We start from the raw sequence: 54846 nt of genomic DNA, 5'->3' as shown, positions 1-54846 counted from the left end.
CGTAGGGGCCGTCCACCGTGCAGTCCGTGATCTGGAACTCAAGGGCCCGGCCGATGGGGACAAGGTTGCCGTTCATCGCCAGCGGACGGAAACGGCCCCGGCCCCTTTTAGTCGGCGACATCTTCCCGAGTATTCGGAACGTCGATGCGGGGTTCCGCCTCTCCGGGATGCCGTACTGCTCGGTCAGGGTTTTCTCTCCGGGAACCATCTGGTGCTCGTACGTGGGCGGTGCGGCTGCGGCTGCGGCGGCCGAGGCCGACAGGGCGAGAGACGATGTCGTGCTCGCACCGAACGACACCCCGAACAGCTTCTGCCATTTCGTAACGCTGTCGGATGCTTCAGCGTCGAGGGCTTCGCGAGCGAGCCGAGCCCAGCGCTTCAGCTGGCTCTTGAGATTGTCGAACCCTGTCTGTGTGAGACGATCCGCGAGGTTCTGGCCGATCCGGTCGTCCACCCACGGTGGGGCGGAGTGCATGTCGAGGTAGTCGCGGAGGTCTTCGAGCAGGGCAGTGAAGGTTGTCGCGATGTTGCCGTAGTCATTGATTCCGGCGTAGCTCTTCACCCGCTCGGCCAGCAGCGCACCGAGCACAACGGAGGGGCAGTCAATGGAACTGCGGTCGCGAAGCCACTTTGTAAGGCGGATGACGCGAACGAGATGACCGTTGGTCGTGCTGTTCTGGTCCTTGAGCCAGCGGGTGAACTCCGTCGGGTCCTGGAGCAGGAACTCGTTCTTCGTGCGATGAGTGATGTAGGTCCTGCCGTCGGCGCGCTCCACGAACGGTACGACGTCGATGTGGAAACTGTTCGCGAACTGAATCGTCACGCATCGCTTACCGAGAACAGTCTTGTCGGCATAGCGCGGCACCGCATCGAGCGCCTTCTTGAGCTCCACGGTGTACTTCTTCGGTTGCCAGTCCACCTGCTCGACCATCGGCAGAAGGACGTCAGCGTCAAAGTCGTTGCCGGAGAGCGGCTTGATGATGGTGCCGTGAGCGAACGAGCCCTGTGGGATGAGGCTTCCGTCGAGCTTGTCCTCGAGCAGCGCACTTTCCTCCAGCGCCGTGTCCAGAGAGGACGTCCGGGCGTGGAGGAGGTCGAGACGAGTCTGGTTGAGGTTGACGTGGTCGCGGAGGAAGAGATTGAACTCCTTGATGCGCGCGGTCATTCGCCGACCTCCATAGCCATCTCGTATGTGTTGTTTCTGAGCTGATAGATGACGATGTTCGGCTGCGCACCGCGCATATGATGCCGTCCCATCGTGATGGCTGCCGGCGCGGGTACGGCTGCGACCAGATGCAGGACGCGCACGCTTGGAAGCTCACTCTCGATGCGCGCGAGCGCATCCCTCCATGCGAGCGCGAACGATTCCATGGCCGCGCGACTGCCCAGAAGGTCCGGACGCGGCGATTCGTCCTTCGGCGCAATGGTGACCCTGGGGAGCTCCCTCAGGCGGCCGGGAAGACGTTCTTCTTTCACCGGTCCGCTCAGCTCGACGAGAACTGTGGCCTCATTCGCGTCGCCGGTGCGCAGGACGGTGTCGAATACGGGGACGTCACCGTCGTCATCACTCCACGCCCAGGCGGTCACCGCATCGGTGCGCTTCCGAGCGAAGAGTCGAGTCTCCGTCTTGTCGTCGAGCTTGGAGCCCAGGTAAACGAGCGACGGGATGGGAGCGAGAGCGAAGACGCTAAGCGACTCGACGTCGCCAGCGGTTACCGCCTCCGCGATGCGAGCCGCGAACCGGTCAATCTCCGTCCGGTGGGCGTTCCACGCCCATCCGTCATCGTCGTTCCCAGGGAGATGAACGGAGAAGACCCCATTGCGCGTGTCTTCCCCCATACCCGTGTAGCCCTCTGCACGTAGCGCCTCCGCAACCTGCGGAAGGGATACTGGTGCTCTTGTCCCGCGGACGTCAGCGCTCACCGTCACAACGGAAGTCGGCCGAAGCGTCGCGAAGTCGGTGACCTCCCGCACCCGGTTCTCGTGCAGCAGCTTCTTGGCGCTTAAGAATTCGACCGTGTACTGGTCGCGGTAGGCCTTGTCGTCGATCCTCTTGTGGCACGAATAGCAGAGGAGCATCAGGTTCTTTTCGAACGCGCGCTCGTCGGCGGCGAGCGCAGAATCGCCTCGAGGCGATTCCTTGCCCGATCCTGCTCCGACGATGTGTGCGATCTGCCCGTTGGGGATCGCATGCCAAGTCCAATCGGCGCCGTCCAAGAGGTAGGTCGCACAGAGGACGCACCGTCCTGCGGCTTTGGCCCAGAGCCGCAGGCGTGTGCTCTCCGGTACAGCCGTCCGATGCACCGCGGTGTCGCGATCCCGGCCCTCGCTCGGCCCCTTCGTCGTCTGTTTCGTCATACTGCGCCGCTTCCTCGCGAATCGAAGCAGCCGGATGTGTCGCCTATTGAGGGCAGAACGATTGCACTGTCATCCCAGCTGCGCAATAGACGGCTCCCCTGCATCCCGGATCTCGAGATGGTGCTACTTCGGGGAGCTAACAGTACAAGCGGGTACCGACACTCGCTAGCACCAAAAGGTTGGTTTCTCGCCGCCTGACGTTCGCGGCAGCGGTCGAGACTGGGGTCTCTGAGCGCAGGGCTACGTAGATTCAGAACAGCAGAGGATTCCCGTAGTCGTTGAGGAGCATGCTTCCCTGCTGCAGCATCCCATCCGGATAGATTGAACGCGGCCACTGGGTCGCCTTGCCTGACGATGCGTCTGCGCCAAACATGGCTTCCAACGTTGCGAGGGACGAGGCTCCCGGCGGGAGCAGTGTCTGGCTCAGCCACGTGACGAACTGAGCCAAGGGCGCTCCGGGGAGATCTGCCGTTGCTCCGTGATAGCTGTTGAACGACGACATTGGCTCCCAATTGGCCGCGGTACCAGGAACGCTCGCCGGGGCCAATGACACGCGTCGTGCGCTGAAGAACGCGCGATCGGCGACGAGTAGAGCGTCTAGTTCCTCCCGCGGCGACCGGACCAGCGGGTCCTTAGAACTGTAGGCGGTCCTCTCATGGAAGTCCTGAATCGCAGCGCGGAAGTCTGTCGCGTTCCGGGCAAGCTCGCTACTGTGCGCGAGAAGCCCGAATGGGAACGGACCGCACAGGGCCTCGCGGACTGACCCCGGAGACGCCCCGGCAACCTCGAGCAGCCGACGTTTTTGCAGCAAGGCCTCGCCTAGGTGCCGAGGCCGTAGCGTGAGTTTCACAGAGAAGGCAGCCGCTACGCCGCTTGCGAGGACTGACGGGTCGTCCATCAAGTGCCTCGGGTAGTCGGGCTTCAGGACGAGGAGGTCAACCTCGTTTGAGTCACCGCCCGGCCCAACGATGTACTTCCGGGAAACGACGGGCCAGGACGGTCCCCAATCGCTTAGCAACCGAATCCAGGTCGCCTCACCTTCATGGCCCGACCGCTGAGGGTCGTGCTCGCGCGCGTGCTGACGAGCTTCCTCATAGTCGGCTTGCACCTGATCCGCGACGCGACGGATCAAACCCTGGAACCTGTTCTCGGACACCTGCGCGAACCCCGTTCTCTTCTTCTCCGGTGTAGCTGACTGAGCTCGGGCCGACCATATCCGAGCCAGCGAGTAGAAGCGACGCTTTTCGTGAGCAGCCCGCGCGACAGTTTCGTGAGCGGGCGCGCACATAGAGAGACCTCGGGCGACCGATTCAGTGAACAGTCATAGTTGTTGTCGTCCGCCAGCTGACTTGTCCGACTGCCAGACAACGTGTCTGGAGTACGGATGTGGGCACGTTGTTCGGCAGCACGGAGCAGCCACGTCGACGAACGTCCAGCTCAGCGCTGGTGCGTCAAGAGGCGTCCGTACGGGGTGCGTGAACTGAGATGGTTCGCGGACCACCTATGTGAGACAGGGTTCGCACCGGAGTGGGTCCGTAGGGGTCCGAAGCTCCCGCAGGCGAGCCGTGACCCACTGGTGGACCGGCATTCGCACACGTCCTCGGGGTCTGGTGTGCGTATCCGCTCGCTGGTGCTGCGCGTCCATGATCGGTAGACAAGGAGCTACGGCCAACGAAGGAGTCGTCGATGCTGGTCCAGATCTGCGGGCTTCCCGGTGCAGGGAAATCGACGCTGTCTGCCGCGATCGCTGAGTTGACGCCCTCGCTGACCCTCCGCGTCGACGCGATCGAAGGCGCCATGTGGAAGTACGGTATCCCACGCGAGCAGTCCGGGATCGCCGCGTACTCGATCATGCATGCCATCGCAGTACCCAACCTGCGGCGAGGACAGACGGTCATCGCGGACGCGGTGAGCGGCGTAGCGGCCGCTCGGGCTGGATGGATGTCGACAGCAGATGCCGCCGGTATACCGCTTCGCGTGATCGAGGTCGTGTGCGCGGACGCCGACGAACACCGCCGCCGCGTGGAACAGCGTGCGAACGACCTGCCAGGGTTCACGTTGCCGACGTGGGACGAGGTACAGCGCACCGCCGACGAGTACGAGCCCCGCACGGACGAGCGGCTCGTCATCGACAGCACCCGTGCGCTCGAAGAAACGGTCCGCCAGGCACTCGACTACCTCGAACTCCGCGCCCGGTAGCCGATCAGCTGTCGGACACGGATCTCAGGTCGATTCCGCTCCGGCGCTGGTTCTGCGGACTCCTGCGCGGCGCACAACGAAAGAGCCGATCGTTGCAGGGACCGCGAGGAGCACGGAACTCAAGGAAGCGCCGGAAGCGATCACGAGGGACCGCTCGGCGCGCTCAGGGTCCTCCCCGGGGAGGTTGCCGATGACGGCGAGCAAGTAGATCGGCAGCGCAAGCGCGAGGAGCCAGAAGAATCTGGCGACGAGCGCCAGCACGAGTGCCAGGTTGGGCATGCGCGTGTTCGGTTCTCCGGGTTGTCGTCGCACAGTTCATCAAACCAGTCGGCAATGCAGGCTACGGCTCGCATCTCGACAGCCAATCCGTTCAACATGCGGCGAGTGCTTAGCGGTGGGTCAGGGGTGCGGGGCTGGTGGGGGTCTGGGGGTGCTGCTGGGGCACGGACAGGCTTCGAGAGTGATGGTGGCCGGCAGGCCCGAAAGGAGGGGAGACCCGAGCGGGAGTCGGCTCGGAGAAAGGGGTGTGGGACAGGTCGTGGGCCGCGGCGGGAAAGGGGGACCCCGCCGTGACCCACGCCGGGGTTTAGAAGGACGAGAGCATGTCCTTCATCTGGGTGATCTGCTCGGTCTGGCCCGACACGATCGACTTCGCCATTCTCACGGCGTCGATGTTCGCGCCCTTGGTGACTTCGGTCTTGGCCATGTCGACGGCGCCCTCGTGGTGCTGGACCAGCTGCTCGAGGTAGAGCTGTCCCGCGTTCTTCGCGGACGACTTGTCGAGGTCGCTCATGTCGGAGTCGGACATCATGCCGGACATGGAATGCCCCATCCCGAGGTGCCCCGACTCGGTCGGCTCACCCCAGCTCTTCAGCCAGCTGGTGAGCTGCTTGATTTCCGGGGACTGCTCGGCCTTGATCTGCTTCGCGAGGTCGGTGACGCCGGTGTCGACGCCCGAGCCCTTCGCGAGGAGCATGTCGCTCATCTCGACGGCTTGCTTATGGTGCGGCAGCATCATCTGCGCGAACATCACGTCCTGGTCGCTGTGCGCCGACGCCGACGCCGACGCCGTCGACGTCGACGACGAGGACGAGGACGAGTCGGCGTCGGAGCTGCTGCTGCCGGCGGAGCAGCTGGCGAGGGTGAGGCCGAGGGTCAGCGCGGCAGCGATAGCGAGCGTGCGCGTGGTGGTGGTGTGCATGATGATCTTTCCGTTCCCGTGGATGCGTCAGGTGTTCCGGGTAGGCGGACGCCTCCCGGATCTGGGCATGCGAGAGCCGCCCTTCGGGGGTGGGTTCCCGCAAGGGGCGGATCAGATGCGGATGATCTGCAACGCCGTCAGAGACGGTGGTTTCGGCGCCGCGATGCGGCGCGGCACCCGGTCAGCGAGCGCGAGCAGCCGCGCGATCAGGTAGAGGATGCCGCCGGTCCGTGCGCGCAGCAGCACCCACATGAACAGGGCGACCGTCAGCGCACACGCCATCCCCATCAGGGAGCACATCAGCGCGCACAAAGCGCTGTCACAGCCAGTATCGGTGAGGACGGTCATCACCGCAGTCACGGGAGCCGCGTGCTCGTCGTCGCCAGCGGCCGCGACGTGGCTGTGCTCGGCGGTGCCCGCGGGAGCAGCCATCGGGTGCTCGTGGCCAGCGGTGTGCCCGGCCGTCGAGTGCATCAGGACCGTGAACCCGACCAGGAGCAGCAACGCCAACGTCGCCGTGGGCTGCAACAGCAGCCGACGACGCGGAGAGGCGGTGGTGGCGAGCATCAATCTTTCAAGCAAACGGGTCGAATGAGCGCTTCCATGGTGCGGTACCCCAGACGGCGACGGCAACCCGGTGTCCGAATCTCACCGAACCCGCCGCGACCGGGCGGATCGGGAACACAGAAAAGAGTTCTGCGTTACAGCGCATGGTACCCCCCAGGGGTATCGGTGAACTGTTGGCGTCAGCCGCGTCAGATCGGAGCAGCATGGACACGCACGAGCACCACCAGATGAGCGCACACGAGCACGCCGACCACGGAACGACGACGTGGTCGATGGCAGCGCAAGCGACGCTGCACTGCCTCACCGGGTGCGCGATCGGTGAAGTCTTCGGCATGGTCATCGGCACCGCTGCTGGCTTCCACAACGCCGGCACCATCGTCCTGTCGATCGTCCTCGCGTTCATCTTCGGCTACGCACTCACCATGCGCGGCGTCATCAAGTCCGGCCTGACACTCGCAGCGGCGTTCAAGGTCGCTCTCGCAGCAGACACGGTCTCGATCGCGGTCATGGAGATCATCGACAACACGGTCGTGATCGCGATCCCGGGAGCAATGGACGCGCAGCTCAACCAGTGGCTGTTCTGGGGGTCCCTCGCACTCTCCCTCGCCGTCGCGTTCGTGGTCACCACCCCCGTGAACCGGTGGATGATCAGCCGCGGCCTCGGCCACGCCGTCGTCCACGGCCACCACTGATTGGGTCTCGATAGCCGATCGGTCAGCGAGACCGCTGCTCGGCATCGGCTGACGGCCAGACGGCCGCCGTTTCATCAGCCGATCGCTACGCAGTGTCCTTTCGGGGCAGGATCAGGAGTACTGCCGGGAGGGCGGCGGCGCAGATGATTGCCACACCGGTGATGTCGGAGCTCAAGCTCTGACCGGTCAAGATGTCGATCGGCTCGCCGATACAACCGATGGCAACGATGAGCCCGAGGGGGATGAGCGCTGGAAGCCCCCTCGCGCCGCGCCATGCTCGGACGCTGCCCGTCATCAGCAAAGCAGCGCCGGCGATACACGCAACGATGAAGTACACGACCCCGCGAGACGCAGCGAGGCTGTGGAGGTGGCCGACGTTTCCTCGATGGAGGGCCCAATCCGTGGCGAGCACGATTGCCAGCGCGACGAGCGAGAAGCCGTACGCGGCGGCGAGCACCGCTGCGATCCGTACCGCCGGAGTCAAGCGAAGCGGTGCATTGCCATGCCCGGTACTCATGGGCTGAAGGTAACAGCGGTCTGACGGCCTGACGGTCGTCTGAGTCAACGAGAAGCATCCGCTCGCGGCGCTCCGAACGCCGGATCGAGATGCTGCGTCGCGCAGGGGGCGCTGCCCGGGGGGCGTGCTGGCCCGACTCCCGCCTGGTCGGCTCGCGAAGGTGTGAGCACCGTCGCACCGCAGGGCGCTCGGGGACCCGACGTCCGCGGACCGGTCCGCCCTGCCGGATGATGGGTCCGTGAACCGCACCGACCGCCTCTACGGCATCGTGGAGGAGCTCCGGGCCGCCGCACCCCGGCCGCGGAGCGCACGCCGTCTCGCGGAGCGGTTCGAGGTGTCCGTGCGGACCGTCGAGCGGGACCTGGCGGCGCTGCAGCAGTCGGGTCTGCCGATCTGGGCCGAGCCCGGCCGCACCGGCGGGTACGTCATCGACGCATCGGCAACGCTCGGCCCCGCCGGCTTCACGCCGGACGAGGCCCTCGCGGTGCTGATCGGCCTCGGCGCCCTCGGCAACAGCCCGTTCCGGCAGGCCGCCCGGACCGCGGCACGCAAGGTGCTCGCGGTCATGCCGGACCGCGACGCGGCTCGCGCTGGTGCCGCTGCGTCCCGGGTGCACTTCCTGGAGGCTGACGAGGACCCCGTCACGCCGGTCGCCTTCGCGGAGGCGCTGGGTGCGGACCGGGTGGTGCGCCTGCGGTACCGGGCTGCGGACGGCGCGGTCTCGATCCGGGACGTCGAACCGCTGGGATCGATCGAGAAGGACGGGCAGTGGTACCTGGTCGCGTGGTGCCGACTGCGTGACGGCGTCCGTGCGTTCCGCGCCGACCGGATGGTGGCGATCGAGGTCACCGACGAACGACCACCGAGGCGCGTGCTCCGGACCGAGGACCTGGGCATCGAGTACGGGCGACTGCGCCCGGTCGTCGACTGACCGCGTCCGCGCTCTCACGACGGGATCCCGCGGACACGGACGGGATCCCGCGAACACCGACAGGACGGTGTCGCGACCCCCGGTGAGGCTGGGCGCCGACCACGTCAGCACCAGCACCACCGGAGGACCCCTTGTCGTTCGCATCCATCCGCATCGTCACCGACGACCTCGACCGCCTCGTCGCCTTCTACGAGCGGGTCACCGGCCAGCGCGCCGAACGCCCCGCGCCCGTCTTCGCGCAGTTCACCGGACCCGGCGCGACCCTCGCGATCGCCGGTACCGCCACCGTCGCGATGCTCGGCGGGGCCCTGGCGCCCGCCACGAACCGGTCGGTGTTCATCGAGTTCGCGGTCGCCGACGTCGACGGCGCCTTCGCGGAGCTCCGGCTCGGACCGGAGGACGTCGTCCTCGAGCCGACCACGATGCCCTGGGGCAACCGCTCCGCGCTGGTCCGTGACCCCGACGGCAACGTCGTCAACCTGTTCAGCAGGCCGGCGCCCGACCGCGCCCGGTGACCACGAGGTCGGGCCGCGCCCCTCCCGGCGGACCGGCTACAGCGCCGGTCCGAGCAGTGCCCGTGCGGCTGCCGCTGCCGCCCGGGCCCACGGTCGGGACGGGTCGGCCTGCGCACTGGCCATGGCGCCGTCGTAGAGCAGGCAGAGCTGGAGCGCGGTGCCGTCGACGTCCGCGGAGCCGGCTTCTGCCAGGAGGCCGCTGAACAGTCCGCGCACCCAGTCGCGGTGCTCGAGCGTCACCTCGTGCGTGGGGTGTCCGGCGCCGTACTCGGCCTCGACGTTGATGAACGGGCACCCGCGGTAACCGGGCTCGTCGAACCACTCGCCGAGCAGCGCGAACACGGCGACGATCCGCTCCTGCGGTGTCGCCCCGCGCTGCGGGAGCTCGGTCGCGACGTGGTCCTGCCAGGCGGTGCTCCGGCCGCGCAGGTAGCCGAGCACGAGGTCGTCCTTCGTGCGGAAGTGCGTGTAGAGGCTCGCCTTCGAGATGTCCGCTGCTGCCGCGACCTGGTCGACTCCGACGGCGTGGATGCCCTGCTCGTAGAACAGCCGGTCGGCGGTCGCGACGGCGCGTTCGTACGCGGGACGGCGGCGTGTCTTGGTGGGCTCGGCCATGGTTTGACTTTACTGCACCGATCTGTACAGTTACCAGCACCACAAACCAAACAGATCTGTTCAGTTAGGACTGTCCCATGAGCACCACCGCCCTCATCACCGGTTCCACCAGCGGCATCGGCCGCGCGACCGCCGAGCTCGTCGCCTCGCGCGGCGTGCACGTCGTCGTGTCCGGCCGCAGCGCCGAGCGCGGCGAGGAGGTCGTCCGCGGCATCCGCGCGGCCGGCGGTACCGCAGACTTCGTGCGCGCCGAGCTCGGCGACGCGGAGAGCGCCAGGGCCCTCGCCGCTGCGGCGCTGCGCATCGGTGACGGTCGGGTCGACGTGCTCGTGAACAGCGCGGGCATCTTCCCGTTCGGCCCGACCGCCGACACCACGCCCGAGGGGTTCGACGAGGTCTACGACCTCAACGTCAAGGCGCCGTACTTCCTCGTCGCAGCGCTCGCGCCGGGCATGGCGGAGCGTGGCACGGGTGCGATCGTCAACGTGACCACGATGGTCGCCGAGTTCGGCGCCGCCGGCATGGGCCTGTACGGCTCGACCAAGGCGGCGCTGGTCCTGTTGACGAAGTCGTGGGCGGCCGAGTTCGGTCCCTCCGGCGTCCGCGTGAACGCGGTCAGCCCCGGACCGACCCGTACCGAGGGCACCGCGGCCATGGGTGAGGCACTCGACCAGTTGGCCGCGGCCGGTCCGGCGGGTCGCCCGGGCTCCGCGCAGGAGGTCGCCGAGGCGATCGCGTTCCTCGCGGCCGACGCGGCGTCCTTCGTGCACGGCGCGGTCCTGCCCGTCGACGGCGGCCGCATCGCCGTCTGACCCACCTGTCCACGGACGCGCGACGGCCCCGCTGCGTCCGGGAGGGACGTGGCGGGGCCGCGGGAGGAACCTCCCGTCCGTCAGGTGGGCACCTGACGGACGGGAGGGACCGGGTCAGGAACGGGCGCGTCGACGACGCAGCGTGCGTGCGCCGATCAGGCCGGCACCGGCGACGAGCAGACCGAGTGCCCATGCGATCGGCGAGGTCTCGTCGGCGCCGGTGTAGGCGAGCCGGCCGTGGCCCTTCGGCGCCGACGCGGTGCCGTGCTGCACCGCAGCGGGGGTCGTGGTGCCGCCCGGGACGGCCGCGACCGGCGTCGGCGTCACCTGCACGTCGAACGCGGTGCTGAAGTCGGACGCGCTGACCGTCAGGCGGTGCACCGAGGCGTGCGGGAAGGTGACCCCGACGAAGCCCGAGTCACCGAGCAGGGAGTCCTGTTCCACGACGTCGGACGCGACGTTCGAGCGGACGTCGATGGTGGTCACGCCGAGGTCGTCCTCCTCGTCCTCGACCGCGTTGCCGAACTCGTCGACCAGGGTGCCGGACAGCAGCAGCGTGCCGCCCTGCGGGACGGTCGGGGTGCCGCCGGGGACCTCGTCGATGAACTCCGACCCGGCGAAGGGCGTCTGCTCCCAGTCGGTGTGCTCGGTGACGACCGACCCGTCGGCCTTGATGATCCAGGACCGGAGCGAGCCGGACTTCTTCGTCTCCTCGTCGTCGAACCAGCCGACCGGGAAGCCGGCCTTCGCGTAGTCGATGAAGTCGGCGCGGTCGACCGCGGTCGCCTCGAGCCCGACCGGTGCGGCGGCCTGCACGTCGAGCTCGACGGTCTGCGTCACGGTCTCGGTCCCGCTCGTCGCGGTGACGGCGAAGTCCCAGTACGAGGCATCGACGGTCGTCCCGCTGAGCACGCCGGTCGCCGGGTCGAACGAAATCCCCTCGGGCAGCTGGTCGGCCGGGGTCCAGCCGTCCGCGTCCTCGCCGTCCTCGGTGTTGTAGTAGTCGAGGGCCAGCACGGGCTTCGGCGAGCCGGTCGCGCGGAAGGTGTACGAGAACGCCTCGCCCGCGGTCGCGGTGAGGGCCAGGTCGCCCTCGGTCGTGGTGCCGTCGGTGACCGGCTCGCCGTCCTCGTCGACGAAGACCGGGGCCTGCGTGATCGGGTCGGTCTGGGCCGACTCGGACTCGACGGCGATCCCGCCCTGCGTGTTCGTGACGGTGACCATGACGACCTTGCCGGCGTCGGTGGGCTTCACCACGTAGCTCTGGCCCTGGCTGACGGACGTGCCGTCGACGGTCCACGAGTAGCTGAGGTTCGTCGGGGCGGTGAAGCCCGAGGGCTCGGCCGTGAGCTTCGACCCGACCGCGGCGACGCCGTCGATCGTCACGGTGCCGGCGGCCGCGGGGCGGTCGGCGGTCGTCGAGGAGCCGGTCGGCTCGTCGCCCTCGGACGGGGTCGGCGCGTCGGTGGCGGGGGTCTCGGTGGCGGGGGCGTCGGTCGTCGGAGCAGCCGTCGACGGTGCATCGGTGGCGGGGGCGTCCGAGGTCGGGGTCCCCGTCACGGGTGCCTCCGTGCCCGGCGCGTCGGTGCTCGGGGCGACCGTCGACGTGGTCCCGCCGTCCGCGACGGCGGTGCTCGTCGTCGGCTCGACGGCGGAGGCCGACGTCGCGGTCATGATGCCGAGGCCGGTCGTGAGGCCGACGAGGGCGATGGTCGTGCCGACGGCGCAGGCGCGTCGGGCGGTGGAGGTGCTACGGCGCACGGGTTCCCCCAGGGGTCAGGTGACAGAACGGGAATCTGTCGGTTCGCGCAGAGTAGGAGGATCCTGGGCGCGCGGCTGGTCCCCCGCCCGAGGGGCAGACGGGAAAGTCCCGGTCAGCACCGGTCGTTCCACCGTGGGCTGAACGGGGGCTCAGGCAAGATCCTCCGCGCGGATGACCCGGGTGGCCGGGTGGCGACGCGCGAACCGGCGCACCCGCACACCTCGGGACGACCTACCCTGTACGGATGCTCTCCCGCCGTGACGCCGCGATCCGGCTCGACATCCCCCTCGAGATGGCCGCTCGCCACGGCATCCCGTCGCACATCGGCGAGGCCGAGCTCGAGCGCATCGAGCAGGACCCGCCCGCCTGGCTGGTGCAGTCCCGGGGCAACCGCACGGGGACGAAGAAGGTCTGGACGCACCTGGAGTGCGCCGTCTGCGGGTTCTCCGAGCAGGAGCGGCCGAAGAAGTGGTGGCCGGACTGGACGCTGCTCGTGTGCGACGACCACGACCAGGTGCCGCCGCCCGCGGCCGGGACGACACGACACCTCGTGTACGGCGTCGGCAGTCGGTTCACCGCCCTGGTCGACGAGCCGTCCTGATCGTGACGAGTCGGGCTGATCGTGACGAGTCGGGCTGATCGCGACGACTCCTCGGTCAGTCGTCGAGCGTGACGGCGTCCCACGCGAACGTCGTCACCCGACCCGTCTCCCAGTCCCGCCGGAGGACGCCGTACGCCACCGACGCCAGCGGTGCTCCGCCCTCGACCGGCCACGACTCCCGGTAGTGCGCCTCCTGCACCCACCCGGCGCGCAGGAACACGCGTCGCATCGCGGTGTTGTCCTCGCGCGTCTGCCCCTCGAAGCGCGTCACGTCGGGCATGGTGCGGAACACGTGGTCGGTCACCGCTCGGAGCGCCGGCACCCCGAGTCCCTGCCCACGGAACGCCGGGGCGAGCCGCAGGTCGAGCAGCGGTGCCGGGTCCTGCAGGTCCTCGAGCACGACCAGCCCGACGCGTCCGAGGCGCTCGTCGTCGAGCCACCACGAGTCGTGCTCGTCGTCGCGGAACGCACCGCGGTCGATCGCGCGCTCCAGGTCGACGCGGGTGGGCTGCGGACGGACGTGGAAGGGGAAGCGGGCCGACGTGTGGAAGGTGACCAGGGCCTCCCGGTCGGCGCCCTGCGGGTCGGTCCTGGTCAGCGTGATCGTCACGCCCCCACGGTACGACCCGGGGATCACCGTCCGGGTGGGGTCGCGAGCAGGAGCTGTGCGTCCAGCACCGGGTCCGCGACCGCGGTGCGCGCCAGCGCGTCCGCCGCCGTGCGCACGGCGGACCGCTCCTCGGGGGTCATCCGGCGCAGCGCCGCCCGGAACTCGACGGCCCGACGCGCCAGCACGTGCTCGACGAGCGCGAGGGCGTCGTCACCGGCGGTGACCAGGACCTCGCGACCGGAGGTCCTCCGGGTCACCCACCCGTCGCGGACCAGACGGTCCACCATCCGGGTGATGCCGGACGGGAGCAGCCCGAGCTCGACGGCCAGGTCCCCGGCCCGCAGCGGCCCACGGGTGGCCAGGAGGACGAGGATCCGGTACTGCTGCAGCGTCACCTGCTCGAGCGCGGGAGCGAGGGAGCGGAGCACGATGCCGAGCCCGACGACCGACGCGTCCACGACGGACGACTCCGTTCGTGACTGCTGCTCATCGTCGTCGCCCACCGGGCCAGCCTACGGCGACGTGGCCCGGTCGACGCTGCGGTGGTCGGGCCGGAACCCGTGGTCGGTCCCCCACAGCACCGCGTCGACCCTGGTCCGGGCGCCGATCTTGCTGTAGAGCGTGCGGATGTGGGTCTTCACCGTGTTCGGGCTGAGGTGCGTCAGGTCGGCGATCTCGTCGTTGCGCTTCCCCTGGGTGATCAGGGCGAGGATCTCGGACTGCCGGTCCGAGATCCCGAGCTCGCGGCCGGGCCAGTCGACACCCGGCCCGCTCGCCACCCGACGTCGCGGCTCGTCCAGCACCCGCTCGCCCGCCGCGACGCGGAGGAGCCCGTCGGCGAGCTGCTCGGCGGTCGAGCTCTTCGCGAAGTAGCCCGTCGCGCCACGGGACACGGCGGCGTCGATGAGGTCCTGGTCCATCTTCCACGTGAAGACGGCGACGGCCCGGATGCGGGGGTTCGCGGCCAGCCGGGTCACGTCCTCGTCGTCGGGCTGCGGCTGGGCGAACGTGTCGTAGAGCGCCACGTCGACGTCCACGGTCACCCGGTGGCGGGCGTCGAGCTGCACGACCTCGAGCCGGTCCGAGAACGGGGCGAGCAGGTCGGCGAGGCCGCGCAGGACGAGCTCGTAGTCGTTGACGAGTGCGACGCGGATGCGCTCGGACATCTGGATCCTCTCAGGACCACCCCTGGGGGTGAGACGGGCGCGATCGTGCCCTGGTTCGTTCGGGATCACCACGCTACGGACGGCGCTGTACCCCATCCGCAGCCGGGCCTGGGAACCGCGACGGTTGCCCAGGAGCAAGTTTTCCTGGTCGGCGGTGTCCCGCTGACCCTCGATCCCCCGGAAGGACCCCCATGTCGGATGCACTCGCTCCGTGGAACGCGACGCTGACGCTCGCGGAGCACACGCTCATCGTCTACGCACTCTCGGTCGCGGGACTCGCGCTCTTCGCGTTCTTCGTGAAGTCGTGGGTCTCGGTCAGCGAGGTCACCGGCCGGTACCGCAGCGGCGTGTACGCGGGGTTGTGCATCACCGGCATCGCGTTCCTGTCGTACGTCCTGCTCGTGCTCGAGTTCGCCATCGGCTACGACCGCAAGGGTGCGTCCTGGGTGCCGAACGCGAACGCGATCCTGTCCTGGGCGCCGCGCTACTTCGACTGGACCGTCACCGTGCCGCTGCTGGTGATCGAGCTCATCGCCGTCGCCACCCTCGCCGGTGCCGCGGCCCGTCGACTGCGTGCGGTGGGCATCGCTGCCGCGTTCCTGATGATCAGCACCGGCTTCGTCGGCGGCGTCGTCATCGACTCCGGCACGAACACGGGCGCGCTCTGGACCTGGGGCGTCATCTCCGGCGTCTTCATGGTGATCCTGTACGTCCTCGTCGTCTACGTCGTCGTCAAGGGCGGCCGTGACCTCACGGGGACCGAAGCCGCCGGGACGCTCCGCAACGCCGGGATCCTGCTCATCGTCACGTGGATGGCGTACCCGGTCGTCTTCGGCCTGCAGGGCTGGGGGCACGGGGGCGCGGTCATCACGTGGATGCAGATCGTCCTGTCGGCAGCCGACATCGTCGCGAAGGTCGGCTTCGGCTCGATGATCCACAAGATCGCCAAGCTCCGCTCCGCCGAGGACGTCCGCACCGGCGTCGACACCCTCCCCGAGGCGCTCTGGATCTCGTCCGAGAAGCTCTCCGACGGCACGCTCCCGAACACCGCCACGGCGCACCACTCGCAGCACGCCACCGCCCCCGGTGCGCAGCGTGCTCGTCGCTGACCCGACGGTCGCGACCAGCCAGGGGGTCGGTGCGCACGGCGTTCCGGCCCCCGGCCTCGTCCGTCCGGCCCTGCCCGGCACCGTCGACGTCGCGATCGTCGGGGCCGGCTGTTCCGGCCTGGCCACCGCGATCCGGCTCGCCGAGGCCGAGGCCGAGGCCGAGGCCGCGGCCGAGACCGGTGCCGGTGCCGGTGTCGGTGCCGGTGTCGGTGCTGGTGCCGAGGCCGGCGCCGCGGGCGCACCGACCGTCCTCGTGCTCGAGGGGCGCTCGACGTCCGACCCGCGCTCGTGGTGCTCGTGGGACGACGGCAGCGATCCCCTGCCGGAGGCACGGTCGGCGAGCTGGGACCGGTGGGAGGTCCGCACGGACCACGGGACGAGCACCGGGACCGACCCCGCACACCCCTACGTGCTCGTCCGGGCCGCCGATCGTCGGGAGGCCGCCGAGCGACGGATCGCCGCGGGTGGCCACGACACCGCCGGGACCGTCCGCGTCGTCGGCGGTGCCCCCGTCTCGACGGTCGTGCGCACCGACGACGGGTGCGTCGTGACCTCCCGGCTCGGGACGGTGCGCGCACGGCAGGTGCTCGACGCCCGTGGCCCCCGGTGCCCGGACCACGTCGGAGCAGGCCGCGTGCTCCTGCACCAGCGGTTCGTCGGACACTGGGTGACCGCCGACCGACCCGTGTTCGACACGTCGACCGTGACGCTCATGGACTTCACCGGGCAGGACGCCGTCGGACCCGTCCGGTTCGTCTACGTCCTGCCGGTCTCCCCCACCGAGGCGCTCGTCGAGAGCACGGTCTTCACCCCGGACGCCGCCCACCCGTTCGACCACGAGGGCCACGTCGCCGCCTACGTCGGGCGACGGTGGGGGCTCGGTCCGGACGAGTGGCGCGTGGTCGACGAGGAACGCGGGTGCATCCCGATGACCGACGCACCGGCACGGCCCGACGCCCGGTGGTCGGCAGCGACCGCCGTCGTGGGGACGACCCGACCGAGCAGCGGCTACGGCTTCGCCCGGAGCAACCGGCACAGCGCCGTCGTCGCGCAGCACCTCGCCGCCGGGACCGCGGTGCCGCCGTTCGTCGACGGGTGGCGGACGCGCTTCCTCGACGCGGTGTTCCTGCGGTTCCTGCGGGACCGGCCGGAGCAGGCAGCGGAGGCGTTCCGGCGGCTCTTCGCGCTGCCCGGTCCCCTCGTCGTCCGGTTCCTGTCGGAGCGGTCGGGCCCGATCGACGAGCTGCGTATCGTCCTGGCGCTGCAGAAGCGCCCGTTCCTGGCGGCACTGGCGCGGACCGTCCGTGACGCGGCCGTCCGCAGCCGGACGGACCGGGACACGGTCGCCCGGACCCGGACGGACCGGGACGCGCTCGCCCGGACCCGGACGGACCGGGACACGGCCGTCCGGTCCGGGGGCCGATCGTGACCGCGGTGCCGGCGGGCGTCCTGCCCGACCACGGGCTCGCAGCGCCGCCCGCCCTCCGCACCTGGGTCGCCGACCGCGTGCTCGCGCCGGTGACCGCGGTGCTCGCGCTCGTCGCACTCGCCTGCGCCGTCACGACGCTCAGCGGCGCTGCCGTCCCCGTGGCGGTGCAGCTCGTGCCCTTCGCGGTGAGCGTGCTGGTCTTCGGGCTCCCCCACGGCGCCCTCGACCACCTGGTCCCCGCGCGCCTGCGTCCGGGGACGAGCACCGCGCGGTCGGTCGTCACGGTCGTGGCGCTCTACCTCGTCGTCGGCGCGGCGACGGTCGCGCTCTGGACCACCGCACCGCTGCTCGGCTTCGCGGTGTTCGTCGGGATCACCTGGTTCCACTGGGGGCAGGGCGACCTGTTCGTCGACCGGCTGCTCGGCGACGGAGTGCCGGGTGCGCTCGGGTCCACCCTGACCGTGGCGGTGCGCGGAGCCCTGCCGATGACCGTGCCGTTCGTCGCGCAGCCGGGTGCCGCCGCGCACGTGGTCGTCGAGTCGGCGGCGGTGGTCGACGGCGGGCTCGACGGCGCCGTGCTCGTGGTGCCCGGCGCGGTCCGGCTCGCCGGCGCCGTCCTGGTCGCCGCGCTCGTCGTGCTGCACGTCGTGGTCGTCGCCCGTGCCGGCGGACCGCGCTGGCGGCAGGTCTCCGAGGACCTCGTACTCGTCGCGTTCTTCGCCGTCGTACCGCCGGTGCTCGCGGTCGGCCTCTACTTCACGCTGTGGCACGCGGTCCGGCACATCCTGCGCCTCGAGCTGACCGAGCCGACGAGCGCGGGACAGCTGCACCGCGGGCGGCTGCTCGCGCCGTTCCTCCGCTTCGCCCGCCAGGCGTGGCCGATCACCGCGATCGCGGTGGCGATGCTCGTGGCACTCGCCGTCGTGGTCCGCCGAGCCGACCTCGGCGTCTACCTGGTCCTCATCGCGGCGCTCACCACCCCGCACACCGTCGTCGTCACGTGGATGGACCACGTGCAGCGCACCTGGGCCCGACGCACACCGGACCACGTGACGCACCCCCGTGCCGAGCGCTCGACCGCTCCCGCGGCACCAGCACCCCGAACGAAGGACACCCCGTGACCACCACACCCGCTCCCCGCCCGTCCGGCCTGCGCACGGGCGCGGTGTTCGCCGGTCGCATCCTCGTCATCGCGGCGGCCGTCGGTCTGGTCGGGTGGATCGCCTTCACCCTGTCGAACGTCGTGGTGCCCCTGCTCATCGGGCTGGTCGTCGCCGCGCTGCTCGTGCCCTTCAGTGCCCTGCTGCAGCGTCACGGTGTCCCGGGGTGGCTCGCGATCGTCCTCGCGCTGCTGTCGCTCGTCGTCGGGATCGCCCTGCTCGTCTTCCTGGTCGTCTGGCGCGTCAGCGAGCAGCTCCCGAGCCTCGAGGACCGCACGGTGGCGCTCATCGGCACCGTGCAGGACCTGCTGCGGCACCCGCCGTTCGGCCTGCCGTCGGTCGACCTCGACACGCTCTCGACGGACGCCAGGACCTTCGTCGAGCAGCACGCCGCCGAACTGCAGCAGGGCGTCGTCGTCGCGGGCGCCACCCTCGTGCACCTCGGCGAAGGGCTCTTCATCGTGACCTTCGTGACGATCTTCGCGCTCACCGGCGGGCGGCGGATGTGGGAGTGGGTCGTCTCGCTCTTCCCCCGAGCCGCGCAGCACCGGATCGGCGTCGCCGGCGAGGCGGGGTGGACGACCCTGACGCACTTCATCCGCGTGCAGGTCGTCATCGCGGCGACGGACGCGATCGGCATCGCACTCGGCGCGTTCCTGCTCGGGGTGCCGCTCGCCGGGCCGATCGGTGTCGTGGTGTTCGTCGGGGCGTTCATCCCGGTCGTCGGGGCCTTCGCCGCCGGGGCCGTCGCGGTGCTCCTGGCACTGCTGTTCAAGGGCTGGGTGGTCGCCCTGGTCATGCTCGGGGTCGTCGTGCTCGTGCAGCAGCTCGAGGGCCAGGTGCTGCACCCGTTCCTGACCGGGTCCGTCGTCGCCGTGCACCCGCTCGCGGTGCTGCTGGCGGTGATCGCCGGCACGACGATCGGCGGGATCGCCGGCGGGTTCTTCGCCGTACCGCTCGCCGCGACCGCGAACTCGATGATCCGGGCGGCCCGGCAGGACGACCCCGACGTCGAGATCGCCCTGCCGATCCCGCAGAGCGCCGAGCCCGCCGCCTGACGCGGCCGCAGGGTCAGCGCCGGCGGACCACCGCGGCCCGGACGGTCAGCGCCCGCTGACCACCGCGTCCCGTCGCATCCGGACGAGGCTCGCCCCCGTCGCGCCCGCCATCGCGACGAGGATCACCACGAGGGACACCCACGTCGGGATCTCCGGCGCCCACGAGAACCCCTCGCCCCCGTTGAGGAACGGCAGCTCGTTCTCGTGCAGGGCGTGCAGCACGAGCTTCACGCCGATGAACGCCAGGATGAGCGCGATCCCGTACTTCAGGTAGACCAGGCGCTCGAGCAGCCCGCCGAGCAGGAAGTACAGCTGCCGCAGACCCATCAGGGCGAACACGTTCGCGGTGAAGACGATGAACGCGCTCTCGGTGATGCCGAAGATCGCGGGGATCGAGTCGAGCGCGAACAGCAGGTCCGTCGTGCCGATCGCGATGAGCACGATGAGCAGCGGTGTGAAGTGCTTCGCCCCGTCCTGGGAGACGCGGAACTTCATGCCGTCGAACTCGTCCGTGATGCGCACCCGACGGCGCAGCAGGCGGACGAGGGCGCTGTCCTGCTGCTCCTCGTCGTCGTCCTCACGGAGCTGCTGGATCGCGGTCCAGATGAGCCACGCGCCGAACAGGTAGAAGATCCAGGTGAAGTCCTCGATGAGCTGCGCGCCGACCAGGATGAACACCCCGCGCAGGACCAGGGCGATGATGATGCCGAGCATCAGCACCTCCTGCTGGATCGCCTTCGGCACGCTGAACCGCGCCATGATGATGACGAAGACGAACAGGTTGTCGATGCTCAGGCTGTACTCGGTCAGCCAGCCGGCGACGAACTGCCCCGCGGCGTCCCCGCCGGCGAAGACGAGCATGAGCACCGCGAAGACGAGCGCGAGCCCCACGTAGACACCGACCCACGTGCCCGATTCGCGCAGGCTCGGGACGTGCGGTCGGCGGGCGACGATGAGCAGGTCGACGAGCAGGATCGCGACGAGCGCGATGATGGAGCCGACCTCGAAGACGACGGGGAGCTGGGGCATCGTTCCAGTCTGGGGCATGCGGACGGGAGGCGCGCGGCGGGCCCGCGCCGTGCCTCCCGTCCGCCGCGTCCCGGTTCAGTCCCCGCGGACGCCGATCGCGTCGGCCGCCTGCTCGTACAGGCTGGTCGCCAGGGAGTTCAGCACCTCGTGGAGCTCGCCGCCGTGCGCGCCGTCGACGGCGCGCAGCATCGCGCCGTAGCGCGTGCGGTAGTCCTCGACGACGGCGTCGCCAGCCGGGAGCAGGCGCAGCAGGGACCCCCGTCGGTCCGCGGGGTTGGGTGCGCGCTCGATCAGTCCGGCGGCCGTCATGCGGTCGATCATGTTCGTCACCGCACCCGAGGTCAGCCCGAGGTAGCCGGCGACCTCGGTGGGGGTCGAGTACCCGGTGTCGCTGACGAGCACGAGCGCACGCAGGGCGTTCTCGTGGATGCCGGCTCGCGCGCTGAGCTGGCCGACCAGGCTCGTGTTCGCGCGGACGACCGCGGCGAACGCCGCCATCAGGTCGGCGTCGTCGGTGGAGGGGGCCACGGGACCTGCTTCCGTCGAAGTGGGGACACGGGGCGTCCCCCGCTCTGGGGTAAGTATACGAGTGGTCAAATTGGTGAACAACTGACTATCTTGATCATTGAAGCAAGTGAGCCCGAACCGCTTGCTCCGACTGCCCGCACCACCACCGAACGATGAGGTACACCGTGTCCACCAAGCTCCGCACCTCCGCGATGAAGCGGATCCGTTTCGCCCCCGTGGCACTCCTCGCCGGCATCTTCGCCGCCGTCCTGCTGTCGCTCTCGCTCACCGGCACCCTCTCCGGGTTCGCCGCGAGCATCACCAACTCGAGCAACACCGCCGCGACCGGCACGCTGGTCATGCAGGAGCAGAACGCCGGCGCGACCGTCACCTGCCTCAGCACCGACGGTGGTTCGGTCTCCACGAACGCGGCGACCTGCTCCACCATCAACAAGTTCGGTGGCAGCACGACGATGACGCCCGGCAACACCGTCAACACCGCGATCTCGATCAAGAACACCGGTACCGCGAACGCCGCGACCTTCACGCTGACCCCGGGTGCGACCTGCACGCAGTCGGCCAACGGCACGCAGAACGGCACCGCGACCGACCTGTGCGCGAAGATGAACCTCGTCATCACCTCGGGCTCGACCACCGTCTTCAGCGGCACCCTCGCCAGCTTCAAGGGTGCGCCGGCCTCGTCCTTCACGATGCCCCAGGCCCCCGCCGCCGGCGCCACCGTGCCGTTCAACTTCGCGGTCACCCTCGACCCGTCGGCCGGCAACACGTACCAGGGCCTCGCAGCGTCCGTCCCGATGACCTGGACCTTCACCGCCTGACCCGCAGGGAGCGAGCCGGCGTGACGCCCTGATCCCGTCCCGCCGGCACAGCACCCCCCGCTCCCGGACCGAACTCCACAGACCGACGCCCCTCGACCGGCCTCCCCCCCTTCCGGCCGGGTGACGTCACCCCCGGCGCAGTCCGACCGTCATCCCCCCGTCCGGTCGGACGCGTCCACCCCGGCGGCGCTCGGACGTCCCCCCACGCCCGAGCGCCGCCCCCTTCCCCACGCACTCCCCGCACCCGCACCACCCGCCGTCCCTCCGGGGCGGCCGACCCCACCGGAGCAGCAGATGAGCCAGACCGCAGCGATCCCGCTCAGCGGCACGCTCGACCGTCCGGTCCTGCGTGGTCGTGCCGTCAGCCGCTCCGAGACCGTCCTCGCCTGGACGGTCGCCGCGGTCGCCGCCGTGCTGCTGACGGCCGCGGTGCTGTTCCTGTCCGCCGGTGGTCGCTGGTTCGTCGTCGAGACGCCCTCGATGGGCGTGGCCGCCCCGGTCGGCACCCTCGTGCTCGACATGCCGGTCGACGTGGACACGCTCGCGGTCGGCGACGTCGTCTCGTTCGCGACCGATGCGAACCCCGGCGTCGTCTACACGCACCGCATCATCGGCATCGACGCGCAGGGCCTGCACACCCGCGGGGACATCAACGGTGCCACCGACCCGTGGACGCTCACACAGCACGACGTCATCGGCGCACCGGTGCTCCTCGTGCCCCACCTCGGCTGGCTGTTCCGCGCCGCACCGATCCTGCTCGTCGGCACCCTGCTGATCTGGACGCTCACCAGCGCCTTCACCGACCGCGTGACCCGCACCTGCCTGCGCATCGCCGGTGGTGCCCTCACGACCTCGTACGCAGCCTTCGTCCTCAAGCCGTTCGTGAACGTGACCACGATCACGAACACCTCGAGCCCCGAGGGTGTCGAGGCGACCATCGTCTCCTCCGGGATGTTCCCCGTCCGCGTCGAGGCCCACGGCGGCACCACCGTGCACCTGGTCGACGGCCAGGTCGGACGCGTCGTCATCCACGAGCTCACGGCGAACGGGCACTACCAGCTGACCTCGAACATCCACCTCGACCCGGTCGGCTGGGCTGCGCTCGTCCTGGTGTGCCTCGTGCCGCTCGTGCTCTGCCTGGCCGTCGGCCGTGTCGAACCGGTGCGTGCCTCGTGAGGGCCCTTCGCCTCCGCGACGGCCGGGTCGTCGCCGCACTGCTCGTCGTCGCCCTCGCCGTGGTCGTGCTGCTCAACCAGTTCGCTCCGACGCGGTCCGCGTACAGCGCGACCGTCGCGAACAGCGGCAACACCGCGGCGACCGCGCCGTACTTCACCTGCGGTGCCGCAGCGCTGGCCGACGCCTCCGGCGCGCTGTTCGCCTACGACCTCGACGAGGCTGCCGGCGCGAAGACCGCGGCGGACTCGTCGGGCAAGGGCAACGCCGGCACCTACCAGGGGTCGATGACCACGACCGCGAACCCGGCAGCGTGCTCCCGCGACGGTGGTCCGGCGTACACGCTGAACGGGTCGACGAGCTTCGTGTCGACGCCGCGGGCCTACGCGAACCCGACGACCTTCAGCGAGGAGGTCTGGTTCCGCACCACGGTGGCCGGTGGACTGCTCATCGGCTTCGGCAGCAACCAGGTCGCCACCTCGGGGCAGCACGACCGGCAGATCTACGTCAACACCTCGGGGCAGCTCGTCTTCGGCTCGTACAACGGCACCACGCAGGTGATCACGTCCCCGAAGGCCGTCACCGACGGTGCGTGGCACCACGTCGTGTCGACGATGTCGCCGACGAACGGGATGCGCCTGTACCTGGACGGCACCCTCGTCGCGTCGAACACCGCGTTCAAGGCCCCGGAGAACTACACCGGGTACTTCCGCATCGGGTACGACACCATCAGCGGGTGGCCGGGGGCGCCGTCCAGGGAGTACTTCACCGGGTCGATGCGGTACGCCGCGGTCTACTCGACGGAGCTGTCCGCGACGCAGGTCGCGAACCACAACGCCGCCGGTCGCTGACCCACCGACACGGCGGACGGGAGGCGCGTGGCGGGGTCGCCGCGCGCCTCCCGTCCGTCCGTGTGCGGGTGGGGGAAACCCCCACCCGATCGTGCGGTCACCACCGTCGAGCGGTGCTCGCGTCCGCCCCTACTGTGAAGCCGTGCAGAAAGCGATCGCCCTCTGGAGCTCCGCCGTGGACCTCCTCCTCGACGCGTTCCTCGGCCTCGTCTGGACCGTCCTCCTCGTCACGTTCCTCGCCACCTCGATCGGCAGCATCCCCGCCGCCGGGGTCGGGGTGCTCCTGCTGGTGGCCACGACCCTGACGGCCCGGTGGGCCGCCGAGCTCGAGCGCCGCCGCGCCGCGGCCCTCCGCGACGTCGAGATCCCACGGCCGATCCGCCGGACGACCCGCACGACCGGGCTCTGGCGTCCCGTGGTGCAGGCGTTCGTCGACCTCGCCGACCCGGTGACCTGGCGGGCGCTGGCGCACCACCTGGTGTCCACCGTCCTCGGGTGGGGGTTCCTCTCGCTCGTGACGCTCGCTCCGTTCATCGTGACGACGGCTCGATCCGGTCCCCTGCCGGGACTGCTCCCCGGTGGCACGGCCGGTGGTGTCACGGCGAGCGTGGTGCTCCTCGTGGTGACCGTGCTCTACGTGTGGGGCGCCGGCAGTCTCGACCGGGCGCTCGCACCGCTGCTCCTCGGCTCCAGCCGGACCGCGGCGCTGCAGGACCGCATCCACGCCCTCGCCGACGCCCGGCAGGGTGCGGTCGACGCCGCGACCACCGAACGACTCCGCATCGAGCGCGACCTGCACGACGGCGTCCAGCCCCGGCTCGTGGCGCTCGCGATGACCCTCGGCATGGCCCGGTCGCGCTTCGACAGCGACCCCGCGGCCACCCGGGAGCTCCTCGACCAGGCGCACCGCGACGCGAAGGACTCGATCACCGAGCTCCGACAGCTCGCCCGCGGCATCCACCCGGCGATCCTCACCGACCGGGGGCTCGACGCCGCGCTGTCCGCCGTGGCCGCACGCAACGCCGTCCCGACGACCGTCGACGTGGTGCTCACCGGTCGACCGCGGCCCGAGGTCGAGGCGGTCCTCTACTTCGCCGTCGCCGAGGCGTTGACGAACGTCGCGAAGCACTCCGGTGCCACGCGGTGCTCCGTCACCGTCGACCAGGTGCCCGGCGGTGTCCGGACCGTCGTGTGGGACGACGGGGTCGGTGGCGCCGGCACCGACGGTCACCCCGGCGGCGGACTGAGCGGGATGCGCGACCGCGTCCGCGCCGCCGGCGGCACCCTGCTGACCGAGAGCCCCGTCGGCGGCCCGACCCGAGTGACCGTGGAGCTCCCGTGCGCATCGTGATCGCCGAGGACGCCGTCCTCCTGCGGGCCGGACTCGTCCGCCTGCTGACCGACGCCGGGCACGAGGTGACGGCGGCCGTCGACACCGCTCCCGCCCTCCTCGACGCCGTCGCCGCCGACCGCCCCGACCTGGCGATCGTCGACGTGCGGATGCCCCCGACCTCCACCGACGAGGGGGTGCGCGCCGCGGTCCTCATCCGCGCGCAGCACCCCGGGGTCGCGGTGCTCGTGCTCTCCCAGTACGTCGAGGAGCGCTACGCGGCCGACCTCATCACGAGCGACACCGCAGGACTCGGGTACCTGCTCAAGGACCGCGTGGTCGAGGTGGACGAGTTCCTCGGCGACGTCGCGCGGGTCGGTTCGGGTGGCACCGTGTTCGACCCCGAGGTGGTCGCGCAGATCCTCGCTCGCTCGCGCCGCACGGACGGCATCGACACCCTGTCCCCGCGGGAGCTCCAGGTCCTGCAGCTCATGGCCGAGGGTCGGTCGAACAGCGCGGTCGCCGCTGCGATGCACATCACCGAGAGCTCGGTCGAGAAGCACGTCTCCGCCGTGTTCACGAAGCTCGGCGTCCCGGCCGAGGGCACCGGCAACCGCCGCGTGCTCGCCGTGCTCCGCTACCTGTCCGAGGCCGCCGGCCGGGGACGCTGACCGCGCACCCGCCCCGCCCGCCCGCCCACCCCGCACCAGCACCCGAAGGAACGAGATCCCCGTGACGACCACCGCCCCGCCCACCAGCTCCACGCCCCCGCCGGCTCCCCGACGTCCCCGCACCCTGCGGACCGTCCTGCTCGTTGTCGGCTCCGTGCTGCTCGTCGCACTGCTCGCCGTCGTCGTGGTGCAGTCCGTCGCCGCCAGCGACCGGCAGGACCACTCACGGACGAGTGCCGTCGACGAGTCCTTCGACCGCATCCGGATCGAGACCGGAGCCACCGACGTCCGCGTCGAGCGGGTCGACGTGGACCGCACGGAGGTCGTCTTCGTCGCCGGTGACACCCGACTCCGTGAACGGCACGCGGTCCGCGACGGGGTGCTCGACCTCACGGTGTCCGGTCCGGCGTGGAGCATCGTCGACCTCTCCGTCGGGGTCCGACAGGGCGCCCACCTGACCGTGCGGGTGCCTGAGGACGCCGCGGACGTCCCGGTCGAGGTCGACGCCACCGCCGGCGACGTGCTGCTCGCCGGCAGCTGGGGTGACGTCGCACTGACGAGCACCGCCGGTGACGTCACGCTCGACGGGCGGGCGGACGCCCTCGCCGTCGAGGCGACCTCGGGCGACGTGCAGCTCACCCTCGCTGCGGCGCCGCGGAGCATCACGGTCGAGACGACGTCGGGCGACCAGGTGGTCAGCCTGCCGGACGGCGACTACCGGATCACCGCCGAGGCCACCGTCGGCGACGTCGACAACGAGCTCGGTACCGATCCCGGTGCCGCGCAGCAGTACCGGTTCACGGCGGTGGCGGGCGACGTCGAGATCCAGCGCGGGACCGACCGCTGACCGGTCGGCGGACGGACGGGAGGAGCGTGGCGGGGTCGCCACGTTCCTCCCGTCCGTCGCCACCGTCGTTCGCCGATCGGACAGCGTGTCCCTCGGACACTCGGGTCGTTCCGGGGTCTCCGGCGTAGCCATGACCCTCACCGTCCGACCACGGGAGGAACCCACATGACCAAGGACGCGAACGCCGCCACGCAGGAGAAGCTCGGCGGGATCCTCGAGGCCCGCGACTGGGGTCGCATGCACGAGGCCTGGCACGAGGACGTCGTCGACCACGACCCCGCACCCGGGCAGGCGCCCGGACTCGCCGGCATCGTCGACTTCTGGACGGAGTTCACGACGGCGTTCCCCGACGTCACGCTCGAGGCCGACCCGCTGATCGTCACCGACGACTTCACCACCGCGGTGTTCACGATCCACGGCACGCACACGGGTCCGTTCCAGGGGCACGAGCCGACCGGACGCTCGTTCACCGTCCGTGGCATCCAGGTGTCGAAGTTCGTCGACGGCAGGATCGCGGAGCGCTGGGGCTCGACGGACCAGCAGGGCATCGAGGAGCAGCTGCAGCTCGGCTCGTCCGACGTGCAGTTCGTCAGCAAGGGCTGACCGGGCCGCTCTGCCGGACGCCCCGGGTACGCTCGGGGCGTCCGGTACCAGCCGGGTCCGCCCTCGTCGAAAGGCACCCGTGCGTCTCCGAGCCCTCCTCGCCACCGTCGTCGTCGCAGCGCTCGCGCCCGTCCTGTTCGTCGCCGGACCGGCATCGGCCCACGACGTGCTGGTCGCGTCCGACCCGGTGGCCGACGCGACGGTCGCGGGTGACCTGGACCGCATCACCCTGACCCTCTCCGAACCGCCGCTCAGCGGCCTGCAGACCGGCATCGTGATCAGCGTCACCGACGCCCAGGACGCCGAGCACACGTCCGGCGAGGTCACGGTCGAGGGCAACACCATCGGCAAGGACCTCGACATCTCCGAAGCGGGGTCGTACTCGGTGCGGTGGCGGAGCGTCTCCGTCGACGGGCACCCGATCTCCGGCGAGTACCGGTTCGCGTCGAGCGGCCCGGCAGCGCTCGACTCCTCGACGACCTCGGGCATCGCGGAGACGCCGACCCCGACCGCTGCTGCGTCCTCCGCAGCGCCGACCGCGACGGCGACGGCGGACGCCGCGTCCGGCACCTCCGACGAGGTGTCGGCCACTCAGGCGGCCGTCGCCCCGGTCGACCACCGACACCACACGATCCTGCTGCTGATCGTCGCGCTGGTCGTCGTCGTGTTCGCCGGCGTCGTCGGCGTCCGCGCCCTGCTGGCCCGTCGGAACGGTGTCCCCGCCGCGGGACCGGACGTCGAGGACGGCACCGCCGGGCACGACTCCGGCGAGCACGGCGCGGTCAGGCACGGCACGGTCGGACACGGCACGGACGAGGACGGCACACGGCGGTGACCGGGCCGGCGCAGGTCCCGTCGGCCGACGCTGCCCGCGCGGCGCTCGCCGCCGTCGCCGGTCCCGACGCCGCCCCGTTCGTGCCCGCGATGCCGAGCACGCCGGACCCCCGGGCGGCGGCCGTGCTCATGCTCTTCGGTGTGCTCGACCGCACCCCGAGCACACGCCCCGCCGTCGCCGACGCCGACGCCGTGCACCGTGACCTCGACGTCCTGCTGCTCGCCCGCGCCTCGACCCTCCGCTCGCACCCGGGCGAGATCGCGTTCCCCGGCGGGCGCATCGACCCGGACGACGTCGACGCGCCCGCTGCGGCCCTGCGGGAGGCCCGCGAGGAGACCGGGCTCGACCCGTCCGGTGTCGAGGTCCTCGGCGCACTGCCCGCCGTACCGCTCGCGCACTCGAACCACCTGGTGCGGCCCGTGCTCGGGTGGTGGCGCGAACCGACGCCCGTGCGGGTCGTCGACGAGCGGGAGTCCGCCGCCGTCTTCCGGACGCCCGTGGCCGACCTGCTCGACCCGGCGAACCGCGGGGTGACCGTCCTCCGCCGCGGCGGCCGGGAGTGGCGGGGGCCGGCCTTCACGGTACGGTCGGACCACGGCGTGCACACGCTCTGGGGGTTCACGGCGATGCTGCTCGACGCGCTCTTCGACCGGCTCGGCTGGACGGAGCCGTGGGACGCGGCGCACGAGCTCCCGCTCCCTGCGCACCGAAGGACCTGACCCCTGCTCTCCACCCTGCTCGTCGAGGTGCCCTGGCTCGCCTTCGGCGTCCTCGTCGCGGTCGTCGTCGTCGCCCCCGTCCTCGGGGTCCTGCTGGCGCGGGCGCCGCGGACCACCACGGTGCTCGCGGTCCTGGCGCTGGTCGCCGTGCTCGGGCTCACCCTGTACCCGGAGGGCACGCCCTCGGCAGCGGTCGCCTGCTCGGCCGGTCTCCCGTACCTGGCGCCGACCGCCGTCGAGTCGATCGCGAACGTGCTGCTCTTCGTCCCGGTCGTGTTCCTGGCCGGGCTGCGCACCGGCCGGCCACTGCTGACGGCGGCTGCCGGCATCGGCCTGTCCGCCGGCATCGAGGCGGTGCAGGCGTTCGTGCTCGGCATCGGCCGGGCCTGCGACACGAGCGACCTGGTCACGAACGGCATCGGCGCGGTGATCGGCGGCCTGCTCGCGGCAGCGGCGCTCGGGCTCGTGCGACGCCGGGCCACGCCACGTCGCTGACCGGACGTCGTAGGGTCTGGGCATGACCGTCGTCGCCCTGGTGCTCGCCGCCCTCGCCGCGCTCCTGCACGTCTGGATCTTCGTGCTCGAGTCCGTCCTCTGGACCACCCCGCGTGCGCGGAACACCTTCGGCACCTCCGAGCAGGAGGCCGCCGCCACACGCTCGCTCGCGTTCAACCAGGGCTTCTACAACCTGTTCCTCGCCGTGCTCGTCCTGGTCGGCATCGTCGTCGTCGCGGCGGGCGGCACCGCCGTCGGCCTGACGCTCGTCGTCGCCGGCACCGGGAGCATGCTGGCCGCCGCGCTGGTGCTGTTCACGAGCGACGCGACGAAGCGCCGTGCCGCCACCACGCAGGGCGCGCTGCCGCTCCTCGCGCTGCTCCTGCTCGGGATCGCCGCGCTGGTCTGAGCGAGCGGTCGCGGCGCTGGTCTAGAGCAGCTCGGCGAGCAGGGCCTCGACCCGGCGGCGGACCTCGTCGCGCACCGGGCGCACCTGGTCGATCGGCAGGCCGGCCGGGTCGGTGAGCGCCCAGTCCTCGTATCGCTTGCCCGGGAAGACCGGGCACGCGTCCCCACAGCCCATCGTCACGACGACGTCCGCCTGGCGCACCGCGTCGGTGGTCAGGACGGCGGGCTGCTCCCCCGCGATGTCGATGCCCTCCTCGGCCATCGCCTGCACCGCGACGGCGTTGATGCGGTCGGCGGGCTCCGACCCGGCGGAGAAGACGTCGACGCGGTCGCCGCCGAGGTGCCGGAGCCACCCGGCTGCCATCTGCGAGCGGCCGGCGTTGTGGACGCAGACGAACAGGACGGCGGGCTTCTGGTCGGGCACGGTGACTCCGGGGGTCGTCGGGACGGGGTGGGGTCATCCTGCCGCACCGAGGTGGACGAACGGGCCCGGCGGCGGACGGGAGGCCCGTGGCGGGCCGGCACCGTGCCTCCCGACCGCCCCGTGGCGCGTCCAGATCGTGACCCACCCGAGCGGGTGCGGTAGCGTCCGCGGGGTGATCGTGTGGATCAACGGCACCCACGGGGCCGGCAAGACGACGACGGCCCGCCTGCTGCAGCCGATGCTGCCCGACGCCCACGTGCTCGACCCGGAGAAGGTCGGCGAGGTCCTGATGGACGTCCGACCGGCGCTGCCCGACCACGGGGACTTCCAGCACTGGGCCCCGTGGCGCCCCCTCGTCGTCGAGAGTGCGCGACGAGTGCTCGACCAGGTCGGCGGCACCCTCGTCATGCCGCAGACCGTGCTGGTCGAGGCCTACTGGCGGGAGATCGCCGACGGGCTCGCGCAGCACGGGATCCCGGTGCGGCACGTCGTCCTGCACGCCGACCAGGACACCCTGCGCCGGCGGATCGAGGACGACGCCGTCGTCGGCTACTCGACCTTCCGGATGAGCCGCCTCGCCCCGTACGCCGAGGCGGCGGACGGCTGGCTGCACGAGGCCGCCGAGGTCGTGTCGACCGTCGGACGCACGCCCGAGCAGGTCGCCCGGGGCATCGCGGACGGTCAGCCCGCGGCGGTCCCGACGAGCCCGACCGCCGCGGGCTGACAGCGGGGACACCACCAGACGCGTCGGGGCGCGGAGCCGACCACCTCGACGTCGTCGCGGGCGCGCACCCGCGTGCCGCAGCGCAGGCACGGTCGCCCGGCCCGCCCGACGACCCAGTGGCGCTCCCCGCGACGGAGCACCCCCGTCGTCACCTGGTACGCGTCGGGTGTCGTCGCCGAGTGGCGGAGCATCCGCTGCGCGGTGTCGAGCAGGGTCCCGACGTCGACCGTGCCGATCGGTCGGTCCGGGTGCAGCCCACGGACGAAGCCGAGCTCGTTCGCCCAGAGGTTGCCGAGCCCGGCCACGCGCCGCTGGTCGAGCAGGACCGTGCGCACGGGCAGCTCCGGGTCGGCCGTGCAGCGTCGGACGGCCTCGTCGCGGTCGAAGTCGTCGTGGAGCAGGTCCGGGCCGATGTGCCCGACCGCCAGGTGCTCGTCGCGGGTGGGGAGCAGCTCGACCACGGGCAGCGCGATCCCCCACACCGTCCGTCCGTCGTCGAGGGCCATGCGCACCCGGGCGTCCTGCGCGGCGCGGACCGGCAGCCGCTTCCCCGCACCCGTCGTGGTCCACGAACCGGTCATCCGCATGTGGGTGTGGAGAGTCGTGCCGTCGTCGAACCGGGTCAGCAGGTGCTTGCCGTGCGTGGCGTGGGCGACGATGCGCCGGCCGCCGAGCGGGGTGCCGGCGTCGGCGCCGCCGCGGAGCTCGCCGCGGGTGACCAGGGCCCCGTCGACGGCACGGAGTCGAGCTGCCAGGCGGTGGACGGAGTCACCCTCGGGCATGTCCTCACGCTAGGCGGGGCCACCGACAGCGTCGGCGTTCCTCAGGCCGCGGCGGCGTGCTCCCGCAGTGCCGGGCAGTGCTCGGGCGTCGGGTGCTCGGTGATCGCGATGACCTCGTCGAGCCGGTCGCGGGCGGCCTCGAGCTCCGCGAGCTGTGCGGTGATCCGGTCGCGCTCGGCGACCAGCAGCGCGAAGGACTCCGGCGTCGCCACCCCCGCGTCGACGCACGGCAGCAGTTGCACGATGGTCCGGCTCGGGAGTCCGGCGGCGAAGAGCTGCTGCACGAGCTGCACCCGTTCGACGGACGCCGCCGCGTAGGACCGCTGGCCACCCGCGGTCCGCTCCGCGCTGAGCAACCCCTGCTCCTCGTAGTACCGCAGCGAGCGCACGCTCGCACCCGTCGCCGCAGCGAGGTCACCGATCCGCACGTCGTCTCCGATCCACACTTGCACCTGACACCGATGTGAGGTCCTACCGTAGCCGAGCCGCAGCGGGAAGGGCCCGCCCGGCAGGAGGACACCATGGACATCGCCGGATCCGTCGCACTCGTCACCGGGTCGAACCGGGGCATCGGCCGCCGCTTCGTCACCCAGCTGCTCGAGCGCGGCGCGTCGAAGGTCTACGCGACCGCTCGCCGCCCCGAGCTCGTCGACATCGACGGCGTCGAGGTGCTGCCGCTCGACATCACCGACGAGACGTCGGTCGCCGCTGCGGCTGCCGCCGCGCAGGACGTCACGCTGCTCGTCAACAACGCCGGGATCGCCGGGACCGGCTCGCTCCTGCGCGACGACCTCGCCGACGCGCACCGGCTGCTCGACACCCACCTCTGGGGCACCCTGTCGATGCTGCGGGCCTTCGCACCCGTCATCGAACGCAACGGTGGTGGCGCGGTGGTCAACGTGCTCTCCGCGCTCTCCTGGTTCGCGTACCCGGGGTCGGGTGCCTACGGGGTGGCGAAGGCCGCGGAGTGGAACATGACGAACGCGGTCCGGCTCGAGCTGCGCGACGCCGGGATCACGGTCCAGGGGCTGCACCTCGGTGCGGCCGACACAGACATGATGGCCGGGTACGACGGCCACATGACCGACCCGGCCGACGTCGCACGCGCGTCGCTCGACGGGGTCGAGCAGGGGCTCGCGGAGGTCGTCGTCGACGAGTGGAGCGCGATGGTCAAGGCGTCGCTCCAGCAGACGCCGGACGTGCTCGCGGCGCAGCTGGGCTGACGGCAGGACGGACGGGAGGCGCGGTGCCAGCCGCCACCGCGCCTCCCGTCCGTCACCCGGTCGCGTCAGGACCCGGGCCGCTCCTCCGGTCGGCCAGCGGACGTCTCCGCGGGTGCCGGGTCGAGGGTCGCGTCGACACCGGGGTCCGCCGAGACCGTGTCCGTGTGGGCGACCGGGGTGTCCGAGGTCGCCGTGCCGCCCCCGTTCGGCTCCGACTCCACCCGGCCGCGCAGTCGGCGGCGCAGCGCGCGGAGCGGGCCACCCCCGGCGGTCCGTTGCGCGGGGGCCTCGACCTCGAGGCCGTAGTAGGCGCCGACGTGCTCGAGCAGCACCTCGCGCTCGGCCCGGTCGTAGGCACGGCGCTCCCGTCGGAAGGCGATCACCATCGACCAGCAGGTCAGCAGCAGCACCACGCTGAAGGGCAGCGCCGTCGTGATCGCCGCGGTCTTCAGCGCGTCGAGCCCGCCGGTCAGGAGCAGGGCGATGGCGAGCAGGGCGGTCACGAGTGCGAAGAACACCCGGAGCCAGTTCTTCGGCTCGAGGTCACCGCCCGAGGCGATCATCGCCATCACGAGGGACCCTGAGTCGGACGAGGTGACGAAGAAGATGCCGATGAGGATGATCGCGCCGAAGGTCAGCACGACACCGGCGGGCAGGTCCTGGAGCAGACCGAACAGTGCCCCCTCGACGTCGACGGTGCCGTCGGCTCCGACCAGACCGCCCCGGCCCGAGACCTCGCGGTTGATCGCCGCACCACCCAGCACCGAGAACCACAGGAAGGTCAGCAGGGTGGGGACGAGCAGCACGCCGAAGACGAACTCGCGCACCGTACGGCCCTTCGACACCCGGGCGATGAAGATCCCGACGAACGGGGCCCACGACATCCACCAGCCCCAGTAGAACGTGGTCCAGGCGCCCTGCCACTGTTCGCCGGCGGCACCCTGCTGGGCGGTGACGTTGAAGGACAGGCCGACGACGTTCTGCAGGTACGCGCCGATCGACTGCACGAAGTCGCGGAGCAGGTACTGGGTCGGTCCGACGATCAGGACGAACACGAGCAGCGCGGCGGCGAGCAGCAGGTTGACGTTCGACAGGATCTTCATGCCCTTCGCCACACCCGTGACGAGCGACACGATGGTCAGCGCGGTGATCACGGCGATGATCGCGATCTGGCTGACGGTGCTGCTCTCCGCGATGCCCGCGCTCTCGAGGCCGGCGCCGATCTGCAGCACACCGAGGCCGAGCGACGTCGCGACGCCGAACAGCGTGCCGATGAGCGCCACGACGTCGATGACGTTCCCCCAGCCGCCGCGGACGCGGTTGCCGAGCAGGGGTTCGAGGGCCCACCGGATCGACACCGGTCGGCCGCGGCGGTGGATCGCGTACGCCAGGGCCATGCCGAGGACGACGTAGATCGCCCAGGCGTGCAGGCCCCAGTGCAGGAAGGTCTGGGTCATGGCCTCCTGGGCCAGGTGCTGCTCCGACCCGGAGACACCGGGACGCGGATCGGCGAAGTGGCTGAGCGGTTCGGAGACGCCGTAGAAGACGAGGCCGATGCCCATGCCGGCGGCGAAGAGCAGCGAGAACCACGACCGCGTGCTGAACTCCGGCTCGTCCTGGTCCTTGCCGAGCTTGATGTCGCCGTACCGGCTGAAGCCGACGAAGAGCGCGAACGCGACGAAGAACGCCGCCGCCAGCACGTAGTACCAGCTGAAGTTCCGCACGATGCCGGCCTGCAGGGTGGTGAAGACGGCCTCCGCCGATGCCGGAGCGACCAGCGTCCAGGCCACGAACGCGAGCACGATGACGGCGGCGGGCCAGAAGACCCAGCGGGAGAGCCCCGGCGTGGTCCGGACGGGCTCTCCGGGGCGGAGCTGGTCGGCGGCGGGTGCGGGTGGTCTCGTCGTGGCCATCCGTCCATGGTGCCCGACGACCTGTGGGACCGTTCAGCCAGGCGTACCCGGACCGCGGTCGGCGTGGTGCGGGCGCATCGTCGCGACGAGTCCGCGCCGCGGCTGGGACGCCTGCTGCTCGAGCCGATCGGCCAGCCTGTCGGCGGCACGCTCGACGAGCGGCTGCCCGGCGCCGTAGTGGCCGACGGTCGCGAAGAGGCCCGCCACGAGGTCCTCCGGTGCCGGCCAGTGCTGCAGGACCCGCGGCGCTCCGTCCGGTCCGAGCAGTGCCGTGACGGCCGCCCGGTCCCGCCAGAGCGGCACCAGGACGGGCGTCGCCATGTCCAGGGCGCTGACCGCGGTGTACGGGTCGTTCGATCCGGAAGCGAGCCCGCGGACGGCGATCTCGACCAGCTGCTGCAGGGCGAACTCGACGTCCTGCACGGGCGTCCTGGCGGTGCCGAGGACCACCGCGGCGCGCAGCGCCCGAGCGGTGGCGGTGTCGACCGTCGGCCTGCTGCCCCCGTCCGCGCGGACGCGGACGACGACGTCGCCCTGGATCACGTACCGGCCCGGGGTCGCGACGACGTCGACCAGACGGTCGTTGCGGCCCGCCCAGGCCGTCAGGGCCCGCCACTCCACCGACTGCACGGAGCCGTCGGCCGCAGCCCGGACCGCGGACCACCCGTCCTCGGGCACGACGACGGGGGCGATCGTCCGTCGATCGTCGTCGCCGTCCCGGTAGGCCTCGTCGACCGCTGCACGCAGGTCGGTCTGCACCTGCCGCTGCAGCGACGTGATCTGCGTGCTCGACGCTATGTGGTGGATGAAGAAGACGAGCACGCCCACGTCGAGCACGGCGAGCAGGACCGCGACGTGGATCGCGACGACGGGGACGAACGGGTCGCCGTCGTCGACGCCGGTGTGCACCGTCCGCAGCACGACCATCGCGTAGAGGAACGTCGACGTGAACGCCGCGAGCACGAGCTGGTTCGCCCGGTCGGCCGTGAAGTTCCGCACGAGCCGCGGGCCGTACGTCGAGGACGTGGTGGCGAGGACCGAGATCGTGATCGAGAACGACGTCCCGGCGACCGTGAGCATCGCCGTGCCGATCGTCGTCAGGATCGACCGACCGCCCCCGGCGCTCAGCGCGTCGAGGAACGGCACCGCGGGGACCCGCCCGTCGAGGACCTCGCGGTCGAGGGTGACGAGCAGCTGCGCGGCGACGATCGCCACCACACCGAGCACGGCCGGCAGGAACCAGAAGGACTCCCGGATGCGGACGAGGAGAGCGTGCATGGACTGGCCCGTTCGTCCCGGTGGTCAGGAGTCTCGCGACGACTCGGTGACGGGTCCCCCGATCCGTCGGAGGTGGACGCGCCGCACGAGCCGGATGACCAGCTCGTGGTCCCCGATCTCCAGCGTGAGCGACCGGGGGGCGTCCGCCACGCGGTCAGCCCCGGAGGAAGTCGGCGATCGCCGTGTCGCCGCCGTTGAAGCGGATGGTCCGACCGGCCGTCGACGGGTCCTCGAGCACGTCCGCGACCACGTGGGCCACGTCACCGCGCGGGACCTGCGACGCCGAGCCGTCCCAGTCGACCGAGCCGGTCGGCTCGTCGTCGGTCAGGGTGCTCGGCGCGACGACCGTCCACTGCAGCCCGGAGTCCCGGAGCACGGCGTCCGCGATCATCTTGGACTGCGCGTACGCGAAGAAGTCCTGGTCCTGGGGGATCCCGTGGTCGAGCTTCGATCCGGACCACGAGACCATCACGTAGCGGTCGACCCCGGCCTGCGCGGCGCCCTGCACGGACAGGACGGCGGCGTCGCGGTCGATCGCCCAGGTGCGGTCCGCGGAACCGCCGCCGGCACCGGCCGACCAGACGACGGCGTCGTGCCCGCGGACCAGGTCGGCGAAGTCGGTGAGCGACTGCTCCTGCACGTCGGCGACCCGGGGCTCGCCGCCGTGGGCGCGCACCTCGTCCTGCTGGTCGGGGTCGCGGATCACGGAGGTCACGCGGTGTCCGCGCTCGGTGAGGATCCGGGTGGCGAGGAGTGCGACCTTGCCGTGGCCGCCGAACAGGATGACGTTGCTCATGGCCCGGACGGTACGCGGTGCGGCTCGGAAGCGGCGGGAGCGGGTCCGTCCCCCAGCGCCCGGCGAGTACCGTCCGGTGCGACACGACGGGAGAACCGATGAGCAAGCACGACGAGCAGCACACCCTGGTCCGCACCCTGGCACTCGGGTTCCTCAGCGGTGGACGGAGCAGCACCCCGCTGGCCGTCCTCGCGCTGAACCACGACAACAAGGCCGTCAAGGGCGACTGGCAGCAGTGGAAGGCCTTCAGCTCGCCGCTCGGCCGTGGCCTGCTCGTCGCGTCCGCCATCGGCGAGCTCGTCGGCGACAAGTCCCCGAAGGCCCCCGCCCGCATCTCGCCGCTCGGCCTGGTCGGCCGCATCGGTGCCGGTGCGTTCGCGGGTGCGGCGCTCGGGACGACCGGTCGGCGCGACCTCCGACTCGAGGGCGCGATCCTCGGTGGCGTCGGCGCGATCGTCGGCAGCTTCGCCGGGTGGGCCGCCCGCAAGCTCCTCAGCAGCTCCGGCCTGCCCGACCCGGTCGGCGCGCTCGCCGAGGACGCGGCGGTCATCGCCGGCTCCGTCAAGGTGGTCAGCGGGTCCTGACCGGATCGACACCGGACGGGAGGCGCGTGGCGGACCCGCCACGCGCCTCCCGTCCGTCCGGCGTCCGGTCCGTCGCCGTCCCGTCCGCCGGGGAGCACCGGCAGGGCCTGCCGCACACGGGGACGCGCGCCTAGCGTGGCCCGCATGGACATCGTCGTCATCGGAGCCACCGGCCACATCGGCACCTTCCTGGTCCCCCGCCTCGTGCGCGCCGGGCACCACGTCAGGGTCGTGACGCGCGGCACCAGCAGCCCGTACGCGGAGGCTCCCGAGTGGGAGCAGGTCGAGCGGATCACCGCCGACCGCGAGCAGGAGGACCGGGACGGCACGTTCGGCGACCGGATCGCCGCTCTCGGCGCCGACTCCGTGGTCGACCTCGTCTGCTTCACGCTCGGGTCGGCCGAGCAGCTCGTCCGGGCGCTCCGCGGCAGCCGGACCCACCTGGTCCACTGCGGGTCGATCTGGCGCGCCGGCGTCTCGCACTTCCTGCCGATCACCGAGGAGACCGCCACGCCGCCCTTCGGCGAGTACGGCACGCAGAAGGACGCCATCGCCCGGATGCTCCTGCAGGAGACCGCCGACGGCGGGGTCGTCACGACGTCGATCCACCCCGGGCACATCAGCGGTCCGGGCTGGATGCCGATCGGTCCGCTCGGCAACCTCGACCCCACGGTGGTCGAACGGCTCGCCGCGGGCGAGGTCGTCGAGGTCCCGGGCCTCGGCGCGGAGTCGATGGCCCACGTGCACGCCGACGACGTCGCGCAGCTGTTCCAGCTCGCGGTCGAGCAGCGGGACGCCGCCGCCGGGCAGGACTTCTTCGCGACCGCCCCGACGGCGCTCACGGTGCGCGGGTACGCCCACCTGGTCGCGTCGTGGGCCGGCCGGGAGGCACGGCTCGAGTCCGTCGACTGGGACCGGTTCCGGCGGACCACGGCTCCGGAGCACGCCGACGCGAGCTGGGAGCACCTGTCCCGCAGCCAGGTGTTCAGCACCGAGAAGCCGCAGCGGGTCCTCGGGTACGCACCGGCGTACACGGCGTCGGCGACGGTGCGCGATGCGCTGCGGTGGCAGGCGGAGCACGGCGACCTCGACGTGCCGGAGTCGTTCCGCCCCTGATCCGGCGGCGCGCCGACGTCAGCCCGGGCGCTCGGCCCTCAGTCCGCCTCGGTGAGCGGCACGGACAGGATCCGGTCGTCGCCGTCGCGTGGGTCGCCGCGGCCGTCGGTGTTGTTCGTCACGAACCAGAGGGTGTCGCCGGGGCCGGGCAGCACCGTGCGGATGCGCCCGTGCTCGCCCGGGAAGTACACCGTCGAGCTCGACGGGTCGGAGACCGGGACGGCGCGGACGGACTCCCCCTTGAGGTTCGCGACGAACACGGTGTCGCCGATCACGGTCAGCCCGCTCGGCGAGGCCTCGTCCGTCGACCACTGCTGCACCGGGTCGACGAACCCGCGGTCCTCGCCGCCGGTGCCCTCGACCTCGGGCCACCCGTGGTTCGCCCCCGGCTCGATGACGTTGAGCTCGTCCCAGCGGTTCTCCCCGAACTCCGCGGCGAACATCGTGCCGTCCTCGGCCCAACCCATGCCCTGCACGTTCCGGTGCCCGAGCGACCACACCGGCGAACCGTCGAACGGGTTGTCGTCGGGTACCTGGCCGTCCGGGGTCAGCCGCAGGATCTTGCCCGCCAGGGAGCCGCGGTCCTGCGCCTCGGACCGCTGCCCCGCGTCGCCGACGCTCGCGTAGAGCATGTCGTCGGGGCCGAACGCGATGCGCCCGCCGTCGTGGAAGGTGTTCGCGGGCAGCCCGTCGATGACCCTCGTCGCCGCACCGAGCCGGTACGAGCCGGTGTCCCCGGTCAGGTCGTACCGCTGGATCCGGTTGCCGTCGTCGGCGGTCGAGTAGACGAACAGGTCTCCGTCGTGCAGGGCGAGGCCGAGGAGTCCGCCCTCGCCGCCGTGCCGGACCCCGTCGACGGTCCCGACCTCTCGCGTCGACCCGTCCGCGCGGAGTTCGAGCACGCGCGCCGAGTCCCGCTCGCTGACGAACGCGTCGCCGTCGTCGCCGACGGGGACCACCGACCACGGCGCCTCGAGGCCCGAGACGACGTCCGTGGTCCGGCCGTCCGGCGCCAGCTGGCCGGCAGCGAGGTCGGCGGGCGGGCTCGCGGTGCTGCCCTGCCCGGCGGGGTCGCCCGGACCGGTCGGCGCGCGGTCGTCCGAACAGGAGGTCAGGCCGAGGGCTGCCACGGCGGCCAACCCGAGGGCGGACCAGGTGCGGCGGCTGCGGCGTGTGCGGGTGGTGTCCACGGTGATCCTCCCGGGTCGTGCCCCGAGTCCACACGGCCCCGTCGGGAAACGGCTGGGGGTTCCCGGCGGAACCCCTCACCGCTGCGCGCCGCGGCCTACCGTCGGCGCCACACCCACGGAAGGACCACCGCATGACCACCATCGCCATCGTCGGCGCCGGCAAGGGCCTCGGGCTCGCCGTCGCGGACCGCTTCGGCCGCGAGGGCTTCGACGTCGCCCTGATCTCCCGCAACCAGGACCGGCTCGACGCGCTCGCCGCCGAGCTCCGGTCGTCGGGGTACCGCGCGCAGGGCTTCGCCGCGAACGTCCGCGACGGGGACTCGCTCCGCGCCGCGCTCGAGGCCGCCACCGAACAGCTCGGCCCGATCGAGGTGCTGCAGTACAGCCCGCTGCCCGCGAAGGAGTACATGCGCCCGGTGCTCGAGACCACCGCCGAGGACCTGGTCGGCCCGGTCGAGTTCTCGGTCTACGGCTCGGTGAACGCCGTGCGCCAGGTGCTCCCGGGCATGCGGGCGATCGGGACGGGCACGATCCTCTTCGTCAACGGCGGCAGCGCGGTCCGACCCGGCGCCCGGGTGACGGGCACGTCGGTCGCGTTCGCGGGCGAGAGCGCCTACGCGCAGCTCCTCCACGACGCGGTGGCCGACGAGCACGTGCACGTCGGTCAGCTGATCATCCCGTTCGGCATCGACGACGGACAGGACGACCACTCGTCGGCTGCGGTCGCCGAGCGGCTCTGGAGCATCCACACCGAGCGCGGGGACTTCCGCACCTACGCCGAGCCGCTGCCGGAGTGAGCGACGACGGACGGGCGCGGCCCGCTGAGCGGTGACGCGCCAGCGTCACGCGGGCCGCGCCGACCGAGCCTGCGAGGGAGGCCCGTGGCGGGATCGCCACGGGCCTCCCGTCCGTCGCACGGTGCGTCGCTGCGCCCGAGCCGGCAGCGTCAGCGCGCGGTGCGCTCGATCGCGTCGGCCATCGCCGCGGCGACCGAACGGTTCGCCTCGGCCGTCGGGTGGATGCCGTCCGGCGTCGTCCCCGCCACGTAGGCTCCGTCGGCCGCCCGGAGCGAGCGGAACGGGTCGACGAACGCCCACCCGTGGACGTCGGCATCCGCGTGCAGCGCATCGGTCAGGACGATCTGACCCGAGCGACGGTCGGCACCCCACCGGCTCCACGTCCAGTCGGAGGGCGGACCGGCGACGACGAGGACCCGCGCCGCACCGACCTTGCGGACGATCGCGTCCACACCGGCGATCGTCCGGTCGAGCGGGACGGCCTGGTTGACGTCGTTCGTGCCGACCTCGACCACGAGCACGCGCGCCTGCGGGACCGGACCGATCTCCGCGAGGACCTGGTCGGCACGGTACCCGCTGTGCGCGTAGCCACCGACGGCGCGCAGCCGGTCGTCGGACTCCAGCTGGTGCAGCCACGAGTCGGGTCGGGCGGTGATCGAGTCGCCGGCGTACGCGAACGGCACGGCGTCCGGCAGCGCCGGGGTGCTGAGCGCTCCGGAGACCACCTGGTCCGGCGTGCTCGGACGAGCGAGGTCCGTGGTGCCGCGTTCGACGCGGGTGTCGGCTGCTGCGGCGACGGGGCGGTCCTCGGCGCTCGCCGTGTGGGGGGCGGCGACGACGAAGACGCCGGCCCCGACGAGGCAGGCTGCGGAGACGATGCTCGCGACGACGGCGAGACGGGTGGTGCGGGTCACGGGTACAGGTATCCTCCGGATCGCCCGCCGGGACCAGGCCCCAGACCTGGGGAACGCGCAGCGTCGCTGAGGGTCCTCGCGGCCGTTCTCAGGTTCGGGCTCACGGGGCACGGCGCACCACCGGGCGGGAGCTGCGTCCGGCGGTCGCCCAGGTGCCCGCCGTCACGACGAGCGGGAGGCCGAGGGCGAGCAGCGCCAGCACCGGCCAGTCCGCCACGAACGGCAGGTGCGTGGTCCCCGTCGGGCCGCCGTCGAACCGCAGGGTGAGCGCCCGGATCGGCAGCAACCCGAGCAGCGTGCCGACGACCGCGCCGACCGTGGTGAGGATCGCCGCCTGCCACGCCGACACGCGGCGCCGCAGGACCGGTCCCGCCCCGATCGCGTCGAGCACCTCGTCGTCCCGGCGTCCGTCGGAGCGGGCGAGCCCGACCGCGACGGCGGTGGCACCGATCGTGACGGCGGCGGCCAGTGCGAGGACGAGGGCCTGCACGGCGGCCTGGTCGTCGACCGGACCGCGCTCGTAGGCGAAGCCCGGACCACCCCACCGTTCCCGGTCAGCGCCGCCACCGCTCTGCCACGCGGACGACAGCGCGTCGTACTGCGACGGGGTCAGGTCCTGCGGCAGGTGCATCGCGAGCAGGCCGTCGACCAGCGGGACCCCGTGGGCCGCTGCCGTGCCCCGGGTCATGAAGACCCCGATCCTGATCCGTGGCTTCTGCACGTCGACGACGGCCGGGATCGTCGTCGAGGCATCGGGGCGGGTGTCCTCGAGCTGCGCGGTGTCGTCGATCGTCCGGTCCCGGAAGGTGTCGATGCGGACTGCCCCGTCGCGGACGTACTCGGGCCAGAGCGACACGGCCTCGCCGTCCTCGAGCGCCCGTCGGACCTCGGCGGACGGACGGTGCCCGGTGAGCAGGGCGTAGTCGTCGACCGTCCCCGCCGCGATGTGCGGCTCGCCGCTCCCGACGCTCTGCAGGAACTCGGCGCAACCGGTCGTGTCGTACGCCTGGCAGTCCCGCTGCACGAAGTCGTGCGGCGTGGTGATCGTGGTCGGATCCTTCCCCGGATCCTCGCGGTTCACGGCGAGCACGTGCAGCCGGACGCCGTCCAACGCTCCGGAGAGCACGCGCGCTGCCCGGTCGGTGACGGCGGCGTCGTACCCGTCGCTGTACCCGTCGCGGTCGGTCAGTGAGACGTTCGCGGTCGCGACCCCGACGGCGGTCGTGTACTCGTACCCCCGGACGAAGCGGGCGTGCTCCGAGGCGCTCCACGTGATCACGACCGAGGCGACGAACACGACGCTCATCACGCTCGCCAGCACCGGGACCGTGCGGACCGGGTTGCGTCGAGCGTCCCGCGCGGCGATCCGGGCGGACAGACCGAGGCGTGCCGAGAGCCGTGCGACGCCGGCCAGGACCCACGGCGACGCGAGGGCCACACCGAGCTGCACCAGGCACGGCCCGAGCGCGACCCCGACGCCGGCGAGCACGGCCCACCGGTCCTGCTGCACGGGTCGGTCGTTGAGCAGGAGCACGCCGACGCCGCACGCCAGTGTCATGGCCGTCCCGCTGACGACCAGGACGGGGACCCAGATCCGCCGCCGACGCTCCGCCCGGGGACGGGGTGCAGCGGGGCGCAGGGACCCGCGGAGGGCCGCGAGGACGTCGATCCTGGTCGCCGCACGCGCCGCGACCAGGGCCGCCACGAGCCCGGCGACGACCGCGACCGCCGCGATCGTGACGAGGGCGAGTGCCGGCACGTGCAGCCCCGGCCAGGTCCCGACGTTGCCGTCGTCGAGCAGGTGGAACGCCAGCACACCGATCCCGGTGCCCAGGGCCGTCCCGAGCACGGCGCCGACGAGACCGAGCACCAGCCCGGAGCCGGCGACGACCGTCCGCACGAAGCCGCGCTCACCGCCGAGGCTCGTGACGATCGCGTACGTGCGGGTGTCCGCCCGGGTGCCGACCAGGAACGCGGCACCGGCGAGCAGTGCGACCTCGAAGGCGGCGAACACCCCGACCAGCGCCAGGGCACCGAGGTACGCGTCCACGGTCGTCCCGGTCGGGACGCCCTCGAGCCGGTCCGCCGGCGGGTCGAGCACGACCGGACGGGACTCGACGACGATCCCGTGCGCGTTGAGCGCGCGGATCTCCGACCAGGTCGGAGCGACCTCGGGCAGGTACACGGTCGTGTCCGACCTACCCCGCTGCGCGGAGGTCGGGAGCTCGGCCGGCAGGGACCCCGGCGGCAGGAACACCCCCTGGGCACCCGGGCCGGAGGCGGCGTCGCGCATGGTGCCCGTGACGGTGAACCGCTCGCGGACCGGATCGGTCACCGTCAGGGTGTCGCCGACGGACAGGTGGAGGCGCTCGAGGGTCGCGGGGGTCACCATCGCCTGGTCGGGGGAGGTCGGTGCACGGCCGGACAGCACGTGCCAGTGTCCGTCGAGGGCGGGCGACCACGTCGCTCCCTCGTCCGCGGAGACGGCGACGGGGACCCCCGGGCCGGCGACGACGACCTGCGTGGTCCGGACCGGGATCGCCTCGGCTCCTGCCGGCACGTGGTCGAGCAGGTCGGTCCAGGGGGAGTCCTCGTCCGCCCTCGTCACCGGGCTGTCCGGCGCGGAGTCGGTCAGCTGCCACTGCAGGGGGTCCTGCCGCATCCCGGGCAGGTCCGGGCCGGACAGGCGCATCTGGGCGGCTGCGTGGCCGAGGTCGTACCGGAGTTGCTCCTGCACGGTGGGCAGTGTGGACTGGATGACCACGGCCGCCGCCGCGAACCCCGCGGTGGGGATGCCGATGAGCGACACGATCAGCACCGCGCGGCCGATCTTCGCGAAGGCCAGGCGGCGACCGAGTCGGAGCGCCGGCCAGAGCCTCACGAGGCTGCTCGGCCGACGAGCGACTCGACGCCGGCGTAGACCGTCTCGTCGACGACCCGACCGTCGCGCAGGAAGACGACCCGGTCCGCCCAGGCGGCGTGCCGTGCGTCGTGCGTCACGAGCAGGGCACCCGCTCCGTTGTCGACGTGCCGGCGGAGCATCCGCAGCACCACCTCGCCGGTCTGCGAGTCGAGCGCACCGGTCGGCTCGTCCGCCAGCACCAGTCGCCGGTCACCGACGACGCCACGGGCGATGGCGACGCGTTGCTGCTGCCCGCCGGACAGGTCGTCGGGGAAGGCGTCGGCGCGGTCACCGAGCTCGACGTTCTCGAGCGCGAGTTCGGCCGCGCGGCGGGCCTTGCTCGCCTTCCACCCGTCGAGCTCGAGCGGGAGGGCGACGTTCTCGACCGCCGTGAGGGACGGGATGAGGTTGAAGTCCTGGAACACGAACCCCACGAGGCGTCGACGCAGCGCCGCGAGCTCCCGCGCCGGGCGGTCGGAGACCCACTCGCCGCCGATGCGCACCTCGCCGCTGGTGGGCGGCAGCAGCGTTCCGGCACACGCGAGGAGGGTCGACTTGCCGGACCCGGAGGTCCCCATCACGGCGACCATCTCTCCTCGTCGGATCGTCAGGTCGACACCTGCCAGTGCGGTTACGGATCGCTCACCGGAGCCGTACTGGACGCTGACGGCATCGAGGGCGAGGAGCGCCTCGGAGTCGGCGGCGCTCATCGGACGCCCTCGTGTGCCGTGTCGGCGAGGGAATCGACCGGTGCCTTCGGTACATGTGCCGCCGGCGGCATGTACCGCGCGACGGAGCTCTCCACGTGGTCGAGCCACCGGACCTCGGCCTCGGCCTGGAAGACCATCGACTCGAGGACGAGGGACCACGCCAGGTCCTCCGACGGGTCGGCGGAGCGCTTCAGCCGCGTCAGGTCCTGCAGTGCATGCATCGCTGAGGCGCGCTGCACCTGCACCAGTCGAGGGACGTCGATGCCGGGGACCGTGACGGCGAGCGCGAACTTGATCGCGAGCTCGTCGCGACCGCGCTTCGCGGGCACCGGCTCGCTGAACCAGCGTGCGACCTCCTCGCGGCCCGCGTCGGTCGCCGTGTAGACGACGTGTCCGTCGTCGTCGGCGTCGCCGCGGGCCACGAGTCCGTCCCGTTCGAGACGGTCGAGCGTCGTGTAGACCTGGCCGATGTTGAGCGGCCAGCTCCCCCCGGTGCGGTGCTCGAACTCCCCCCGGAGCTGGTACCCGTACCCGGGTCCTCCCACCAGCAGCGCGAGTACGCCCATCTTGACGCTCATCGTGACTCCCCCGTCTCGGTCCGTCTCGGACATACCGAGTATGCACATACCGGGTAGGTCTCGGCAAGCCGGGACGGGTCACGAAGTGGTCACGAGACGTGACGGGAGGCCCGTGGCGGTGTCGCCACGGGCCTCCCGTCCGGTACCTGGTGGGGTCACTCCCCCAGCTTCGACAGCTCCGCGAACTCCTCGTCCGTGAGCTCGATCGTCGCGCCCTGCATGTTGTCCTCGAGGTGGTCGACGCTCGAGGTGCCCGGGATCGGCAGCATCACGGGCGAGCGCTTCAGCAGCCACGCGAGCGCGAGCTGTGCCGGCGTGGCGCCCTTGCGCTGTGCGATCTCGGTGAGCGGCGAGTCCTCGCCGGTCAGCCCACCGGTCGCGAGCGGGAACCACGGGATGAAGCCGATGCCCTGCTCCTCGGACCACTCGAGGAGCTCCTCGGCGTCGCGCTTCTGCAGGTTGTAGAGGTTCTGGACGGTGACGATCTCGGCGTGCTCCTGCGCGGCCTTCACGTCGTCGACGGAGACCTCGGACAGGCCGATGTGGCGGATCTTGCCCTCGTCCTGCAGCTTCTTCAGCTCGCCGATCTGGTCCTCGAGCGGGACCTTCGGGTCGATGCGGTGCAGCTGGAACAGGTCGATGCGCTCGAGGCCGAGGCGGCGGAGGCTCATCTCGGCCTCCTGGCGGAGGTACTCCGGGCGGCCGACCGGCGGCCACTCGTTCGGGCCGGTGCGGGTCAGGCCGGCCTTGGTCGCGATGACGATGTCGTCGCCGTAGGGGTGCAGGGCTTCACGGAGCAGCTCCTCGGCGACGTACGGGCCGTAGGAGTCGGCCGTGTCGAAGAAGTCGACGCCGAGGTCGACCGCGCGCTTGAGGACACGGACGGCCTCGTCGTGGTCCTTCGGCGGCCCCCAGACGCCCGGGCCGGTGAGCTGCATGGTGCCGTAGCCCAGGCGGTGGACCTCGAGGTCACCGCCGATGCGGAACGTGCCCGAGGCGGCGGCAGGACGGTTCGTGGTGTCGGTACCAGTGGTCATGACCCCGGTCTACGCCCGTGGAGTGACCCGTTGCTGGATCGGTGTCCCCCTGGCGCGCGCGACGGGCAGCGCGGGCGCCCTGGTCAGCGACCCGGGCGTGGGTACGGCGTCTCGCCGGTCGCGAGCCCGGCGACGAGCTTCGCGATCCGGTTCGCCCGTGCGGAGACGCTCGGTGCCGTGACGACCCGGTGGAGCACGGCGTACCGGTTCGTCGCGTCGAGCTCGGCGAACAGCGCGGCCGCAGCGGGTGCGGCGTCGAGCGCGGCCCGCAGGTCGTCGGGCACGGTGGCGGTCGCCGCTCCGGCGTAGGCGCGGTCCCACCGTCCGTCGCCCTTCGCGCGGTCGACCTCGGCGCGACCGCGTGGGCGCATGCGGCCGGCGTCCTCGAGTGCCGCGACGAGCCCGATGTTGCGCTGGGACCAGAGCGACGCCCGGCGCCGTGGGGTGAAGCGCTGCCGGAAGGTCGCCGTGTCCCGGCCGCGCTTCTGCCCGTCGATCCACCCCGAGCACAGGGCCTCGTCGAGCGCCTGGTCGTACGTCACCGAAGTCGGCTCCGTCGTGCCCTTCTTGGCGAGCACCAGCCAGACGCCGTCGGGATCGTCCTCGTGCTCGTCGAGCCAGGCACGCCAGGCGGCTGCGTCGGGGAGCACCAGGTCGTCGTCGTCCACGTCGTCATCGTAGGACGGGCGCCGCGACCGCGGGCGGACCGGTCAGCGAACGCCGCCGCCGCTGCTGATCCGCACGGCGTCGGCCCACTCGTGCACCCAGCCGGGCAGCGTGAGGTCCCGCGCCGCGCCGCCGGCCGCGGCCACCACGTCGTCGGGCGTCACCTGGCCGCCCCCACGCCGCAGGAACCGTGCCTGGACGACCGCCCGAGCGACGACCGCGCCCTGTCGGACGAAGGTCTGCTCCATGTACACGGCGCGCTCGTCGACGCCGAGCACCCGGGTGTGCAGGGTGAAGCGTTCCCCGAGCGTCAGCGAGCGCTTGTACGTGATCGTCTGCGCAGCCACGACGGCGTACCAGCCGCGGCGGGCGGACTCCTGCCAGAAGCCGGACCCGTACAGCAGGTCGTAGCGGCCGAGGTCCATCAGTGTCAGGTACCGGCCGTTGTTCACGTGCCGCAAGGTGTCCAGGTCCGTCGGCAGCACGCGGAAGGGCGTGCGGGCCTCGTCCCACAGCGAGGGGCGCCGCCCCGGTCGCAGGGCGGCCAGCCGGAGGCGCAGACCGAGGAGGAAGAGCCGGAGGTACAGGTTCACGGGTCGATCACACCAGTGCCGGGCTGTGCGTCCGATCCCGTTGGAGGAACCGCACGAGCGCGTCCGGTGTCGAGTGCAACACCGTGCAGCGGAACCTGCAACCGCCTGGTCGGGGCGGTTCAGCCGAGCGGGCCGCCCCCGGCGCCGCTGATCCCCGGGTGCGCCGACTTCGCCACGCCTTCGATGATCGCGTGCTCCCCCGATGCCTCGGACATCGCGCGCTCCCCGACGCGCGGGTCGACGGGCTCCAGGTGCGCCAGGGCCTTCCGACGCCGGGCGTTCTGCACCTCGAGCACGACGAGCAGGGCGGCGACGACCACCACGAGGCCGATGACGATCCAGACCACGGTCATGACGTTCCCCTTTCGTCGCGGACACTGTCCGTGCCCTCAGCGTAGCCGTGCCGGTACCTCCCTGACGAGGTGCCGGCAGGAGTAGACCTGCACCCATGCAGACACGCAAGCTCGCAGACCTCGAGGTCGGCTCCGTCGGCCTCGGCACCATGGGCATGAGCGCCTTCTACACGGGCGCCGGCACCGACGACGACGAGTCGATCCGCACGATCCACCGCGCGATCGACCTCGGCGTCACGCTCTTCGACACCGCCGAGGCCTACGGCCCGTACACGAACGAGGAGCTCCTCCGTCGTGCCCTCGGCGACCGCCGCGACCAGGTCGTGATCGCCACCAAGTTCGGCCTCTACCGGCACGAGGCCGGCGAGCAGACCCCCACGCAGCAGCGCGGCATCTCCAGCGCACCCGAGTCCGTCCGCGAGGCGCTCGAGGGCTCGCTCCGCCGCCTCGGCACCGACCACATCGACCTCTACTACCAGCACCGCGTCGACCCGGCCGTCCCGATCGAGGACGTGGTCGGACAGCTCGCCGGCTTCGTGCAGGAGGGCAAGATCCGCCACATCGGGCTCTCCGAGGCGAGCGCCGCCACGATCCGCAGGGCGCACGCCGTGCACCCGGTCACCGCGCTCCAGAGCGAGTACTCGCTGTGGACGCGCGACCCGGAGGGCGACGTGCTCGACACCCTCCGCGAGCTCGGCATCGGCCTGGTGCCGTACTCGCCCCTCGGTCGCGGCTTCCTGACCGGCGCCATCACCAAGCCGTCGGACCTGGACGAGGACGACTTCCGCCGCCAGAACCCCCGCTTCGCGGAGCAGGCGTTCGCCGAGAACATGCGGATCGTCGACGCCGTCACGGCGATCGCCGACGAGGTCGGCGCGAAGCCCGGGCAGGTGGCACTCGCCTGGCTGCTCGCGCAGGGCGACGACGTCGTGCCGATCCCCGGCACCAAGCGGGTCTCGCGGCTCGAGGAGAACGTGGGCGCCGCCGACGTGACGCTCTCCGCCGACCAGCTCGCGCGCCTGTCGGCGCTGCCCGTACCGACCGGGGACCGGTACCCCGACATGTCGTCCATCGGTCGCTGACGCGACCAGGAGACGGACGGGAGGCGCGGTGTCGGTCGACACCGCGCCTCCCGTCCGTCACGGTGTCGGCGGTCACTCCGGATCGCGCGTTCCGGGGCCGAGGTGCGTGACGCGCGCGACCCGTGCTCGTCACGGGGCGGAAACAGGGGCTCCCCAGCGTCGAGGTGACACGTGACCGGCACCGCGACGGGGGCACCATGACCAGCACGACACCACCACGCACGACCGCCGGACCGGACGGGGTGGACACGGTCCCGCCGCTCGGTCGACTGCTGCCGCTGGGCCTGCAGCACGTCCTGGCGATGTACGCCGGGGCGGTCGCCGTCCCGCTCATCGTCGGTGGGGCGCTCGGGTTCGACCGGGCCGACCTGGCCTTCCTGATCAGCGCCGACCTGTTCGTCGCCGGGCTGGCGACGATCGTGCAGTCCGTCGGCTTCTGGCGCTTCGGGGTCCGCCTTCCGCTCGCGATCGCCGCGGTCCTGCTCAACCTGCTGCTCGGGTCGCGCGGGCTGCGGGAGCGCTACGGCGCCGACCCCGCCGTGGGCTCGTACGACGCGGTGCGCTCGACGGCGCCGGTCGCGACGGTCGGCGACGACCGGTCCTGACGCGCCTGACGCGCGGCGCGGGCGTGCCGCCGCCGCGGCTCCCGCGAGACTCGGCTCCGCGGACACGTTCGCGGTCGTGGGACCACGAACGTGTCCGCCTGGGCGAGACTCGGCTGCCGGGCGTCGGGCGCCGGGCGCCGGGCGACCGCCTGCTCAGCTGCCGCGGTAGGTGCTGTGGGCGAAGGGGCTGAGCAGCAGCGGCACGTGCAGGTGGTCGGTCCCGGTCACCGTGAACGCGACGACGACGTACGGGTGGAACGTCGGGACCCCGGCGGCGCGGTGGTGGGCGCCGGTGTCGAACCGCAGCTCCAGGTCCCCACGGGGCAGCACGTCCGGCCCGAGCCCCGCGCGCCCGTCCGCGTCCGTCTCCCCCGTGGCCAGGACCTCGCCCTCGGGGGTGCGCAGTGTCAGCGCGACACCGACGGCCGGGGTGCCGGTGCGGGCGTCGAGCACGTGCGTGGTCAGGTGTGGGACGCCGAAGGTCGCTCGGATCCGGTGCACGGCGATGTCGGCCAGGGCAGCGGTGGCCTCGGTCACCTCGGCGTCCGGCTCCCCCGCGAGTCGCCGCTCGAGCTCGGCGAGGAGTTCCTCCGGCGTCCGCCCGGCGGCACGCACGAGGAACACCCGGCCGAACCGGTCCTCGTACGCGGCGTTCCCGCGGGCGATGGCCGCTGCGACGTCGTCCGCCGCCGTCGCCATCGCGCCCTGCTCGCGGGCCGACGACGCCTCGGTGGTGCGCTCGCCGATGCGGGGGTGCTCGGCGAGGGCGGTGTCGAGGTCCGCCGCGGTCCACTGCGCCGCCGCCTCGGTTGCCGCTGCGACCAGGGCCGGCACGCTGTGGAACGGTCGAGCGGCCACCAGGGCGTCGGCCCACGCCGGCACCGCCGCCCAGTGCAGGGCGGTCCGTCGGGCGTCGTCGGCGGGGGCGGAGTCGAAGTCGCGGAGGTCCACCCGCCACACCCTAGGGACCGCGCGTTACGCCGGCGTTTCCCGCGGCTCCTCCGCAGGACGCAACGTCGGCGGGCTCAGAGGTCGGCGGCGAAGGACGCGATCCGGAGCTGCAGGTCCTCGATCCGACGGACCCGGGCGGCCTCGACGTCGTAGCCCTCGTACGCCGGGGGCACCGGGCGTCGGACGTTGCGGGAGCACTGGAAGTCCTGGCAGACGAGCGTGCCGACGGTGTTGCCGTTCCGACCGGCCTTGCCCGAGCGCTTGGCGGCGTAGAAGACGACGTCGTTGGGCAGCTTGACGTCCTGGCACCACGAGCACTGCGCCCGTGCACGCGGCGACGCCTCGGCCTGCCGGAACAGGATGCCGACGAGGTCGCCCTCGAGCGTCGGGACGACGGCGTAGGCGCGGCGCGCGGTCTTCGGGTCGCGCCAGCCGAGGAAGTCGAGCGACTCCCAGTCCAGCGTCTCGAGGTCGGTCGGCAGGGTCAGGTCGGTGACCTCCTTGCGGGAGGCGTTGACGAAGGACGAACGGATGGTCTTCTCGCTGATGGGCAGCACGGTGTGGTCGCTCTCGACGGGCCCGGGCGCGGGTGCGCGCCGCACGGGCGGAGGTGTGGTCAGGGTTCGACGGACGCGGCCGTGCCGGACGGCACAGCCGGGGGCGTCACGCCCTGATGCCGGCGCTCTGCGCGCCGACCACCTCCTGCTGACTCACGCTCCCAGCCTACGACGGCGTGTCAAGCCGGGCGTGTCGCGTCGTCGACCTGGTCGGGGAGTCGTCGTCGACCCGGTCAGGGAGTCACGGAGTGGGCCGCAGCAGGACGACCGACCCGTCGAGCGCGGGCCGCCGGCGGAGTGCCCCGTACCGGCTGTCCCACTCGCCCGACGCGAGCGCGCTCCGCAGGGCGGCGACCGATCGGCGAGCGGTGAGGTCGTCGACCAGGCTCCACGCCGGGTCGGCGGCGCGGACATCGGCGTCGAGGAGCCGTTCGGGTCGCGCGTAGTAGCCCTCGCCGAAGCCGTCCACGCAGGTGAACGGCACCGGGAGGCGCACGACCTCGACGGACGGTCCGACGAGCGTCGCCAGCCGGTCGACCGTCGGCAGCGTGTCCGCCTCGGCGGCGACCACCGCGGACGCGTACTCGGCGAGCCAGCCGGTGCGGAGCCGGTCCGGGTCGCGCGCGAGCACGACGACCCGGCCGTCCTCGGGCCGTGCGAGCCCGGCGACGGTGTCCACGCTCGGGAAGGTGAGCAGCACCGCGTCGGCGTCCCCGTCGGAGACGACCTGCCGGTCCGCGGGCACGTACGAGACCGGACCAGGCCGTTCCTCGCGCACGGTGCGGGCATCGGCCAGGGACCCCGCGACCGCACGGACGAACGTCGGCTCCGGGCGGCGGTGTCGTCGCAGGAGCGCCGCTGTGTCCTCGTCCACCGGCATCCTCGTCACGGCCCCACCCTACGAACGCTCCCTGCTAGCGTCGTCGCATGGTCTCCGGGGGATTCGCCGTCGTCAGCATCGTCTACCTGGCGGTCGTGCTGCTGTTGCTCGTGCTCGTCGTCGCACTCATCGTGCTCGTGTTCGCCGCGATCCGCGTGCTGCGGTTGACCGCGACCGAGAAGGAACTGCGCATCGACCGGCTCCGCGTGGACTCGCTCGTCGACACGCTCGGGAGCGACGACGGCACCGACGGCGCCCCTCGCCCCGAGGGACCCGCAGGACCGACCGCGCCGTGACGACCGACCGCTGACCACGGCGGTCGTCCGGTCGTCGGGTCGGCCCGTCAGTCGTCCAGCTCGGCCTCGCCCGCACGCACGGCGGCGAGCCGCTCGGACCGCTCCGTCGCGGCCCAGGTCCCGAGCAGCGCGAGCGATCGCTCGGACTCGCTGCCCGGCTCCGCCGAGTAGGTGAACATCGTCAGGCCCGGGTCGGCGACGAGCTCGAGCGCCTCGAAGTCCAGCTGCAGCTCCCCGACGACGGGGTGCGCGATGCGCTTGCCGCCCCGTCGGTGCACCCGGACGTCGTGGGCAGCCCACCAACCGCGGAACTCCTCGCTCCGTGTGGAGAGCTCGCCGACGAGCGTCACGAGACCGGGCTCGCAGGGGTTCGCGACGGCCGCGGCGCGGAGGACGGCGACGGCCTCGCGCGCGGTGGCCGCCCAGTCGGGGAAGAAGTCGCGCGCGGCCGGGTCGAGGAACGTGAACCGTGCGGTGTTCACGGGGCGCCCGGGGCCCGCGAACATCGGCGCGTACAGGGCCCGGCCGAGTTCGTTCGTCGCGACGACGTCGCCGCGCTCGTTCCGCACCCACGCGGGCGCGCCGGTGATCGCGTCGAGCAGGCGCTGCACGCCCGGTCGGACACGCGTCGGGACGTTCCGGTGCATCACCTTGACGCCGGCGTTGGCCAGACGGGCGAGGTCGAACAGGTGCGTCCGTTCGTCCTCGTCGAGCTGCAGCGCGCCCGCGAGTCCCTCGAGCACGCTGTCCGAGACGCCCTTCAGCGAGCCGCGCTCGAGCCGCGTGTAGTAGTCGACGCTCACCCCGGCGAGCATCGCGACCTCGTGCCGACGCAGGCCGGGCACCCGGCGGACGCCGCCGCCGAACGACGGCATGCCGACCTCGTCGGGGGTGAGCCGCGCCCGCCGCGAGGACAGGAAGTCACGGATCTCGTTGCGCACGTCGATACCCATGGCACGAGCGTACGTGGCGGTACCGTCGCGACGACAGGCACCGGCGGTACCCGTGACGGACGGGAGGCGCGGTGCGGGTCGGCACCGCGCCTCCCGTCCGGTGGTGGCCCGGCTAGGAGACGGGCGGGACCGCGTGCACCGGCTCGGTGGCCGCCGGCGCCGCCCTGGCGGCGTCCGCCGCTCGGGGAGTGACGCGCACACGCGCCACCCGGTGCCCGTCCATCTCGGTGACCTCGAGGCGGTGCTCGCCGGCCTCGACCACGTCACCGACCTCGGGCACGCGGTCGAGGTGCACCTGCACGAGCCCGCCGACGGTCTCGTAGTCGCCGTCCGGCAGCAGCGGACCGCCGTCGGCCGCGAGGTCCTCGAGCACGGTCGCACCGTCGATCCCGTCGGACTCGGCGGCCGGCGGGTCGTACTCGTCCCTGATGCGGCCGACGAGGTCCTCGAGCAGCGCCTCGAGCGTGACCATGCCCGCACTGCCGCCGTACTCGTCCACCACGAGCGCGATCTGGTGTCCCTCGGTGCGCATGTCCGCGATGGCACTCGACAGCGACTTCGTCTCCGGCAGCGCGAGCACGGGGCGCACGAGCGTCGAGACGGGTGCCGTCGGGTCGGTCGGGCGGAGCAGGTCGCGGAGGTGCACGAAGCCCGCGACGTCGTCCCGCGAGCCCTCGGTGACCAGGTACCGGGTGTGGCCGACCTCGATGGCGTGGTCGGTCGCGTCCGCGATGCTGAGCGACGCGTCGATGGTCGAGACGTCGTACCAGGGGCGCATCGACTCGCGGAGGATCCGGTCGCCGGCGTCGAGGGCGCTGCGGGCGATGCGACGACCCTGCGCGTCGATGGCGTCGTGGTCCTCGACCAGACCGCGGAGCTCCTCCGTGCTCATCGACTCGCTGCGGGCGTCCGGGTCGCCACCGAGCAGCCGGACCACGCCGTTCGTGGTCTTCGACAGCACCCAGATCACCGGGCGCATCGCGGTCGCGAACCGGTCGAGCGTCGGCGCGACGGCCATCGAGAAGCCCTCGGCGCGCTGCAGGGCGAGGCGCTTCGGCACGAGCTCGCCGAACACGAGCGACAGGTAGGCGATGACCAGGGTCATCAGGACGAGGGCGACGGCCTCGGCCGCCCCCTGGTCGAGTCCGAGGCCGGACAGCAGCGGCGCGACGTCCGGCGCGATCGACGACGCACCGTACGCGGCCGAGAAGAACCCGGCGACGGTCACGCCGATCTGCACGGCGGACAGGAAGCGGTTCGGATCACGCCCGAGCGCGGCGACCCGGGCTCCGCGGGAGCCACGTCGCTCGAGCTGCTGCAGCTGTGACTCGCG

63 protein-coding genes and 1 pseudogene (2 of these 64 running past the window's edge) are annotated in these 54846 nt (G+C 72.0%); 29 read left to right on the top strand and 35 right to left on the bottom strand.

All coding sequences use genetic code 11. The annotated features are described in order from the left end of the window. From J2X59_RS05530 to J2X59_RS15895, 3 genes are all read right to left on the bottom strand, one after another. Nucleotides 1-1165: the 5' portion of an SMODS domain-containing nucleotidyltransferase gene (locus J2X59_RS05530; RefSeq protein ID WP_326495972.1), read on the bottom strand. Its footprint begins 197 nt before the window's first position; the window shows 1165 of its 1362 coding nt (coding positions 1-1165); its start codon is at nt 1163-1165; the stop codon falls past the left edge of the window. Further along, entirely contained in the window at nt 1162-2358 is a 1197-nt protein-coding gene (locus J2X59_RS05525) for an SAVED domain-containing protein (RefSeq protein ID WP_326495971.1), read from the bottom strand. Before J2X59_RS05525 ends, J2X59_RS05530 begins: the two co-directional genes overlap by 4 nt. A gap of 250 nt (nt 2359-2608) precedes the next feature. Next, complete coding sequence (locus tag J2X59_RS15895; RefSeq protein ID WP_442781411.1) at nt 2609-3646, bottom strand: DUF6602 domain-containing protein; 1038 nt, start codon at nt 3644-3646, stop codon at nt 2609-2611. 398 nt (nt 3647-4044) lie between these two features. Between J2X59_RS15895 and J2X59_RS05520 the strand changes: the two genes are divergently transcribed. After that, nucleotides 4045-4557: an AAA family ATPase gene (locus tag J2X59_RS05520; RefSeq protein WP_326495970.1), complete on the top strand. Its 513-nt coding sequence runs from the start codon at nt 4045-4047 to the stop codon at nt 4555-4557. A 24-nt stretch (nt 4558-4581) separates the two neighbouring features. On the opposite strand, the gene J2X59_RS05515 is transcribed toward J2X59_RS05520, so the two are convergent. The 3 genes from J2X59_RS05515 to J2X59_RS05505 form a co-directional block, all read right to left on the bottom strand. Further along, nucleotides 4582-4836: a hypothetical protein gene (locus tag J2X59_RS05515; protein ID WP_326495969.1), complete on the bottom strand. Its 255-nt coding sequence runs from the start codon at nt 4834-4836 to the stop codon at nt 4582-4584. A gap of 307 nt (nt 4837-5143) precedes the next feature. Then, nucleotides 5144-5758 (bottom strand): DUF305 domain-containing protein, encoded by a 615-nt coding sequence (locus J2X59_RS05510; protein WP_326495968.1) that lies wholly within the window; start codon nt 5756-5758, stop codon nt 5144-5146. Nucleotides 5759-5869: 111 nt separating this feature from the next. Beyond that, the gene (locus tag J2X59_RS05505) at nt 5870-6325 is read right to left on the bottom strand and encodes a hypothetical protein (RefSeq protein ID WP_326495967.1); all 456 of its coding nucleotides are present in this window, start codon (nt 6323-6325) and stop codon (nt 5870-5872) included. Nucleotides 6326-6528: 203 nt separating this feature from the next. Here J2X59_RS05505 and J2X59_RS05500 point away from each other — a divergent pair, with 203 nt between their 5' ends. Beyond that, complete coding sequence (locus J2X59_RS05500) at nt 6529-7017, top strand: DUF4396 domain-containing protein (protein ID WP_326495966.1); 489 nt, start codon at nt 6529-6531, stop codon at nt 7015-7017. An 85-nt stretch (nt 7018-7102) separates the two neighbouring features. On the opposite strand, the gene J2X59_RS05495 is transcribed toward J2X59_RS05500, so the two are convergent. Next, a complete protein-coding gene (locus J2X59_RS05495; RefSeq protein ID WP_326495965.1) occupies nt 7103-7534 on the bottom strand; it encodes a hypothetical protein in 432 nt (143 codons plus the stop codon). Between the two features lie 238 nt (nt 7535-7772). On the opposite strand from J2X59_RS05495, the gene J2X59_RS05490 reads away from it, so the two are divergent. Beyond that, a complete protein-coding gene (locus tag J2X59_RS05490) occupies nt 7773-8465 on the top strand; it encodes a helix-turn-helix transcriptional regulator (RefSeq protein WP_326495964.1) in 693 nt (230 codons plus the stop codon). Nucleotides 8466-8596: 131 nt separating this feature from the next. After that, nucleotides 8597-8980 carry a VOC family protein gene (locus tag J2X59_RS05485; protein WP_251155633.1) on the top strand — a complete coding sequence of 128 codons (384 nt, stop codon included), beginning with the start codon at nt 8597-8599 and terminating at the stop codon, nt 8978-8980. A 36-nt stretch (nt 8981-9016) separates the two neighbouring features. On the opposite strand, the gene J2X59_RS05480 is transcribed toward J2X59_RS05485, so the two are convergent. Continuing rightward, the gene (locus tag J2X59_RS05480) at nt 9017-9595 is read right to left on the bottom strand and encodes a TetR/AcrR family transcriptional regulator (RefSeq protein ID WP_326495963.1); all 579 of its coding nucleotides are present in this window, start codon (nt 9593-9595) and stop codon (nt 9017-9019) included. 77 nt (nt 9596-9672) lie between these two features. On the opposite strand from J2X59_RS05480, the gene J2X59_RS05475 reads away from it, so the two are divergent. Further along, nucleotides 9673-10407, top strand: coding sequence for an SDR family NAD(P)-dependent oxidoreductase (locus J2X59_RS05475; RefSeq protein ID WP_326495962.1), 735 nt, complete (start codon nt 9673-9675; stop codon nt 10405-10407). A 114-nt stretch (nt 10408-10521) separates the two neighbouring features. Here J2X59_RS05475 and J2X59_RS05470 read toward each other — a convergent pair whose 3' ends face one another. Then, complete coding sequence (locus J2X59_RS05470) at nt 10522-12168, bottom strand: putative Ig domain-containing protein (protein WP_326495961.1); 1647 nt, start codon at nt 12166-12168, stop codon at nt 10522-10524. Between the two features lie 245 nt (nt 12169-12413). Between J2X59_RS05470 and J2X59_RS05465 the strand changes: the two genes are divergently transcribed. Next, the gene (locus J2X59_RS05465) at nt 12414-12770 is read left to right on the top strand and encodes a hypothetical protein (RefSeq protein ID WP_251160770.1); all 357 of its coding nucleotides are present in this window, start codon (nt 12414-12416) and stop codon (nt 12768-12770) included. A 55-nt stretch (nt 12771-12825) separates the two neighbouring features. Here J2X59_RS05465 and J2X59_RS05460 read toward each other — a convergent pair whose 3' ends face one another. Genes J2X59_RS05460 through J2X59_RS05450 form a run of 3 tightly spaced genes read right to left on the bottom strand, consistent with a single transcriptional unit; the run spans nt 12826 to nt 14546 of the window. Further along, nucleotides 12826-13380, bottom strand: coding sequence for a GNAT family N-acetyltransferase (locus tag J2X59_RS05460; protein WP_326495960.1), 555 nt, complete (start codon nt 13378-13380; stop codon nt 12826-12828). Between the two features lie 23 nt (nt 13381-13403). Next, nucleotides 13404-13883 (bottom strand): MarR family transcriptional regulator, encoded by a 480-nt coding sequence (locus tag J2X59_RS05455; protein WP_326495959.1) that lies wholly within the window; start codon nt 13881-13883, stop codon nt 13404-13406. Nucleotides 13884-13892: 9 nt separating this feature from the next. After that, nucleotides 13893-14546, bottom strand: a complete 654-nt coding sequence (locus J2X59_RS05450) for a response regulator transcription factor (protein WP_326495958.1) — start codon at nt 14544-14546, stop codon at nt 13893-13895. Between the two features lie 191 nt (nt 14547-14737). Between J2X59_RS05450 and J2X59_RS05445 the strand changes: the two genes are divergently transcribed. Genes J2X59_RS05445 through J2X59_RS05430 form a run of 4 tightly spaced genes read left to right on the top strand, consistent with a single transcriptional unit; the run spans nt 14738 to nt 19302 of the window. Further along, nucleotides 14738-15655 (top strand): bacteriorhodopsin, encoded by a 918-nt coding sequence (locus tag J2X59_RS05445; protein WP_326495957.1) that lies wholly within the window; start codon nt 14738-14740, stop codon nt 15653-15655. Further along, the gene (locus J2X59_RS05440) at nt 15642-17084 is read left to right on the top strand and encodes a lycopene cyclase family protein (protein WP_326495956.1); all 1443 of its coding nucleotides are present in this window, start codon (nt 15642-15644) and stop codon (nt 17082-17084) included. The genes J2X59_RS05445 and J2X59_RS05440 overlap by 14 nt, the downstream gene beginning before the upstream one ends. Continuing rightward, the gene (locus J2X59_RS05435; protein WP_326495955.1) at nt 17081-18205 is read left to right on the top strand and encodes a Brp/Blh family beta-carotene 15,15'-dioxygenase; all 1125 of its coding nucleotides are present in this window, start codon (nt 17081-17083) and stop codon (nt 18203-18205) included. Before J2X59_RS05440 ends, J2X59_RS05435 begins: the two co-directional genes overlap by 4 nt. After that, entirely contained in the window at nt 18202-19302 is a 1101-nt protein-coding gene (locus J2X59_RS05430; RefSeq protein WP_209684795.1) for an AI-2E family transporter, read from the top strand. The genes J2X59_RS05435 and J2X59_RS05430 overlap by 4 nt, the downstream gene beginning before the upstream one ends. Before the next feature lie 45 nt (nt 19303-19347). Here the strand turns inward: J2X59_RS05430 and J2X59_RS05425 are convergent, their stop codons facing one another. Beyond that, nucleotides 19348-20331, bottom strand: a complete 984-nt coding sequence (locus tag J2X59_RS05425; protein ID WP_209684796.1) for a TerC family protein — start codon at nt 20329-20331, stop codon at nt 19348-19350. A 75-nt stretch (nt 20332-20406) separates the two neighbouring features. After that, complete coding sequence (locus tag J2X59_RS05420; protein ID WP_307810414.1) at nt 20407-20859, bottom strand: MarR family winged helix-turn-helix transcriptional regulator; 453 nt, start codon at nt 20857-20859, stop codon at nt 20407-20409. 152 nt (nt 20860-21011) lie between these two features. On the opposite strand from J2X59_RS05420, the gene J2X59_RS05415 reads away from it, so the two are divergent. The 11 genes from J2X59_RS05415 to J2X59_RS05365 all read left to right on the top strand — a co-directional run bounded on the left by J2X59_RS05415 (nt 21012) and on the right by J2X59_RS05365 (nt 29610). Then, nucleotides 21012-21677 (top strand): hypothetical protein, encoded by a 666-nt coding sequence (locus tag J2X59_RS05415; RefSeq protein WP_326495954.1) that lies wholly within the window; start codon nt 21012-21014, stop codon nt 21675-21677. 294 nt (nt 21678-21971) lie between these two features. Then, entirely contained in the window at nt 21972-22853 is an 882-nt protein-coding gene (locus J2X59_RS05410; protein WP_209684801.1) for a S26 family signal peptidase, read from the top strand. Then, nucleotides 22850-23701, top strand: coding sequence for a LamG domain-containing protein (locus J2X59_RS05405; protein ID WP_326495953.1), 852 nt, complete (start codon nt 22850-22852; stop codon nt 23699-23701). Before J2X59_RS05410 ends, J2X59_RS05405 begins: the two co-directional genes overlap by 4 nt. A 142-nt stretch (nt 23702-23843) precedes the next feature. Next, the gene (locus J2X59_RS05400) at nt 23844-25052 is read left to right on the top strand and encodes a sensor histidine kinase (RefSeq protein ID WP_209684804.1); all 1209 of its coding nucleotides are present in this window, start codon (nt 23844-23846) and stop codon (nt 25050-25052) included. Continuing rightward, nucleotides 25040-25702 carry a response regulator transcription factor gene (locus tag J2X59_RS05395; RefSeq protein ID WP_209684806.1) on the top strand — a complete coding sequence of 221 codons (663 nt, stop codon included), beginning with the start codon at nt 25040-25042 and terminating at the stop codon, nt 25700-25702. Before J2X59_RS05400 ends, J2X59_RS05395 begins: the two co-directional genes overlap by 13 nt. Nucleotides 25703-25763: 61 nt before the next feature. Continuing rightward, nucleotides 25764-26549 carry a DUF4097 family beta strand repeat-containing protein gene (locus J2X59_RS05390; protein ID WP_326495952.1) on the top strand — a complete coding sequence of 262 codons (786 nt, stop codon included), beginning with the start codon at nt 25764-25766 and terminating at the stop codon, nt 26547-26549. 165 nt (nt 26550-26714) lie between these two features. Further along, a complete protein-coding gene (locus J2X59_RS05385; protein WP_326495951.1) occupies nt 26715-27152 on the top strand; it encodes an ester cyclase in 438 nt (145 codons plus the stop codon). 79 nt (nt 27153-27231) lie between these two features. After that, nucleotides 27232-27987, top strand: coding sequence for a copper resistance CopC family protein (locus J2X59_RS05380; RefSeq protein ID WP_326495950.1), 756 nt, complete (start codon nt 27232-27234; stop codon nt 27985-27987). Next, nucleotides 27984-28706, top strand: a complete 723-nt coding sequence (locus J2X59_RS05375; RefSeq protein WP_442781410.1) for an NUDIX hydrolase — start codon at nt 27984-27986, stop codon at nt 28704-28706. The genes J2X59_RS05380 and J2X59_RS05375 overlap by 4 nt, the downstream gene beginning before the upstream one ends. A gap of 27 nt (nt 28707-28733) precedes the next feature. Next, entirely contained in the window at nt 28734-29201 is a 468-nt protein-coding gene (locus J2X59_RS05370) for a VanZ family protein (protein ID WP_326495949.1), read from the top strand. Between the two features lie 22 nt (nt 29202-29223). Beyond that, nucleotides 29224-29610 (top strand): DUF1304 domain-containing protein, encoded by a 387-nt coding sequence (locus J2X59_RS05365; protein WP_326495948.1) that lies wholly within the window; start codon nt 29224-29226, stop codon nt 29608-29610. 21 nt (nt 29611-29631) lie between these two features. Here the strand turns inward: J2X59_RS05365 and J2X59_RS05360 are convergent, their stop codons facing one another. Beyond that, nucleotides 29632-30033 (bottom strand): arsenate reductase ArsC, encoded by a 402-nt coding sequence (locus tag J2X59_RS05360; protein WP_326495947.1) that lies wholly within the window; start codon nt 30031-30033, stop codon nt 29632-29634. Nucleotides 30034-30205: 172 nt separating this feature from the next. Between J2X59_RS05360 and J2X59_RS05355 the strand changes: the two genes are divergently transcribed. After that, nucleotides 30206-30757, top strand: coding sequence for an AAA family ATPase (locus J2X59_RS05355; protein WP_326495946.1), 552 nt, complete (start codon nt 30206-30208; stop codon nt 30755-30757). On the opposite strand, the gene J2X59_RS05350 is transcribed toward J2X59_RS05355, so the two are convergent. Both J2X59_RS05350 and J2X59_RS05345 read right to left on the bottom strand, forming a co-directional pair. Next, nucleotides 30715-31539, bottom strand: a complete 825-nt coding sequence (locus J2X59_RS05350) for a DNA-formamidopyrimidine glycosylase family protein (RefSeq protein WP_326495945.1) — start codon at nt 31537-31539, stop codon at nt 30715-30717. The genes J2X59_RS05355 and J2X59_RS05350 overlap by 43 nt on opposite strands. 41 nt (nt 31540-31580) lie before the next feature. Next, nucleotides 31581-31991 carry a MerR family transcriptional regulator gene (locus J2X59_RS05345; RefSeq protein WP_326495944.1) on the bottom strand — a complete coding sequence of 137 codons (411 nt, stop codon included), beginning with the start codon at nt 31989-31991 and terminating at the stop codon, nt 31581-31583. A gap of 69 nt (nt 31992-32060) precedes the next feature. Between J2X59_RS05345 and J2X59_RS05340 the strand changes: the two genes are divergently transcribed. Continuing rightward, entirely contained in the window at nt 32061-32762 is a 702-nt protein-coding gene (locus tag J2X59_RS05340; RefSeq protein ID WP_209684819.1) for an SDR family oxidoreductase, read from the top strand. Nucleotides 32763-32827: 65 nt separating this feature from the next. On the opposite strand, the gene J2X59_RS05335 is transcribed toward J2X59_RS05340, so the two are convergent. From J2X59_RS05335 to J2X59_RS05325, 3 genes are all read right to left on the bottom strand, one after another. Next, entirely contained in the window at nt 32828-34675 is a 1848-nt protein-coding gene (locus J2X59_RS05335) for a BCCT family transporter (protein WP_326495943.1), read from the bottom strand. A 33-nt stretch (nt 34676-34708) separates the two neighbouring features. Next, nucleotides 34709-35953: a DUF2254 domain-containing protein gene (locus J2X59_RS05330; RefSeq protein ID WP_326495942.1), complete on the bottom strand. Its 1245-nt coding sequence runs from the start codon at nt 35951-35953 to the stop codon at nt 34709-34711. A 154-nt stretch (nt 35954-36107) separates the two neighbouring features. Beyond that, on the bottom strand, nt 36108-36749 hold the full coding sequence (locus J2X59_RS05325; RefSeq protein ID WP_066657413.1) for an SDR family oxidoreductase: 642 nt from the start codon (nt 36747-36749) through the stop codon (nt 36108-36110). Between the two features lie 98 nt (nt 36750-36847). On the opposite strand from J2X59_RS05325, the gene J2X59_RS05320 reads away from it, so the two are divergent. Beyond that, complete coding sequence (locus J2X59_RS05320) at nt 36848-37333, top strand: DUF4126 family protein (protein WP_066657411.1); 486 nt, start codon at nt 36848-36850, stop codon at nt 37331-37333. Between the two features lie 144 nt (nt 37334-37477). Beyond that, nucleotides 37478-38449 (top strand): NAD-dependent epimerase/dehydratase family protein, encoded by a 972-nt coding sequence (locus J2X59_RS05315; RefSeq protein WP_326495941.1) that lies wholly within the window; start codon nt 37478-37480, stop codon nt 38447-38449. A 38-nt stretch (nt 38450-38487) separates the two neighbouring features. On the opposite strand, the gene J2X59_RS05310 is transcribed toward J2X59_RS05315, so the two are convergent. Continuing rightward, a complete protein-coding gene (locus tag J2X59_RS05310; RefSeq protein WP_326495940.1) occupies nt 38488-39639 on the bottom strand; it encodes a PQQ-dependent sugar dehydrogenase in 1152 nt (383 codons plus the stop codon). Between the two features lie 131 nt (nt 39640-39770). On the opposite strand from J2X59_RS05310, the gene J2X59_RS05305 reads away from it, so the two are divergent. Further along, nucleotides 39771-40436 carry an SDR family NAD(P)-dependent oxidoreductase gene (locus J2X59_RS05305; RefSeq protein ID WP_251155611.1) on the top strand — a complete coding sequence of 222 codons (666 nt, stop codon included), beginning with the start codon at nt 39771-39773 and terminating at the stop codon, nt 40434-40436. Nucleotides 40437-40585: 149 nt separating this feature from the next. Here the strand turns inward: J2X59_RS05305 and J2X59_RS05300 are convergent, their stop codons facing one another. The 8 genes from J2X59_RS05300 to J2X59_RS05265 form a co-directional block, all read right to left on the bottom strand. Next, on the bottom strand, nt 40586-41350 hold the full coding sequence (locus J2X59_RS05300; protein WP_326495939.1) for an SGNH/GDSL hydrolase family protein: 765 nt from the start codon (nt 41348-41350) through the stop codon (nt 40586-40588). Between the two features lie 100 nt (nt 41351-41450). Next, a complete protein-coding gene (locus tag J2X59_RS05295) occupies nt 41451-44231 on the bottom strand; it encodes a hypothetical protein (protein WP_326495938.1) in 2781 nt (926 codons plus the stop codon). Then, complete coding sequence (locus J2X59_RS05290) at nt 44228-44962, bottom strand: ABC transporter ATP-binding protein (protein WP_326495937.1); 735 nt, start codon at nt 44960-44962, stop codon at nt 44228-44230. Before J2X59_RS05290 ends, J2X59_RS05295 begins: the two co-directional genes overlap by 4 nt. Continuing rightward, nucleotides 44959-45540, bottom strand: a complete 582-nt coding sequence (locus J2X59_RS05285) for a PadR family transcriptional regulator (RefSeq protein WP_326495936.1) — start codon at nt 45538-45540, stop codon at nt 44959-44961. Before J2X59_RS05285 ends, J2X59_RS05290 begins: the two co-directional genes overlap by 4 nt. 155 nt (nt 45541-45695) lie before the next feature. After that, nucleotides 45696-46577 carry an aldo/keto reductase gene (locus J2X59_RS05280; protein WP_326495935.1) on the bottom strand — a complete coding sequence of 294 codons (882 nt, stop codon included), beginning with the start codon at nt 46575-46577 and terminating at the stop codon, nt 45696-45698. Between the two features lie 83 nt (nt 46578-46660). Beyond that, a complete protein-coding gene (locus J2X59_RS05275) occupies nt 46661-47245 on the bottom strand; it encodes a YdeI/OmpD-associated family protein (RefSeq protein WP_326495934.1) in 585 nt (194 codons plus the stop codon). A gap of 42 nt (nt 47246-47287) precedes the next feature. Then, nucleotides 47288-47836 carry an acyl-CoA thioesterase gene (locus J2X59_RS05270; protein WP_326495933.1) on the bottom strand — a complete coding sequence of 183 codons (549 nt, stop codon included), beginning with the start codon at nt 47834-47836 and terminating at the stop codon, nt 47288-47290. Nucleotides 47837-47955: 119 nt separating this feature from the next. Then, a complete protein-coding gene (locus tag J2X59_RS05265; RefSeq protein WP_066657355.1) occupies nt 47956-48189 on the bottom strand; it encodes a hypothetical protein in 234 nt (77 codons plus the stop codon). A gap of 95 nt (nt 48190-48284) precedes the next feature. Between J2X59_RS05265 and J2X59_RS05260 the strand changes: the two genes are divergently transcribed. Together J2X59_RS05260 and J2X59_RS05255 are read left to right on the top strand one after the other, a co-directional pair. Continuing rightward, nucleotides 48285-49271 carry an aldo/keto reductase gene (locus tag J2X59_RS05260; protein WP_326495932.1) on the top strand — a complete coding sequence of 329 codons (987 nt, stop codon included), beginning with the start codon at nt 48285-48287 and terminating at the stop codon, nt 49269-49271. Between the two features lie 197 nt (nt 49272-49468). After that, nucleotides 49469-49876 carry a solute carrier family 23 protein gene (locus tag J2X59_RS05255; protein WP_326495931.1) on the top strand — a complete coding sequence of 136 codons (408 nt, stop codon included), beginning with the start codon at nt 49469-49471 and terminating at the stop codon, nt 49874-49876. Nucleotides 49877-50029: 153 nt separating this feature from the next. Here the strand turns inward: J2X59_RS05255 and uraH are convergent, their stop codons facing one another. The 4 genes and pseudogenes from uraH to J2X59_RS05235 form a co-directional block, all read right to left on the bottom strand. Beyond that, a complete protein-coding gene (gene uraH, locus J2X59_RS05250) occupies nt 50030-50368 on the bottom strand; it encodes a hydroxyisourate hydrolase (protein ID WP_251160700.1) in 339 nt (112 codons plus the stop codon). Then, nucleotides 50369-50827 (bottom strand): annotated as a pseudogene (gene uraD / locus J2X59_RS05245) (2-oxo-4-hydroxy-4-carboxy-5-ureidoimidazoline decarboxylase); the annotation flags it as partial. A gap of 74 nt (nt 50828-50901) precedes the next feature. Then, nucleotides 50902-51384: an FBP domain-containing protein gene (locus tag J2X59_RS05240; RefSeq protein WP_209684830.1), complete on the bottom strand. Its 483-nt coding sequence runs from the start codon at nt 51382-51384 to the stop codon at nt 50902-50904. Between the two features lie 241 nt (nt 51385-51625). Continuing rightward, nucleotides 51626-52264 (bottom strand): SAM-dependent methyltransferase, encoded by a 639-nt coding sequence (locus tag J2X59_RS05235; protein WP_271826597.1) that lies wholly within the window; start codon nt 52262-52264, stop codon nt 51626-51628. A 47-nt stretch (nt 52265-52311) separates the two neighbouring features. Between J2X59_RS05235 and J2X59_RS05230 the strand changes: the two genes are divergently transcribed. Then, on the top strand, nt 52312-52560 hold the full coding sequence (locus J2X59_RS05230; protein WP_326495930.1) for a hypothetical protein: 249 nt from the start codon (nt 52312-52314) through the stop codon (nt 52558-52560). Between the two features lie 47 nt (nt 52561-52607). Here the strand turns inward: J2X59_RS05230 and J2X59_RS05225 are convergent, their stop codons facing one another. Together J2X59_RS05225 and J2X59_RS05220 are read right to left on the bottom strand one after the other, a co-directional pair. Beyond that, on the bottom strand, nt 52608-53513 hold the full coding sequence (locus J2X59_RS05225; protein ID WP_326495929.1) for a helix-turn-helix transcriptional regulator: 906 nt from the start codon (nt 53511-53513) through the stop codon (nt 52608-52610). A 112-nt stretch (nt 53514-53625) separates the two neighbouring features. Beyond that, nucleotides 53626-54846 carry the 3' portion of a hemolysin family protein gene (locus J2X59_RS05220; protein ID WP_326495928.1) on the bottom strand. 96 nt of this gene lie beyond the right edge of the window, so the window shows 1221 of its 1317 coding nt (coding positions 97-1317); its start codon lies beyond the right edge, outside the window; the stop codon is at nt 53626-53628.

The sequence above is a fragment of the Curtobacterium sp. 260 genome, from assembly GCF_030803485.1.
Classification (GTDB): Bacteria; Actinomycetota; Actinomycetes; order Actinomycetales; family Microbacteriaceae; genus Curtobacterium.
Note: the sequence above shows the minus strand (reverse complement) of the source record. Positions and strands in the feature narration are given on the sequence as shown.

Bases quoted from the DNA above. Each gene is read 5' to 3' on its own strand.
- J2X59_RS05525 (WP_326495971.1), bottom strand. From the start codon at position 2,358: ATGACGAAACAGACGACGAAGGGGCCGAGCGAGGGCCGGGATCGCGAC.
- J2X59_RS15895 (WP_442781411.1), bottom strand. From the start codon at position 3,646: ATGTGCGCGCCCGCTCACGAAACTGTCGCGCGGGCTGCTCACGAAAAG.
- J2X59_RS05520 (WP_326495970.1), top strand. From the start codon at position 4,045: ATGCTGGTCCAGATCTGCGGGCTTCCCGGTGCAGGGAAATCGACGCTG.
- J2X59_RS05515 (WP_326495969.1), bottom strand. From the start codon at position 4,836: ATGCCCAACCTGGCACTCGTGCTGGCGCTCGTCGCCAGATTCTTCTGG.
- J2X59_RS05510 (WP_326495968.1), bottom strand. From the start codon at position 5,758: ATGCACACCACCACCACGCGCACGCTCGCTATCGCTGCCGCGCTGACC.
- J2X59_RS05505 (WP_326495967.1), bottom strand. From the start codon at position 6,325: ATGCTCGCCACCACCGCCTCTCCGCGTCGTCGGCTGCTGTTGCAGCCC.
- J2X59_RS05500 (WP_326495966.1), top strand. From the start codon at position 6,529: ATGGACACGCACGAGCACCACCAGATGAGCGCACACGAGCACGCCGAC.
- J2X59_RS05495 (WP_326495965.1), bottom strand. From the start codon at position 7,534: ATGAGTACCGGGCATGGCAATGCACCGCTTCGCTTGACTCCGGCGGTA.
- J2X59_RS05480 (WP_326495963.1), bottom strand. From the start codon at position 9,595: ATGGCCGAGCCCACCAAGACACGCCGCCGTCCCGCGTACGAACGCGCC.
- J2X59_RS05475 (WP_326495962.1), top strand. From the start codon at position 9,673: ATGAGCACCACCGCCCTCATCACCGGTTCCACCAGCGGCATCGGCCGC.
- J2X59_RS05465 (WP_251160770.1), top strand. From the start codon at position 12,414: ATGCTCTCCCGCCGTGACGCCGCGATCCGGCTCGACATCCCCCTCGAG.
- J2X59_RS05450 (WP_326495958.1), bottom strand. From the start codon at position 14,546: ATGTCCGAGCGCATCCGCGTCGCACTCGTCAACGACTACGAGCTCGTC.
- J2X59_RS05445 (WP_326495957.1), top strand. From the start codon at position 14,738: ATGTCGGATGCACTCGCTCCGTGGAACGCGACGCTGACGCTCGCGGAG.
- J2X59_RS05425 (WP_209684796.1), bottom strand. From the start codon at position 20,331: ATGCCCCAGCTCCCCGTCGTCTTCGAGGTCGGCTCCATCATCGCGCTC.
- J2X59_RS05415 (WP_326495954.1), top strand. From the start codon at position 21,012: ATGAGGTACACCGTGTCCACCAAGCTCCGCACCTCCGCGATGAAGCGG.
- J2X59_RS05410 (WP_209684801.1), top strand. From the start codon at position 21,972: ATGAGCCAGACCGCAGCGATCCCGCTCAGCGGCACGCTCGACCGTCCG.
- J2X59_RS05385 (WP_326495951.1), top strand. From the start codon at position 26,715: ATGACCAAGGACGCGAACGCCGCCACGCAGGAGAAGCTCGGCGGGATC.
- J2X59_RS05365 (WP_326495948.1), top strand. From the start codon at position 29,224: ATGACCGTCGTCGCCCTGGTGCTCGCCGCCCTCGCCGCGCTCCTGCAC.
- J2X59_RS05350 (WP_326495945.1), bottom strand. From the start codon at position 31,539: ATGCCCGAGGGTGACTCCGTCCACCGCCTGGCAGCTCGACTCCGTGCC.
- J2X59_RS05340 (WP_209684819.1), top strand. From the start codon at position 32,061: ATGGACATCGCCGGATCCGTCGCACTCGTCACCGGGTCGAACCGGGGC.
- J2X59_RS05335 (WP_326495943.1), bottom strand. From the start codon at position 34,675: ATGGCCACGACGAGACCACCCGCACCCGCCGCCGACCAGCTCCGCCCC.
- J2X59_RS05330 (WP_326495942.1), bottom strand. From the start codon at position 35,953: ATGCACGCTCTCCTCGTCCGCATCCGGGAGTCCTTCTGGTTCCTGCCG.
- J2X59_RS05325 (WP_066657413.1), bottom strand. From the start codon at position 36,749: ATGAGCAACGTCATCCTGTTCGGCGGCCACGGCAAGGTCGCACTCCTC.
- J2X59_RS05320 (WP_066657411.1), top strand. From the start codon at position 36,848: ATGAGCAAGCACGACGAGCAGCACACCCTGGTCCGCACCCTGGCACTC.
- J2X59_RS05315 (WP_326495941.1), top strand. From the start codon at position 37,478: ATGGACATCGTCGTCATCGGAGCCACCGGCCACATCGGCACCTTCCTG.
- J2X59_RS05305 (WP_251155611.1), top strand. From the start codon at position 39,771: ATGACCACCATCGCCATCGTCGGCGCCGGCAAGGGCCTCGGGCTCGCC.
- J2X59_RS05290 (WP_326495937.1), bottom strand. From the start codon at position 44,962: ATGAGCGCCGCCGACTCCGAGGCGCTCCTCGCCCTCGATGCCGTCAGC.
- J2X59_RS05285 (WP_326495936.1), bottom strand. From the start codon at position 45,540: ATGAGCGTCAAGATGGGCGTACTCGCGCTGCTGGTGGGAGGACCCGGG.
- J2X59_RS05280 (WP_326495935.1), bottom strand. From the start codon at position 46,577: ATGACCACTGGTACCGACACCACGAACCGTCCTGCCGCCGCCTCGGGC.
- J2X59_RS05265 (WP_066657355.1), bottom strand. From the start codon at position 48,189: ATGACCGTGGTCTGGATCGTCATCGGCCTCGTGGTGGTCGTCGCCGCC.
- J2X59_RS05260 (WP_326495932.1), top strand. From the start codon at position 48,285: ATGCAGACACGCAAGCTCGCAGACCTCGAGGTCGGCTCCGTCGGCCTC.
- J2X59_RS05255 (WP_326495931.1), top strand. From the start codon at position 49,469: ATGACCAGCACGACACCACCACGCACGACCGCCGGACCGGACGGGGTG.
- J2X59_RS05235 (WP_271826597.1), bottom strand. From the start codon at position 52,264: ATGCCGGTGGACGAGGACACAGCGGCGCTCCTGCGACGACACCGCCGC.
- J2X59_RS05230 (WP_326495930.1), top strand. From the start codon at position 52,312: ATGGTCTCCGGGGGATTCGCCGTCGTCAGCATCGTCTACCTGGCGGTC.
- J2X59_RS05225 (WP_326495929.1), bottom strand. From the start codon at position 53,513: ATGGGTATCGACGTGCGCAACGAGATCCGTGACTTCCTGTCCTCGCGG.